Annotated in this window: 49 protein-coding genes (2 of these 49 running past the window's edge); 29 read left to right on the top strand and 20 right to left on the bottom strand. The window is 73.3% G+C overall.

Going from position 1 to position 57,671, the window contains the following annotated elements; all coding sequences use genetic code 11:
- The 4 genes from ABD832_RS28665 to ABD832_RS28650 all read right to left on the bottom strand — a co-directional run.
- Nucleotides 1–698 carry the 5' portion of a ferredoxin family protein gene (locus tag ABD832_RS28665; RefSeq protein ID WP_344900895.1) on the bottom strand. It extends 253 nt beyond the left edge of the window, so the window shows 698 of its 951 coding nt (coding positions 1–698); its start codon is at nt 696–698; its stop codon lies beyond the left edge, outside the window.
- Nucleotides 699–997: 299 nt separating this feature from the next.
- Nucleotides 998–2,680, bottom strand: coding sequence for a glucuronoarabinoxylan endo-1,4-beta-xylanase XynC (xynC, locus tag ABD832_RS28660; protein ID WP_344900892.1), 1,683 nt, complete (start codon nt 2,678–2,680; stop codon nt 998–1,000).
- A 454-nt stretch (nt 2,681–3,134) separates the two neighbouring features.
- The gene (locus ABD832_RS28655; RefSeq protein ID WP_344901785.1) at nt 3,135–4,721 is read right to left on the bottom strand and encodes a glycerol-3-phosphate dehydrogenase/oxidase; all 1,587 of its coding nucleotides are present in this window, start codon (nt 4,719–4,721) and stop codon (nt 3,135–3,137) included.
- 44 nt (nt 4,722–4,765) lie between these two features.
- Nucleotides 4,766–5,332, bottom strand: a complete 567-nt coding sequence (locus ABD832_RS28650) for a TetR/AcrR family transcriptional regulator (protein WP_344900890.1) — start codon at nt 5,330–5,332, stop codon at nt 4,766–4,768.
- A gap of 46 nt (nt 5,333–5,378) precedes the next feature.
- On the opposite strand from ABD832_RS28650, the gene ABD832_RS28645 reads away from it, so the two are divergent.
- Nucleotides 5,379–6,965: an FAD-binding oxidoreductase gene (locus ABD832_RS28645; protein WP_344901782.1), complete on the top strand. Its 1,587-nt coding sequence runs from the start codon at nt 5,379–5,381 to the stop codon at nt 6,963–6,965.
- Nucleotides 6,966–7,071: 106 nt separating this feature from the next.
- Here the strand turns inward: ABD832_RS28645 and ABD832_RS28640 are convergent, their stop codons facing one another.
- Nucleotides 7,072–7,482 carry an acyl-CoA thioesterase gene (locus tag ABD832_RS28640; protein WP_344900888.1) on the bottom strand — a complete coding sequence of 137 codons (411 nt, stop codon included), beginning with the start codon at nt 7,480–7,482 and terminating at the stop codon, nt 7,072–7,074.
- A gap of 100 nt (nt 7,483–7,582) precedes the next feature.
- Here ABD832_RS28640 and ABD832_RS28635 point away from each other — a divergent pair, with 100 nt between their 5' ends.
- Complete coding sequence (locus tag ABD832_RS28635) at nt 7,583–9,079, top strand: metallophosphoesterase family protein (protein WP_344900886.1); 1,497 nt, start codon at nt 7,583–7,585, stop codon at nt 9,077–9,079.
- A gap of 35 nt (nt 9,080–9,114) precedes the next feature.
- Entirely contained in the window at nt 9,115–10,710 is a 1,596-nt protein-coding gene (locus ABD832_RS28630) for a bifunctional 3'-5' exonuclease/DNA polymerase (protein ID WP_344900884.1), read from the top strand.
- Between the two features lie 175 nt (nt 10,711–10,885).
- On the opposite strand, the gene ABD832_RS28625 is transcribed toward ABD832_RS28630, so the two are convergent.
- The 5 genes from ABD832_RS28625 to ABD832_RS28605 form a co-directional block, all read right to left on the bottom strand.
- The gene (locus ABD832_RS28625; RefSeq protein WP_344900882.1) at nt 10,886–12,349 is read right to left on the bottom strand and encodes an MFS transporter; all 1,464 of its coding nucleotides are present in this window, start codon (nt 12,347–12,349) and stop codon (nt 10,886–10,888) included.
- A 51-nt stretch (nt 12,350–12,400) separates the two neighbouring features.
- On the bottom strand, nt 12,401–14,509 hold the full coding sequence (locus ABD832_RS28620) for a serine/threonine-protein kinase (protein ID WP_344900880.1): 2,109 nt from the start codon (nt 14,507–14,509) through the stop codon (nt 12,401–12,403).
- 271 nt (nt 14,510–14,780) lie between these two features.
- Nucleotides 14,781–16,181: a YlbE family protein gene (locus ABD832_RS28615; protein WP_344900878.1), complete on the bottom strand. Its 1,401-nt coding sequence runs from the start codon at nt 16,179–16,181 to the stop codon at nt 14,781–14,783.
- Nucleotides 16,178–17,770, bottom strand: a complete 1,593-nt coding sequence (locus ABD832_RS28610; RefSeq protein WP_344900876.1) for an AllF/FdrA family protein — start codon at nt 17,768–17,770, stop codon at nt 16,178–16,180. The genes ABD832_RS28615 and ABD832_RS28610 overlap by 4 nt, the downstream gene beginning before the upstream one ends.
- Complete coding sequence (locus ABD832_RS28605; RefSeq protein WP_344900874.1) at nt 17,767–18,645, bottom strand: oxamate carbamoyltransferase subunit AllH family protein; 879 nt, start codon at nt 18,643–18,645, stop codon at nt 17,767–17,769. Before ABD832_RS28605 ends, ABD832_RS28610 begins: the two co-directional genes overlap by 4 nt.
- Before the next feature lie 214 nt (nt 18,646–18,859).
- On the opposite strand from ABD832_RS28605, the gene ABD832_RS28600 reads away from it, so the two are divergent.
- The 7 genes from ABD832_RS28600 (at nt 18,860) to ABD832_RS28570 (ending at nt 26,718) form a co-directional block, all read left to right on the top strand.
- On the top strand, nt 18,860–20,422 hold the full coding sequence (locus tag ABD832_RS28600; protein ID WP_344900872.1) for a PucR family transcriptional regulator: 1,563 nt from the start codon (nt 18,860–18,862) through the stop codon (nt 20,420–20,422).
- 20 nt (nt 20,423–20,442) lie between these two features.
- Nucleotides 20,443–20,664 carry an RNA-binding S4 domain-containing protein gene (locus tag ABD832_RS28595; RefSeq protein WP_344900870.1) on the top strand — a complete coding sequence of 74 codons (222 nt, stop codon included), beginning with the start codon at nt 20,443–20,445 and terminating at the stop codon, nt 20,662–20,664.
- Between the two features lie 189 nt (nt 20,665–20,853).
- The gene (locus ABD832_RS28590; RefSeq protein ID WP_344900868.1) at nt 20,854–22,248 is read left to right on the top strand and encodes a uracil-xanthine permease family protein; all 1,395 of its coding nucleotides are present in this window, start codon (nt 20,854–20,856) and stop codon (nt 22,246–22,248) included.
- Nucleotides 22,245–23,114 (top strand): FAD binding domain-containing protein, encoded by an 870-nt coding sequence (locus ABD832_RS28585; RefSeq protein ID WP_344900866.1) that lies wholly within the window; start codon nt 22,245–22,247, stop codon nt 23,112–23,114. The genes ABD832_RS28590 and ABD832_RS28585 overlap by 4 nt, the downstream gene beginning before the upstream one ends.
- A complete protein-coding gene (locus ABD832_RS28580) occupies nt 23,107–23,640 on the top strand; it encodes a (2Fe-2S)-binding protein (RefSeq protein ID WP_344900864.1) in 534 nt (177 codons plus the stop codon). The genes ABD832_RS28585 and ABD832_RS28580 overlap by 8 nt, the downstream gene beginning before the upstream one ends.
- Nucleotides 23,637–26,027 (top strand): aerobic carbon-monoxide dehydrogenase large subunit, encoded by a 2,391-nt coding sequence (cutA, locus tag ABD832_RS28575; RefSeq protein ID WP_344900862.1) that lies wholly within the window; start codon nt 23,637–23,639, stop codon nt 26,025–26,027. The genes ABD832_RS28580 and cutA overlap by 4 nt, the downstream gene beginning before the upstream one ends.
- Before the next feature lie 106 nt (nt 26,028–26,133).
- The gene (locus tag ABD832_RS28570) at nt 26,134–26,718 is read left to right on the top strand and encodes a DUF3995 domain-containing protein (RefSeq protein WP_344900860.1); all 585 of its coding nucleotides are present in this window, start codon (nt 26,134–26,136) and stop codon (nt 26,716–26,718) included.
- Between the two features lie 65 nt (nt 26,719–26,783).
- Here the strand turns inward: ABD832_RS28570 and ABD832_RS28565 are convergent, their stop codons facing one another.
- Complete coding sequence (locus ABD832_RS28565) at nt 26,784–27,497, bottom strand: HAD family hydrolase (protein ID WP_344900858.1); 714 nt, start codon at nt 27,495–27,497, stop codon at nt 26,784–26,786.
- Between the two features lie 209 nt (nt 27,498–27,706).
- On the opposite strand from ABD832_RS28565, the gene ABD832_RS28560 reads away from it, so the two are divergent.
- The 5 genes from ABD832_RS28560 to ABD832_RS28540 all read left to right on the top strand — a co-directional run bounded on the left by ABD832_RS28560 (nt 27,707) and on the right by ABD832_RS28540 (nt 32,117).
- The gene (locus ABD832_RS28560) at nt 27,707–28,126 is read left to right on the top strand and encodes a PPOX class F420-dependent oxidoreductase (RefSeq protein WP_344900856.1); all 420 of its coding nucleotides are present in this window, start codon (nt 27,707–27,709) and stop codon (nt 28,124–28,126) included.
- 307 nt (nt 28,127–28,433) lie between these two features.
- On the top strand, nt 28,434–29,273 hold the full coding sequence (locus ABD832_RS28555) for an SAM-dependent methyltransferase (protein WP_344900854.1): 840 nt from the start codon (nt 28,434–28,436) through the stop codon (nt 29,271–29,273).
- A gap of 189 nt (nt 29,274–29,462) precedes the next feature.
- Nucleotides 29,463–30,275 carry a hypothetical protein gene (locus ABD832_RS28550; protein WP_344900852.1) on the top strand — a complete coding sequence of 271 codons (813 nt, stop codon included), beginning with the start codon at nt 29,463–29,465 and terminating at the stop codon, nt 30,273–30,275.
- Between the two features lie 61 nt (nt 30,276–30,336).
- Complete coding sequence (locus ABD832_RS28545) at nt 30,337–31,467, top strand: sensor histidine kinase (protein ID WP_344900850.1); 1,131 nt, start codon at nt 30,337–30,339, stop codon at nt 31,465–31,467.
- Nucleotides 31,464–32,117 (top strand): response regulator, encoded by a 654-nt coding sequence (locus ABD832_RS28540; protein WP_344900848.1) that lies wholly within the window; start codon nt 31,464–31,466, stop codon nt 32,115–32,117. The genes ABD832_RS28545 and ABD832_RS28540 overlap by 4 nt, the downstream gene beginning before the upstream one ends.
- A 61-nt stretch (nt 32,118–32,178) precedes the next feature.
- On the opposite strand, the gene ABD832_RS28535 is transcribed toward ABD832_RS28540, so the two are convergent.
- Together ABD832_RS28535 and ABD832_RS28530 are read right to left on the bottom strand one after the other, a co-directional pair.
- Nucleotides 32,179–32,898, bottom strand: coding sequence for a polyamine aminopropyltransferase (locus tag ABD832_RS28535; RefSeq protein ID WP_344900846.1), 720 nt, complete (start codon nt 32,896–32,898; stop codon nt 32,179–32,181).
- Nucleotides 32,899–33,117: 219 nt separating this feature from the next.
- On the bottom strand, nt 33,118–33,729 hold the full coding sequence (locus ABD832_RS28530) for a MarR family winged helix-turn-helix transcriptional regulator (RefSeq protein WP_344901779.1): 612 nt from the start codon (nt 33,727–33,729) through the stop codon (nt 33,118–33,120).
- Between the two features lie 133 nt (nt 33,730–33,862).
- Between ABD832_RS28530 and ABD832_RS28525 the strand changes: the two genes are divergently transcribed.
- Nucleotides 33,863–35,611: an LLM class flavin-dependent oxidoreductase gene (locus ABD832_RS28525; RefSeq protein WP_344900844.1), complete on the top strand. Its 1,749-nt coding sequence runs from the start codon at nt 33,863–33,865 to the stop codon at nt 35,609–35,611.
- Between the two features lie 130 nt (nt 35,612–35,741).
- Here ABD832_RS28525 and cydB read toward each other — a convergent pair whose 3' ends face one another.
- Together cydB and ABD832_RS28515 are read right to left on the bottom strand one after the other, a co-directional pair.
- Nucleotides 35,742–36,683 carry a cytochrome d ubiquinol oxidase subunit II gene (cydB, locus tag ABD832_RS28520; protein WP_344900843.1) on the bottom strand — a complete coding sequence of 314 codons (942 nt, stop codon included), beginning with the start codon at nt 36,681–36,683 and terminating at the stop codon, nt 35,742–35,744.
- A 17-nt stretch (nt 36,684–36,700) separates the two neighbouring features.
- Nucleotides 36,701–38,149 carry a cytochrome ubiquinol oxidase subunit I gene (locus ABD832_RS28515; protein WP_344900841.1) on the bottom strand — a complete coding sequence of 483 codons (1,449 nt, stop codon included), beginning with the start codon at nt 38,147–38,149 and terminating at the stop codon, nt 36,701–36,703.
- 537 nt (nt 38,150–38,686) lie between these two features.
- Here ABD832_RS28515 and ABD832_RS28510 point away from each other — a divergent pair.
- The 4 genes from ABD832_RS28510 (at nt 38,687) to ABD832_RS28495 (ending at nt 42,413) form a co-directional block, all read left to right on the top strand.
- Nucleotides 38,687–39,220 (top strand): hypothetical protein, encoded by a 534-nt coding sequence (locus ABD832_RS28510; RefSeq protein ID WP_344900839.1) that lies wholly within the window; start codon nt 38,687–38,689, stop codon nt 39,218–39,220.
- Between the two features lie 253 nt (nt 39,221–39,473).
- Nucleotides 39,474–40,544: a fatty acid desaturase family protein gene (locus ABD832_RS28505; protein WP_413224649.1), complete on the top strand. Its 1,071-nt coding sequence runs from the start codon at nt 39,474–39,476 to the stop codon at nt 40,542–40,544.
- Between the two features lie 137 nt (nt 40,545–40,681).
- Nucleotides 40,682–41,407 (top strand): SRPBCC family protein, encoded by a 726-nt coding sequence (locus ABD832_RS28500; RefSeq protein WP_344900837.1) that lies wholly within the window; start codon nt 40,682–40,684, stop codon nt 41,405–41,407.
- Between the two features lie 106 nt (nt 41,408–41,513).
- Nucleotides 41,514–42,413, top strand: a complete 900-nt coding sequence (locus ABD832_RS28495) for a hypothetical protein (protein WP_344900835.1) — start codon at nt 41,514–41,516, stop codon at nt 42,411–42,413.
- Nucleotides 42,414–42,468: 55 nt separating this feature from the next.
- Here the strand turns inward: ABD832_RS28495 and ABD832_RS28490 are convergent, their stop codons facing one another.
- Nucleotides 42,469–43,503, bottom strand: coding sequence for a GlxA family transcriptional regulator (locus ABD832_RS28490; RefSeq protein WP_344900833.1), 1,035 nt, complete (start codon nt 43,501–43,503; stop codon nt 42,469–42,471).
- Nucleotides 43,504–43,555: 52 nt separating this feature from the next.
- On the opposite strand from ABD832_RS28490, the gene ABD832_RS28485 reads away from it, so the two are divergent.
- From ABD832_RS28485 to ABD832_RS28475, 3 genes are all read left to right on the top strand, one after another.
- The gene (locus ABD832_RS28485; RefSeq protein ID WP_344900831.1) at nt 43,556–43,951 is read left to right on the top strand and encodes a cupin domain-containing protein; all 396 of its coding nucleotides are present in this window, start codon (nt 43,556–43,558) and stop codon (nt 43,949–43,951) included.
- 116 nt (nt 43,952–44,067) lie between these two features.
- Entirely contained in the window at nt 44,068–44,682 is a 615-nt protein-coding gene (locus ABD832_RS28480) for a MarR family winged helix-turn-helix transcriptional regulator (protein WP_344900829.1), read from the top strand.
- Nucleotides 44,683–45,793: 1,111 nt separating this feature from the next.
- Nucleotides 45,794–46,810, top strand: a complete 1,017-nt coding sequence (locus ABD832_RS28475) for a zinc-dependent alcohol dehydrogenase family protein (protein ID WP_344900828.1) — start codon at nt 45,794–45,796, stop codon at nt 46,808–46,810.
- Nucleotides 46,811–46,837: 27 nt separating this feature from the next.
- Here ABD832_RS28475 and ABD832_RS28470 read toward each other — a convergent pair whose 3' ends face one another.
- From ABD832_RS28470 to ABD832_RS28460, 3 genes are all read right to left on the bottom strand, one after another.
- The gene (locus ABD832_RS28470) at nt 46,838–47,194 is read right to left on the bottom strand and encodes an ArsR/SmtB family transcription factor (protein WP_344900827.1); all 357 of its coding nucleotides are present in this window, start codon (nt 47,192–47,194) and stop codon (nt 46,838–46,840) included.
- Between the two features lie 270 nt (nt 47,195–47,464).
- Nucleotides 47,465–48,145 (bottom strand): thymidine kinase, encoded by a 681-nt coding sequence (locus ABD832_RS28465; RefSeq protein ID WP_344900826.1) that lies wholly within the window; start codon nt 48,143–48,145, stop codon nt 47,465–47,467.
- Nucleotides 48,146–48,200: 55 nt separating this feature from the next.
- Nucleotides 48,201–48,842: an SRPBCC family protein gene (locus ABD832_RS28460; protein ID WP_344900824.1), complete on the bottom strand. Its 642-nt coding sequence runs from the start codon at nt 48,840–48,842 to the stop codon at nt 48,201–48,203.
- Nucleotides 48,843–49,125: 283 nt separating this feature from the next.
- Between ABD832_RS28460 and ABD832_RS28455 the strand changes: the two genes are divergently transcribed.
- The 3 genes from ABD832_RS28455 to ABD832_RS28445 all read left to right on the top strand — a co-directional run bounded on the left by ABD832_RS28455 (nt 49,126) and on the right by ABD832_RS28445 (nt 53,873).
- On the top strand, nt 49,126–49,572 hold the full coding sequence (locus ABD832_RS28455) for a hypothetical protein (RefSeq protein ID WP_344900822.1): 447 nt from the start codon (nt 49,126–49,128) through the stop codon (nt 49,570–49,572).
- Between the two features lie 125 nt (nt 49,573–49,697).
- Complete coding sequence (locus ABD832_RS28450; protein ID WP_344900820.1) at nt 49,698–51,878, top strand: hydantoinase/oxoprolinase family protein; 2,181 nt, start codon at nt 49,698–49,700, stop codon at nt 51,876–51,878.
- A 60-nt stretch (nt 51,879–51,938) separates the two neighbouring features.
- Nucleotides 51,939–53,873: a hydantoinase B/oxoprolinase family protein gene (locus tag ABD832_RS28445; RefSeq protein WP_344900818.1), complete on the top strand. Its 1,935-nt coding sequence runs from the start codon at nt 51,939–51,941 to the stop codon at nt 53,871–53,873.
- Here ABD832_RS28445 and ABD832_RS28440 read toward each other — a convergent pair.
- Complete coding sequence (locus ABD832_RS28440) at nt 53,829–54,644, bottom strand: TetR/AcrR family transcriptional regulator (RefSeq protein ID WP_344900816.1); 816 nt, start codon at nt 54,642–54,644, stop codon at nt 53,829–53,831. The two genes, ABD832_RS28445 and ABD832_RS28440, sit on opposite strands and share 45 nt — an antisense overlap.
- Before the next feature lie 475 nt (nt 54,645–55,119).
- On the opposite strand from ABD832_RS28440, the gene ABD832_RS28435 reads away from it, so the two are divergent.
- From ABD832_RS28435 to ABD832_RS28425, 3 genes are all read left to right on the top strand, one after another.
- Complete coding sequence (locus ABD832_RS28435) at nt 55,120–55,323, top strand: cold-shock protein (protein ID WP_049562746.1); 204 nt, start codon at nt 55,120–55,122, stop codon at nt 55,321–55,323.
- A 464-nt stretch (nt 55,324–55,787) separates the two neighbouring features.
- Nucleotides 55,788–56,945, top strand: coding sequence for a CaiB/BaiF CoA transferase family protein (locus tag ABD832_RS28430; protein WP_344900811.1), 1,158 nt, complete (start codon nt 55,788–55,790; stop codon nt 56,943–56,945).
- A 79-nt stretch (nt 56,946–57,024) separates the two neighbouring features.
- Nucleotides 57,025–57,671 carry the start of a carboxyl transferase domain-containing protein gene (locus tag ABD832_RS28425; RefSeq protein ID WP_344900809.1) on the top strand. It continues 868 nt past the right edge of the window, so only the first 647 of its 1,515 coding nucleotides appear in the window; its start codon is at nt 57,025–57,027; its stop codon lies off the right edge, out of view.

The raw sequence follows: 57,671 nt of genomic DNA, 5'->3' as shown, positions 1-57,671 counted from the left end.
GCCTGCAGTGGCTCAGGGATGCCCGCGCGCCCCCGGAAACGGTCGAGGATGACCTCGCCGGACCGGTACGCGTCGGCTGCCGCGATCGCAGCAGCCTGAGACATGCTGCCGTAGTAGAGGCCGTGTGGCAAGCACACGAGGTTGGCGGCGTAGAGATCGCCGCCAACATGTGATGTTTCCCATACTGTGTCCGGCAAATTTTTTGCCAAGGACCGAGCGAGGGGAAGTCCAATGCGGGCGCAGCACGCGTTGCGCTTGGCATGCGTGCAGACCAGAAATACCGGCTCACTCACAAGTATGCAGGACGGCGGGACCACTCCGGCCACCAGCTTGTCAAGGGCAAGATCGTCCGGACCTGCGATGATGCCCTCGGCGAGCCAGGGCTCGGCGGCGGTGGAGTCCGCGACCATGACGTGAATGCCGGTTTCCACGGGGTTTCTGCGCCCGGGACGGCGGATGAGCTGGGTCCGCACGCCGAGGCGGCCGGCCCGTTTGAGGAGGGTGTGAATGTCCTCGGGGAGGCTGGTGTTCTCCAGGCGGTCGGCCCAGGGGCCGGGGTGCTCGATGAGCAGCCAGAAGCGGGCCCCGACCGTGGCGCTGGCGAGGACGGGCACCTGGCCGGTGTGACAGCCGGGAGGGTGCGGGCACGCCTTGTACGCCTTACCCGCGCTGTCCACGCTGTCCGTGCCGTTGCTCACGCCCACACCCTCTCCTCCCTGACTTAGGTAAGACTAACCTAACGCTTCTATCAGGGTCATGGAGAGGGAAACGATGATAGGCCGGTAAAGGCGGGCGCCCGCCTCCGGGGCGCCCGGTCGTGGACGCCACGGACGGCCGGGGTGAGCACCGTCCCGGACCCGCCCTTCCGGACCCGCCGCCCCCTATGCCCGTGATCATCCCTGCCATGCCCTCGGCGGGGATTCGTCATGGGCGTACCCGGGCCGCCGCCGGTGCGGCGGACGGCCCGGGTGTCCCGGCGGGCCCGGTCACCCGCCGGTCAGACCACGGTGCAGGGGACGCCGTTGAGGGTGAAGGCGGCCGGTTCGGCGGTGTTGCCGGTGTGGGTGGCCTGGAAGCCGATCTCGACGGTGGCCCCGGGGGCGAGCGTGCCGTTGTGGGCGGCGTTGCGGGCGCTCACCTGGCCGCCGGAGGACGTGTAGACGGCGTTCCAGCCCGAGGTGACGGCCTGGCCGGAGGGCAGGGTGAAGACCAGCGTCCAGCCGTTGATCGTCGAGGTCCCGGTGTTGGTGATGCCGATGGTGGCGGTGAAGCCGTTGTTCCAGGAGCTCGTCGTGTAGGCGACCCGGGGTCCCGTGCCGGGGGTCGGGGTGGGCGTGGGGGTGGGGGTGGGCGTCGGGGTGGGCGTCGGGGTGCCGCCCACCTCGGCCACGAAGGTCGTCACGCTCCGGGCGGGGAGCGTGACGACCAGGGAGCCGTTCGAGACGTTCACCGCTCCCTGGGGGGCGACGTTCCTGCTCGCGTCGGTCAGCCAGGACGAGGCGCCGGACACGCCGCCGCTCGCCAGGCTGAACTGCTGGCTCACCGCGGAGGTCCCCTTGTTGACGGCGACGATGACGACCTTGGAGTCACCGCCCCTGTACGCCGAGACGTAGACGTTCGGCGCCGGGTTCGCCGTGGCGTCGATCCGCACGTACCCGGGCCGGACGAACCTGGCGAAGTGCGCCATCATGGCGCCGCGCTTGCTGATCTGGCCGTCCTCCCGCATGGGGCCGTAGCCGCGCCGGATGTACCACCAGACGTACGTCTGGAACTCGGCGTCCACCATGGCGCGGTGGATGTGCTCGCCCACGTCGAGCGCCTGGGGCCACAGGTCCGCCGAATCGCTGCTGTTGGGGTGGTAGACCTCGGTCATCCAGAGCTCTTTGCCCGCGCCCTTCTGCTTGAAGAGGGGGTAGGGGAAGTTCGAGAAGGGCGTGCCGTAGAGGTGGGCCCCGATGATGTCCACGTTGGCCAGCGCCACCGGGTCGTTGAGGATGGGGTCCGATATGTTCTTCAGGTACTGGAAGGACTCCGGCGCGATGACCCTGGTGCTGATCGAGCCGGCGTTCTCGCGCAGGAACCGGAGGATCTCGGCGGGGGTCCACCAGGTCCACTCGTGCGCGTAGTCGGGCTCGTTCTGCACGGATATGGCGTACAGGTTCACCCCGTTGTTCCGCATGTACGTGGTGAAGTCGTTCAGGTGCTGGGCGTAGGCGCCGTACGCGCTGTACCGCAGGCGCTTCGCGTTGGTCTGGCCGCCGCGGGTGAAGGTCTCCACCATGCTCGCGGGAGGGTTCCACGGCGAGGCGAAGACGATCGCCCCGAGTTCGGCCGCGCGTCTGGCCGTCGCCACGTCACGGCCCCAGTCCGCCTGGTTCTCGGGGACGGGGATCCTCAGCACGGAGAATCCCAGCCTCCCCTCGCCGGTGCCGAACGCCGTCTCCCGCTGTGCGGCCGTCAGGTCGCCGATCCAGGAGGCGAAGGCCATGCCGCCGAAGCCCCGGATCGTCTGCCGCTGCGCCGCCGGATCGATGACCGCCGTGGCGGCCGCGGCCTCCGTGGCGCCCAGGATCGAGGTCGCGGCCACGAGGATCGGCAGGGCCCCCATCGTCGTCAGGACGGCTCTGCGGTTCAACGGTCCTCGCTCGTCGCTCACGGGCTCGCTGTGATCGTGCGTCATGCCTTCTCCTTCTGGCCGTCGGTGCCTGTCCGCACCGTTTCGCTCCCTGCCGGCCGGTGCCGGTCTCCGGTGTGGACGTCAGGACGAATCCTGACGTGATAGCGCTAACATTCCGTCGTGCGGCGCGACGCGCCACCGTGGTGGAGAGGCGGATCACTCGCGCGGTCACCGTGGGGTGATGCTCCGGCGGAGTGTGGTCAGGCCCTCGGGCGGGGGTCAAGCACGGGGCGGGCCGGGGGGTGGCGAGCTGTGCCGACGTCCCGCCGGACCGTGAAAATTTCAGGCCGGGCGTCCACGGCCTCGCACCGGGCCCGGCGCGAGGCCGTCGCACCGGACCCGGCGGATCCGGAAGGAACCGGTCGGCCGCGCGTCCCGGTCGGCCTCAGGCCTCGGCCCGGCCCGGTGCGAGCGGCCGGTCTCAGGCTTCGGCCCGGCCCGGTGGGAGCGGCCGGTCTCAGGTCTCGGCGGGGCCCGTCGGGAGCGGGTCGGCCAGCGCCGCCCGCGCCATGGGGAGCGCGGCCTCGCGGTCGGCCGGGATCAGGCCGATCCGGGTCCTGCGGTCGAGCAGGTCGTCCACGTCCAGGGCGCCCTCGTGCCTGACCGCCCAGACCAGCTCGGCCCCGGTCACCCCGGTCGGCCCGGCCTCGGCCAGCCGGGGCTCCCGCTCCATCAAAGCCCGTACCGCGCCCGCCTCGCCGCCGTAGCGCTCCACCAGCCGGTCGGCGACCCCGCCGTGCCGTCCCGCCGCGGAGGCCCCGGCCCGGCCGGGACGACCGGGACCGCGCCGGCCGTCCCCGCCGCCACGCTCACCGACGTGCCCGTCGTCGTGCCCGCCGCCCCGTCCGCCGGGCGGGATCGCGCCGACGAGGGGCAGCGCCGCGGTACGGCTCGGGCCCGCGGTGATCCGGCCCGAGGAGACGGCCAGGTCGACCGCGTCCTCGGCCATCCGCCGGTACGTGGTCAGCTTGCCGCCCACCACCGTCACCATCCCGTCGCGGGTGGTCAGCAGCGCGTGCCGCCTGGACAGGTCGGCGGTACGGCCCTCACCGTCCAGCAGCGGGCGCAGCCCCGCGTGGGCACCGGCCACCTCCTCGCGCCGCACCGGCTCCTCCAGCACGGAGTTGAGCACCGACAGCAGGAGGACGACGTCCTCCTCCGGAGCCTGCGGGACGTCCGGGACGGGGCCGTCCACCGGCTCGTCGGTGAGGCCGACCAGGACCCGCCCGTCGGCCTGGGGCAGGACCAGCGCGAACCGGTCGCTCTCACCCGGGATCGGCACGTGCAGCCCCGCGACCAGGCCGGGCAGCGTCCCGGGACGCAGCACCAGGTGGGTACCGCGCGAGGGGCGCATCCGCAGGCCGGGGTGCAGCCCGGCGGCCCAGACCCCGGCCGCGTTGATCACGGCCCTGGCCCGGACGGTCAGGGTCTCCCCGGTGAGCTCGTCGCGGACCAGAGCCCCGTCGCCGGAGACCTCCAGCGCCCGGCAGCGGGTCAGCACCCTGGCCCCGTGGGCTGCGGCCGTCCTGGCCACGGCGAGCACCAGCCGGGCGTCGTCCAGCAGCCGGCCGTCCCAGGACAGCAGGGCGCCGCGCAGCCCGGCCGGGCCCAGCGGCGGGGCGAGGGCGCGCGCCCGCCCGGAGGAGATCCGGCAGGGGCCGGGAAGCAGGCTGCGGGGGGTACGCGCCGCGGCCCGCAGGCCGTCGCCGAGCCGGTAGCCGGTCATGACCAGCGCCGCCTGCCGCCGGGAGACCTCCGGGACCAGCGGCAGCAGGTAGGGCTGCGCCCGCACCAGGTGCGGGGCGATCCGCCCGAGCAGCAGGCCGCGCTCCACCGCGCTCTCGTACGCCACCCCGACCTGCCCCCTGGCCAGGTAGCGCAGCCCGCCGTGGATCATCTTGGAGCTCCACCGGGAGGTGCCGAACGCCAGGTCGTGCGCGTCGATCGCGGCGACCGACAGGCCACGGGAGGCGGCGTCCAGCGCCACGCCCGCGCCGGTGGCCCCCAGACCCACCACCAGCACGTCCACCACGAGGCCGGGCATCTCGGCGAGCTCGCGGGCCCGGCGGGCGGCGTTCAGGGAGGAGTTCACGGTCGCAGGTACCTTTCCAGGAGGGTGGCCAGCTCGGCGTCGAGGTCGTCCTCGGTGAGCGGGCCGAGCATGGTGGCGCCGGAGAGCAGGAACGACTGCGCGGTCAGCAGCACCGCGGCCGACAGCCCGGCCGGCTCGCCCGCGCGCACGGTGCCGAGCCCCTGGCCCCGGACGATCGCCGACTCGACCAGGGCGAGCATGGCCTCGTGGCTGGCGCCCCGGCGGCGCAGCAGGTAGGGCAGGAGCAGTTCCGGGTCCACCTCGACGATCTTCCGCCAGAGCGGGTGGACGCGCAGCGCCCGTACCGTCGCCACCGCCGCGGTGACCGGGTCCTCGGTGGCGAACCTGTCCGCGACGCGCACCCACTCGCGGGTCATCAGGTCGGCGACGAGGCCGCGCACGTCGGGCCAGCGGCGGTAGATCGTCATCCGGGAGAGCCCGGCCCGCCGGGCCACGTCGGTGAGCGTGGTGCGCCGCACCCCGACCGCGAGGATCACCTCGCGGGCCGCGTCGAGGACCTGGTCGCCCCCGGGGACGCCTGTGTTGTGACGGATGGACGTCATATGTCACAGTGTAGACGTGGAACATCGAACAGGGAACGCGGATCCCATGCTCTGGTCCGGCTGGGGCGACCCCGCCAAGGCCGTCGACCTGCCCGAGGCGGTCCGGGGCCTGCTCGGCGACCTGCTCGGGGTGCGGCCGCCCCGGGTCGGGGCCGCGGGCATGGACGAGGTGCGGCTGCCGCCCGCCGCGCTGCCCGAGCCGGTCCTGGCCGAGCTGCGCTCCCTGGTCGGAGCCGATCACGTGCGCCTCGACCACGACGCCCGCGTCCGGCACACCCGTGGCAAGTCCACCCCCGACCTGCTGCGGATGCGGGCCGGGGACGGCTCCGACGCCCCCGACGCGGTCGTGCTGCCCTCCTGTCACGACGAGGTGCTGGCCGTGCTGGCCGCGTGCGCCGCGCACCGGGTCGCGGTGGTCCCCTTCGGCGGCGGCACCTCCGTGGTCGGCGGCCTGGTCGCCTCCCGGCGGGGCTTCGCCGGGGTCGTCGCGCTGGATCTGGCCCGGCTCGACCGGCTGGTCGCGGTGGACGCCGAGTCGATGGTCGCCGAGCTGGAGCCGGGACTGCGCGCCCCCGAGGCCGAACGGCTGCTGGCCGCGCACGGCCTCACGCTGGGGCACTTCCCCCAGTCGTTCGAGTACGCCACGCTCGGTGGCTTCGCCGCCGCCCGCTCCAGCGGCCAGGCCTCGGCCGGGTACGGGCGCTTCGACGACATGGTGGTCGGCATGACCGTGGCCACCCCGCGCGGCACCCTCGACCTCGGCCGGGCACCCCGGTCGGCCGCGGGTCCCGACCTGCGCCAGGTGATGCTCGGCTCCGAGGGGGCCTTCGGCGTGATCACCTCGCTGCGGCTGCGGGTCCGGCCCGTCCCCGCCGAGCGCGTCTACGAGGGGTGGCGGTTCGCGTCGTTCGCCGAGGGCTCGGCCGCGCTGCGGGCCCTGGTCCAGCGGGACGCCGCACCCACCGTGCTGCGCCTGTCCGACGAGACCGAGACGATGATCGGCCTGGCCCGGCCCGCGGAGATCGGCGCGCCGTCGGCCGGGACGGGCTGCCTGGCCGTCACCGGCCACGAGGGCACCGCGGCCGAGGTGGCCGCCCGGCGCGAGCGGACCGCGGCCGTGCTTTCCGGGCTCGGCGGCGTCCCACTGGGCACGGACCCCGGCCGGGCGTGGGAGCACGGGCGCTACTCCGCGCCTTACCTGCGCGACGCGCTGCTCGCCGCCGGGGCGACCGTCGAGACGCTGGAGACGGCGGGCTTCTGGTCGAACCTGCCCCGCCTGTACGACGCCGTACGGCTCTCGCTGGCCGGCTCGCTCGGCTCACCGCTGGTCATGTGCCACATCTCGCACGTCTACGCCACCGGCGCCAGCCTGTACTTCACGGTCGTCACCGCGCAGACCGGCGACCCGCTCGGGCAGTGGGAGTCGGCCAAGCGGGCGGTCGGCGAGGCGATCGTCCGGGCGGGCGGCACGATCTCGCACCACCACGGCGTCGGCCGCGACCACCGGGAGGCCCACGCGGCCGAGATCGGCGAGCTGGGCGTGGAGATCCTGCGCGGGATCAAGGACCGGCTCGACCCGGAGGGCGTCCTCAACCCCGGGGTCCTGCTGGCGGCCGGGGGTTCCGGGGACTGAGACCCGTCCCGGTCCGCCCAGGGCCACCCGGATCCCCGGGCCCGCGCGGAGATCCGGCGGCAGGGGTCCGGGGGAGCGGGATCCGGCGGCAGGGGCCCGGGGGAGGTCACCCGGTGACCGCGAGCTCCTCCATGGCCTTCCGGAGCGGCCCGGGAATCTCCGCCGGGCGCCGGGTCCCCCGGTCGACGAACACGTGGACGAAGTGGCCCTCCGCCACGACCGTCTCGCCGTCCTCGCGGAAGAGCCCCAGCTCGTACCGGACGCTGGAGCGGCCCAGGTGCCCGACGCGCAGCCCGACCCGGACGGGCTCGGGGAAGGACACCGAGGAGCGGTAGACGCAGTGCGACTCGACGCACAGGCCGATCACGTCACCGTCGTGGACGTCCAGCCCGGCGGCCCTGATCAGCCAGGAGTTGATCACGGTGTCCATCATCGAGTAGTGGACGGCGTTGTTGACGTGGCCGTAGACGTCGTTGTCCTTCCACCTGGTCGGAACGGTCTCCCAGTAGGCGTACACGGGAGAACCATATTCCAGAGAGGGTGTCCGGGCACCCCCGGATCGGCCGCCTTCGCCCGGATCGGATGCGACTTCGTATGATCATTGCCAAGATATGGTCATGGTCGATGTCGGGCGGGCGGCGGAACGCGGGCGTGAGGTCTCCTCCCGGGTGTCGGAGGAGGGGGCGGGCTGGTCCTGTACCCGGATCGGCACCTTCAGGGAGCTGCTGCCCGGCAGGGAGTCCTTCTCCTGGCTGAACCTGCGCACGATCTGGCGGTCCAGGAACGAGGTGCTGGCGGCCCTGTTCGGCGACCCGTCCGGGCAGGTCCGTGCCCAGTGGACGGCCGCGCAGCGCGAGCGGGGCGTCGACCCCTCCTTCCGCATCCCGGTGGACGTCGGCCCGGAGTTCTCCTTCCTGCTCCTCGGCGACACCGGGGAGGGCGACTCCTCGCAGTACGCCGTGGTGCCGGGCATGCTGAGGATCGGCGAGGGGACCGCCTTCGCGGTGGTCGCCAGCGACGTGGTCTACCCCACCGGATCCGGCAACGAGTACGAGGACAAGTTCTTCCGCCCGTACCAGGACTACCCCGCCCCGATCTACGCCGTCCCCGGCAACCACGACTGGTACGACGGGCTCGGCGGCTTCATGCGGGTCTTCTGCGACGCCCCCGCGCCGAAGGGGTTCAGCCCCGCACCCTCGGGACTGCGCGGCCTGCTGTGGAGCAGGCCGGAGCCGATCGACGAGGCCCGGCTGGCCAGGGCGCGCGAGCGGCGCTCCGGGCCCGGCCAGCGGGCCGTCCAGCCCGCGCCGTACTGGGCGATCGAGACCCCGGGCCTGGTCCTCGTCGGCGTGGACACCGGCATCCGCGGCGACATCGACGCCGAGCAGACCGCCTGGCTGCGCGAGGTCTCCCGCGACCCCAGGCCCAAGGTGCTCATCACCGGCAAGCCCATCTACACCCGCAACGAGTACAAGCCGTCGCGGCTGGCCGGCGGCGGCACCGTCGACGACATCGTCACCGACCCCGCGCACAACTACGTCGCGGCGATCGGCGGCGACGTGCACAACTACCAGCGCTTCCCGATCAGGGTGGGCGAGCGGACCGTCCAGTACATCGTGGCGGGCGGGTCGGGGGCGTTCATGCACGCCACCCACACCATCCCCCGGGTCACCGTCGCGGGCCTGCACGAGGACGACTACCGCTGCTACCCGCTGCGCGGAGACTCCCTGTCGTTCTACAGCAGGCTCTACAGCGACCGGCTGCGCATGCGCTGGCTCTACCTCACGCCCGCCGAGAGCGCGGCGCTGATGTCCCGGCGGATCGGCAACACCCCGGTGCGCGACATCCCGCCGGTGCCGATCACGCGCCGGATGCGGTGGGCCGCCCGGATCCTCGGCGGCTGGCCGATGCCGTTGCGGCTGCCGGTGGGCAGGACCTTCCACCGCTACCTGTCGGAGCTGTCGGACTGGGACACCCCGCCGTTCTTCAAGAGCTTCCTGCACGTCTCGGTGACGCCGGAGACCCTGAGGATCCGCTGCTTCGCCGCGACCGGCTGCCTGCCGCAGGAGGTCGAGCCCCCGCTCGAGGACGAGATCGCCATACCGCTCGTCTGAACGAGAATGTCGGGGCCGCGTGGCACTGTTGGGGCATGAACGTGTCGGTCGCACCCGCCGCCGGGGGCGGGGGAGTGCTCCGCGCCGACGGCGAGCCCGCCAGGGCCGTGACCGACCTGGCCGCGGAGGTGCGCCGGCTGGAGGAGCGGCGCCCGCGCTGGGTCTGGGCCGACACCCGGGAGGTCTACCCGTCGCTGCTCGCCGCGGGCGTGCGGCCGGCGCGCTGCCACGACCTGGCGCTGACCGAGGGCCTGCTCCTGGCCCACGAGGGGCGTTTCGGCGAGCCCCGGTCGGCCAGGGCCGCGTACGCGCGGCTGCGCGGCCTGCCGGTGCCGGACGACCCGCACGGGCCCCAGGCGCGGCAGGCGACCCTGTTCGACGAGGAGGCGCCGGAGCCGGACGCGGACCTGGTCGCCGAGGTCCACGCCGACCAGCTGCGCCGCGTCGAGCGGACCGCCGACCCGCACCGGTTCCGGCTGCTGGTCGCCGCCGAGTCGGCCGGGGCGCTCATCGCCGCGGAGATGGCCCGCGACGGCATCCCCTGGCGCCGGGACGCGCACGACGAGCTGCTGACCGGGCTGCTCGGCCCGCGCCCGGTGCACGGCATGCGACCGGCCAGGCTGCAGGCCCTGGCGGACGAGGTGGCGGCCGCGTTCGGCACGTCGTTCAACCCCGACTCCCCGCAGCAGATCCTGCGGGCGTTCAAGACGGCGGGCGTGCCCGTCGCCTCCACCCGGGCCCGTGACATCAGGCAGGCCGACCACCCCGGGGTCGAGCCCCTGCTGGCCTACAAGGAGATGGCCAGGTTCTACAGCTTCCACGGCTGGGCCTGGGCCGACCAGTGGGTCCGCGACGGGCGCTTCCGCCCCGAGTACGTGGTCGGCGGCGTGGTGACGGGCCGGTGGGCCACCAACGGCGGCGGCGCCCTGCAGATCCACAAGCTGATGCGCAAGGTGATCGTGGCCGACGACGGGTGGACGCTGGTGGTCGCCGACGCGGCCCAGCTGGAGCCCCGGGTGCTGGCCGCGATGGCCGGGGACGGCGGCCTGGCCAGGGCGGCCGGGCAGACCGACCTCTACCAGGCGCTGGCGCAGGTGTTCGGCGGCGAGCGGGACAACGCCAAGATCGCCATGCTCTCGGCGATGTACGGCGGCACCAGCGGAGACGCGCCCAAGCTGCTGGCCGTGATGCGCAGGCGCTTCCCCCTGGCCTACCGGTTCGTGGAGGACGCGGCCCGCGAGGGGGAGGAGGGCAAGGTGGTCCGCTCCTGGCTGGGCCGCACCTCGCCGCCGCCCTCGTCGGGCTGGCGGGAGCTGGTCTCCGGTCCCGAGGGGGGCCGGGCGGCCCGCGACCGGGGCCGCTTCACCCGCAACTTCGTCGTCCAGGCGACCGCGGCCGAGTGGGCGCTGGTGCTGATGGCGGTGCTGCGCGGCCTGCTGCCCGATCCGGCCCGGCTGGTGTTCTTCCAGCACGACGAGGTCATGGTGCACTGCCCGGCGGAGCAGGCCGACGAGGTGATCGCGGCGGTGGGCCGGGCCGCCGAGGAGGCGGCCCGGCTGCTGTTCGGGGCGACCCCGGTGCGCTTCCCCATGCAGGCGGTCGCGGTGCGCTGCTACGCCGACGCCAAGTGAGCCGTGCCCGTGAGCTGTGCCCGTGAGCTGTGGCCATGAGCTGTGGCCCGTGAGTCGTGCCCGTGAGCCGTGCTCGTGAGCCCCGTGCCCGTCGCGTTCCGGCGGATCCTCTCCCGTGTGGCCCGCCGGACGCCCGGGAACTGTCGCGTGCCCGGTGCCCTTTCCCCGGGCCTTCCTAGGGGACGCGACCGGCCGGGCGGGACGCCGTCCGCAGCAGGGGCAGGACCAGCCAGAGGCCGGTGACCGTCACCATGACCCCGACGGCCGCGCCGAGCACCCCGTACGACAGGCCGCCGACGATCAGCCCGGCCAGGACGGTCCCGGTCGCGCCGCAGATGTTCATCAGCAGGTCGGACAGGCCCTGCACGGCCGTGCGGTGCTCCAGCGTCACCGACTCGCTGAGCATCGCCGAGCCGGCGATCAGCGTGCAGGACCAGCCCAGGCCGAGCAGGAACAGGCCCGCGGTCACCGGGCCGACGTCGTGCGCCCCGGCCCTGCCGGCCAGGACGACGGAGGCCAGCAGCAGGCCCATGCCCAGCACCAGTACCACCACCTTTCCGGCCCGGTCGGTCAGCCAGCCGACCACCGGGGAGAACATGTACATCCCGGCGATGTGCAGGCTGATCACGACACCGATGACCGTGTACGTCGCGCCGCCGTGGTCGAGGTGGACCGGGGTCATGGACATGACCGAGACCATGGCGGTGTGGCCGACCGCGATCGCGGCCAGCGCGCGCACGGCCGCGGGCGTCTCGCGCAGCACCCGCCATCCCGTACGGAACGTGCCCCCGGTGCGGGCGGGGGGCTCCGGCGGGGAGGTGCGGGTGCCGGCGGGGCCGGACGCTCCCGGCGCGGCGGCGGCCTCACCGCTCTCACCGGCGGCCCCGGTCTCACCGGCGGATCCGGTGACCCCGGTGGATCCGGCGGCCCCGGTGGCCGCGGTCGCTTCGGTGACGTCGTCCGTCCGAGAGGATGCCGGCCGGGCCAGCGAGCGCGCCAGGAGCAGCGGGTCGGGGCGCAGCCCGGCGAGGACGACCCCGAGGGCGATCGCGAAGCTCACCAGGGCCAGGGCGAACGGGCCGCTGCCCGGGGCCAGGCCGAGTTCGACGCCCAACCGCTCGACCGGTTCGGCGAAGTTCGGGCCGGTGACCGCCCCGATGGTGGTGGCCCAGACCACCAGCGACAGGTGCCGGGCCGAGTGCCCGGGCGGGGACAGGTCGGTCGCGGAGTAGCGGGAGGACAGGTTGGCCGCGCTGGCCGCGCCGAACAGCACCAGCCCGGCCAGCAGCAGGAGCCACGAGTGCACGGTCACCGCGAGCAGCGAGACCAGGCAGCCGGCCAGGGCACACCCGTAGGCCAGGGTGAGCCCGGCCCGCCGCCCCCCGCGCCCGGACGACCTGGCGGTGGGCAGCGCCAGCAGCGCGGCGCCCAGCACGGTCGCGGTGCCGGCCAGCCCGCTCAGTTCCGTGGAGCCGGAGAGCCTCTCCACGGTCACCGAGCTGAACGTGGCCCCCACGGCGACGCCGATGCCGCCGCTGATCTGGCCGACGGACAGCACCGCGAGCGTCCGCCGCTGCACGGAGGCGACCCGCACCCTGTCGCCGGGGGATATGTCGATGTCTGCGTCATTTGTGATCACGAGTGAAGTCTGTCATCACCCGCGACCACGTCACGAGGGCTTTTCGGACGGTCAGCCGGCCGGGGTGAAGGTGGCGAAGAACGTCTCCAGGGACTCCGCGCTCTTCTCCCAGTCCAGATCCTGCGCCCTGAACGTGATCTGGTAGGCGGTCCGGCCGTCCACCGCGACGTAGCGGGTCAGCCCGTGCATGGGGACCCCGTCGGGCCGGACGTAGGTGTACTCCCAGTCCGCGGCCTTCCAGCCGCGGTAGTCGACCGCCGCCACGCCGACCTCGGTGTACTCGTCGAGGTCCTTCCTGCTGGCCCGGCCGAGCGCGGTCACCGGGTCGGCGACCGGCACCTCGGCGACGGTGATGCTCCGGCCGCCGCGCCTGGGCCCGGAGAAGACGGCCGCTCCGTCGCCGCCCGTCCTGACCGTCCAGCCCTCGGGCACCGCCCCGGACACGCCCCCCGCGCTCAGCCGCTCGAACCCGCCGGGGACCTTTGCGGCCGCCCGCAGGGGCGAGGGCACGGCCGGGACCGAGGCGGACGTGACGGCCCCCGTGCCGGTGGCGTCGGAGTCGTTCCCGGGCAGGAAGACGAGCAGCCCGGCGACCACGATGGCCAGCACGCCGCCCACGCCGAGCATCAGCAGGCGCAGGTCGGGGCCGCCGGTGGAGCGGGCGTCGCCCCCCGGTGACCGTCCGCTCGCCCGGGTGCCGCCGCGGAACGGTGAGGTGGGCCGGGAGTCCTGGGCGGACCGCGCCGCCCGGCCGCCCTCCGGCACGCCGGGGGCGGACCGCCGCGACCCCTCGCGAGCGGGCGCGGCCGGGCCGGGCCCGTCCGCGAAACCGCGCGCCGAGGTGGTGGACGGGCCGCCGTGCAGGTCGCCGGGGAACACGGGCGACGCGGTGAACGGGTCGCTCGGGAACGGGGACGACGTGGCGAACGGGTCGTCCGGGAACGCCCACGGCGCGGACGGGCCCTCGTCCGGCACGGTCGCCGGAGCGCGCAGCGCGTCGTAGCCGCGCAGGTGGCCGCCGGACAGGCTGACGAACCCGGTGTCACCCGCCCGAGGGACGGCGAGCGGGTCCGAGGAGGGCGTCCCGAAGGAGACGGCGCCCTGCTCGTAGGGCACCCGGATCGGGCCGGAGGGCGTCTCGATGATCCTGGACGGCATCGGCCCCGGCGGCACGTCCAGCGGGGGCATCAGGTGCACCGGCAGGGAGTCGCCGGGAAGCGGCATCGACGAGGGCGCCGACGAGGGCACCGGGCTGGGCGTGAGCGTGGTGCTGGAACCGTGGCTGCGCAGCACCCGCTCCAGCAGCTCCGCGACCTGCGCGGCGGTCATCCGCTCGTCGGGGTCCTTGCGCAGCAGGCCCTCGATGACGGTGATCAGGGCACCGGCCCGCCGGGGGCGGGCGGGCTCCTGGGTGAGGATCGCGCCGAGCACCGCCATGGCGTCCGGTCCCTCGTAGGGGGGCCGGCCCTCGACGGCCGCGTAGAGCGTGGCGCCGAAGGACCACAGGTCGGAGGCCTGCGTGATCGGCCGGCCCGACAGCCGCTCCGGCGGGACGTAGGCGGGCGAGCCCATCATCAGGCCGGTCTGGGTGATGGCGACGTCGCCCTCGATCGCGGCGATGCCGAAGTCGGTGAGCACCACGCGGTCGGAGGTCAGCAGCACGTTGCCCGGCTTGACGTCGCGGTGCATGATCCCGGCGGCGTGGGCGTGGCGGAGCGCGTCGAGCACCCGCACGCCGATCTCGGCGGCCTGGATCACCGGCAGCGGCCCGCTCTGCCGTACGGCCTGCTCCAGCGACCAGGCGCGGACCAGCTCCATCACGATCCAGGGGCGGCCGTCCTCCTCGACGACGTCGTGCACGGTGACGATGCCGGGGTGGCTGAGCCGGGCCGCCGAACGGGCCTCGCGGAGCATCCGCCGGTGCGCGACCTGCTTGCCCGCGTGGTCCAGCCCGAAGGGGAGGATCAGTTCCTTGACGGCGACGTCCCGATCGAGCAGCACGTCGTGCGCGTGCCACACCACGCCCATCCCGCCGCGGCCCACCGGCGACACCAGGCGGTAGCGCCTGCCCACCAGCCTGCCCTGGCCCCCGGACGCCGCTCCGGGGGAGCCGCCGCCCTCGGGTCCGTGGGGGGATCTCCCGAGCAAGCGATCGGTCATAGTACCCCGTTCCCCATAACCAGCCTTTTCGTGAGGGTGGACACGATAGCGGGATGTCATTCCGTTACGGAAGTTTGACATGACGAATGGCATGGGGTGATGTATGTCGGTTATCCGTGTCCCCTGGATCACCGACCGTGAGCCCGCCGCGACGTCGCCGCATGCTACCGGCGGGCGCCCGCCTTGTCAGCCGTGTTCTGCGCGGCCTTGGCCCGTTCTGTCTGGACACATCCGGCTCGTCCGGCTCGTCCGGCCGACGGGAGCCCCGGACCTACCCGTCCCCGGGCTCGGCGGCGCGGGCCAGCGCGGACAGCGCGGCGGTGAAGGCCGAGGCGGGCGGGCTGACCAGCCCCGCGCCGACCTGGCCGGTCCCCGCCACCCGCCCGGCGATACCGGTGTTCACGGTGGGCAGCAGCCCCGTCCTGGCGACCAGCGTGACGTCCACGCCGACCGGCGTGCCCCGGAAACCCAGCCCCGGGATCTGGTACGCCGGATGCTCGGCCAGGGTGATCTCGTACATGGACCGGGTGGCCGCGGTCGCGTCCGACACGTCGCCGCCGACGAACCTGACGATCGCCGGGGCCGCGGCCATCGCGAAACCGCCCAGGCCCGCCGTCTCGGTGATCGTGGAGTCGCCGATGTCGGGGTTGGCGTCGTCCGGCCCGTACGCGCCGAGGTAGAGACCGTCCGGCACGCCCGCGGGGCCGGTGAACCAGCGGTCCCCCAGCCCGGAGACCTGGACCCCGAAGTCGGTGCCGTTGCGGGCCATCGCGACGACCATCGTGGAGCCGGGGACGTCCCTGGCGGCGTCGGCGGCGACCTTGCACGCGGCCATGCCCGGGTTGAGGAAGAAGTGGTCGTTGCCGTTGATGAACCGCAGCACCTCGGCGGCGCGGCCGGGGGCTGCCTCCACCACCTCGGGGGCCAGCTCGCGCACCAGCAGCGAGGTGGCGGCGCGGTTGCGGTTGTGCAGCTCGTCGCCCATCTGCAGGGCCTGCGCGGCCAGCGACCGCAGGTCCAGCGGGCCGCTGCGCTCCAGGGTCGCCTGGAGCACCGGGCCGAGCACGTCGGCCATCCAGCGCAACCGCTCCAGCACCTCGGGGCCGTACGCGCCGTAGCGCAGCACCTTGCCCAGCCCTTCGTTGAGCGAGCAGTAGGCGGTACCGCCGTGCTCGGCGTCCCGTACCTCGAACATCCACATCGACGGGGTGACCACGCCCGCCATCGGGCCGACGGCCCGATGGTGGTGGCAGGAGTCCAGCCGGGCCCGGCCCGCGGCCAGCCGTTCCCCGGCCTCCTCGGCGTCGCCGGCCAGCCCCTCCAGCAGCATGGCCCCGATCAGCGCGCCCCGCAGCGGGCCCGAGGCGCGCTCCCACTCGATCGGCGGCCCGGCGTGCAGGAACGTGCCCTCGGGCAGGTCGAGCACCTCGCGCGCGGGCCGCACGCCGACGAGCTGCGGCCGTGCCGAGACCAGGCGGCCCACGGCCGTCGCGTTGGCGCGCTCCCTGCGCGGGTCGGCCAGCACCCGGGCCAGGTCGGCCTCGGTGCCGGGCATCGGCGGGCGCCAGTCCACCCGGGTCCGGGGGACGGCCTGCGCGTCGAGCGCCTCGCCGAGCAGGTCGGTCCCCACCGTGATCACTTCCGGCTCGCCGGAGAGCATGGGCAGCGTCATGGGCGGCCTCCTGAACGGGTGACGGCGCCGGTGCCGGCCGCGCCGGTGGCGTCGGCTGCGTCGGTGGCGTCGGTGGCGGCAGCGCCGGTGACGCCGGTGACGTCGGCGGTGCCGGTGGCGCCCGCGAGTTCCGCGGCGTGCCGGGCGGCGCGGGCGTTGGAGGTGAACACCGCCGCGCCCGCCGCGTTCAGCGCCTCGGCCTGGGCGTTGAGCCCTTGGGGGTCGCCCTCGGAGCCGACCAGCGCGACGACCACCGCGACGCCCCGGGCGACGGCCCCGGCGATCGCGGGCGCCAGACGGGCCGAGGGGTCGGGGTCGGCGCCGTGGCCGAGGACCACGTCGAGCAGGGCCACGCCACCGGCCGGCACCGCGGCCAGCGCCTCCAGCCGGAGCGCCGGGTCGATCATCGGGTGCGCGCGGCCGACCGTGTAGGCGTCGTCGCCGAAGTCGGTGAACTCCCCGCTCCCGGCGATCAGCCGGGCCTCCACGCAGAGCGTCCCGCCCGAGTAGATCCCCCGCGGCCCGCCCGCGCCTTCCGCGCGGTCGCCGGCCGGGCCCGCGATCCCCGTGGCGCCGTCACCGGCCGGGCCCGCCGACGGGCCCTCGGAAGGGAAGGGGGAAGGCGCGGGCCAGTGCGGCCAGTCGGGGACGGGGACGCCGAGAGCGCGCAGCGCGGCCTCGGCCGCCGAGGTCAGGTCGGCCCGGCCCGCTCCCGCGGGACCGAGCAGGGCGTTCACCACGGGCGTGCGGAGCCCGGCGACGGCCTCGCCGACGACCCGCGCCACCTCCGGCGCCGGAGGCTTGGAGATCAGCACGATCAGCTCGGTCGCGGGGTCGGCGTCCAGCGCCTCCAGGGCGCGCAGCGTGGACAGGCCCCCCACCTCCGCCGACAGGTCGCGTCCGCCCACGCCCAGCACGTGCGAGACGCCCACGCCCGCGATGTCGAGCAGGCAGGTCACCTGCTGGGCGCCCGTCCCCGAGGCCGCCACCACCCCGACCGGGCCGGGCCGCAGCACGTTCGCGAAGCCGAGACCGGCCCCGCCGATCACCGCGGTGCCGCAGTCGGGGCCCATGACCAGCACGCCGCGCTCGGCGGCCCGCCGCTTGAGCAGCACCTCCTGGCCGACCGGCACGTTGTCACTGAAGATCATCACGGACAGGCCCGCCTCGATCGCGTCCAGCGCCTCGGCGAACGCGTGCGGGCCGGGCACCGAGACCAGCGCCAGGGTGGCGGTGCGCCCGCGGGCCGCGGCGCGGACGGTGCGCGGCGGGTGCTCCACCGCGGCACCGCCGGCGGCGGAGACGGAGAGCCCGTCCAGCAGCCCGTCCAGCGCGGCGACGGCGCCCTCCAGCGCGTCCGCCTCGCCGCGCAGCGCGATCAGCAGGTCACCCGGACCGGCCGGGCCCGACGGGCCGGGCGGGGGCGGGGCGAACCCCAGGTCGGCGGCGATGCCCAGGTTGAGCCCGGTGGCCATGGCGACCACCGCCACCTCCACCCCCGGCAGGTCCGCCGCCGCCCGGCTGACCCGCATCAGGCTCACCGAGTCGTGATAGACGCCCGTCCGTATCCGGACCACATCGGTGCTCAACTGCCCCCGCCTTCCAGATCGATCACCGCCGCGAGCCCGATGCGCAACCCCCACGCCAGGTCCGCGCCGGAGGTGTGCCCCAGCCGGAGCAGCCGGTGCAGGGCAGGCTCCAGGGACTGCCGTCCCGCCAGGCCCCGCAGCACGGCCAGCACCTCGCCGCTGGCCTCGCCCCGCGCGGCGCACTGCAGCAGCGACGCCGAGATGGGGGTGGTCCTGCCGCGCACGTCGAAGGTGACCGCCGCGGCCAGCCAGTCGGCCAGCCACACCGCCCGTCCCGCCCCCGCCGCCCCGCCCAGGTGGCGCAGCGCGACCAGCAGCCCGGCGAGCACGTCGTCCCCGCTCGGGGTGAGGCCGGGTCCCAGGCCGACCAGCTGCTCGGCGGCCGTCACGCTCTTGAGCAGCGAGCCCTCGGCGCACCCCTGGGCCAGCAGCCCGGCCGCGCCGTTGCCCTCCAGGCCGGGGCGCCGGGCCGACCGCTCGCACAACCCGGTGAGCGCGGGCAGCGAGCGGGCCAGCCGCTCCACCGGCACCGGGCCGAGCGGCGGGGCCGGATCCCACCAGCGGTGGGCCCTCAGGCTGAGCCGTCCCAGATCGATCGAGCCGTCACCGACGCACGCCTCGTCGCCCACCGCGACCCCCGGCATCGGCCCGCTGATCACCATGGCGTTGGGCAGGCGGGTGGCCTGCCCGGTCACCACCGCGATGACCTGCGGCTCCAGCTCCGTCCGTACCTCGAGGTAGACACCGGCGGGGAAGGCCGCCAGCACCCGCGCCGGGCTGCGGGGCGCCTCCAGCATCCGGCGCAGCGTCGTGCTGGCCGCGCCGGTCGCGTGCGCGCGGACGTGCACGCGCTGCGCCCGGGGGACGCGTTCCAACGGTCATGAGCGCTCCTTCGCCGGCCCCGTGAGTATGGATGGGCGTGCATGGGTACGGAGGTGCTCGCGGCTGTTCGCCCGGTCACGGATCTCCCCCATCCATTGAAGCCGACCGTAGGGCCGGTGCCGGGGAGGCCGTACGGAGAAAGATGCCAACAGTCCGCCCAAAGGTTGGCTCTTCCTGACAGACGGGTCCATCAGTCACAATCACCTCATGGAACCTCCCGTGCGGCCGGCGAGTACCGGAACGATCATTCACGGCGTCGCCGTCGGCGAGGTCCTCGGAGTGTCGACGCTGGCCGGTGCCCGGCTGATCGCGGGGGAGCGGGGGCTGGACCGCGTTGTGCAGCGGCTCAACGTGATGGAGGTGCCCGACGTCCTGGCCTGGGTCAAGCCGCACGAGCTGCTGCTGACCACCGGCTACCCGCTGCGCAACACCCCGCAGTCGCTGGGCCGGCTGGTGGCCGACCTGGACGAGCGGGGCCTGGCCGCGCTGGCCGTCAAGCTCGGCCGCTACCTCGACGAGCTCCCCGAGGAGATGGTCGAGCAGGCCGACCGGCTGGGATTCCCGCTGATCCAGCTCCCCGACGACGTCGGCTTCGACGACATCCTCAACCAGGTCCTCACCGACATCCTCAACCGCCAGGCCGCCGCCCTGGCCAGGGCCGAGGAGGCGCACCGGGCACTGGTCCAGGTGGTCCTCGCCGGAGGCGGGCTGCGCGAGGTCACCGCCGAGGTGGCCGGGCTGCTGGACGTGGGCGTGGCCGTCCTGGACGGGACCGGCCACGTGCTGGCCGCCGCCGGGCCCGCCGAGCACGTGGCCGTGCTGCGCGCCGCCCCCGAGGGACGCCACACCTCCGTACCGGTCGTGGCGGGCGGGCACCACCACGGCAGGATCGTCGCCTGCGGCCCGGTCGGGTCCATCGCCGAGAGCGACGTCGGCATTCTGGAACGTGCCGCCACGGTCGCCGCCCTGGTGGTGACCCGGCAGGAGGCGGTCAACGCCGTCGAGAGCAAGTACCGCGCCGACTTCCTGCGCGACGTGCTCACCGGCCGGGCGGGCGGCTCCGACCGGGTGGCCTCCCGGGCCCGGGCCTTCGGCTGGGACCTGCAGCGCCCGGTCACCGTGCTGGTGGCCGAGCTCGACCCCGAGGGCGACGAGCGCGTCGCCCAGGACCGCCTGGTCACCTGCTGGACCGGGGCGATGCGCCGCCACGACGCGCGCGGCGCGGTGGCGGGCTTCTCGCACGAGGTGGTCACCATCGTGGACGCGGGCGTCGACGCCGGACGCCTGGCCAAGGACGCCGCCGCCGCCTTCGCCGAGTCCCTGCCCGCCACCTTCTCCACCGGCGCCAGCCGCACCGCCGTCGGGGCCGAGGCGCTGCCGGAGGCGTACGGGCAGGCGCTCAAGGCGGCGCGGGTGGGCCGCCAGCTGCACGGCCACGGCGCGGTCGCCCACTTCGACCAGCTCGGCGTCTACCGGCTGCTGTCCCTGGTCAGCGACACCGCCGAGCTGCACGCCTTCGTCCGGGAGACCCTGGGCCCGCTCGCCTCCGACGACGACGCCGAGAACTCCGACCTGCGCCGCACCCTGCAGGTGCTGCTGGAGACCAACCTCAACGTGGCCGAGACCGCGCGCAGGCTGCACTTCCACTACAACACGCTGCGCTACCGGATCGGCAAGCTGGAACGCATGCTCGGCGGGTTCACCGAGGACGCCCACCTGCGGCTGAACCTGACCCTGGCGTTGCACGTCCTGCGGATGCGCGGGATCTGACGGGATCTAAGCTGTTCGGCGTGAACGAGACCTTCGCCCTGGAGACCGAGTACATCCCGCTGTGCGACCTGCTCAAGTACTGCGGCGTCACCGAGACCGGCGGTCAGGCCAAGCACTTCATCGCCGACGGCAACGTGCTGGTGGACGGTGAGGTGGAGCTCCGCAAGACCTGCAAGATCCGCGGCGGCCAGGTGGTGAGCGGCGACGGCTTCGAGATCCGGGTGGAGGGTGCCGGGGGCTGAACCCGCCCCTCACCGGCCCCGGTGGCCGGTGTGCGCGAGCCGTCCACTGGTCGGCCGCCCAGATTTGGCAGATCATGACGGTGTACGGGTATGACGTCGGTCCTAATGTGCCCGCAACGGTTGTGAGGGAATCGCCGGAGGATGCCCGCGGGGGCCGCCGACCGACGGCCCGGTGAAAGGTGAGGCTCGATGGTTGTTCCACGTTGGACCAGGCACGGCGACGGCAGGACGCTGGCCCCCGGAGAGGTGGTCGGTCCCTCCGAGCGGCTGTCGTGGCCGCGGATGGTGGGCTTCGGGGCGCAGCACGTCGTCGCGATGTTCGGCGCCACGTTCGTCTTCCCCCTGGTGATGGGGCTCGACCCCAACGTCGCCATCATGTTCTCCGGCATCGGAACGATCATGTTCCTGCTCATCGTGAAGGGGAAGGTCCCCAGCTACCTGGGCACCAGCGCCTCCTTCGTGGGCGGCGTGCTCGCCATCCGGGGGCTCTTCGGCGGTGACACCCCCGCCTCCGACGCGATCGTCACCGGCGCCATCCTGGTCGCCGGACTGGTCCTCGCGCTGGTGGGCCTGGCCGTGCACTTCCTGGGCGTGCAGGTGATCAACCGGGTCTTCCCGCCGGTCGTCACCGGCGCCGTCGTCATGCTGATCGGCTTCGGCCTGGCGTACGTGGTCGCCGACGTCTACTGGCCGCAGGACCAGTGGATCGCGCTGATCACGATGGTGGTGACGTTCGTCCTCATCGTGGCCTTCAGGGGCTTCATCGGCCGGATCGGCATCCTGCTCGGCCTGATCGCCGGCTTCCTGCTCTCCTGGGTGGCCGACCGGCTCTTCGGGAACATCACCGCCTTCAACGCGGGCACCGGCGCGGTCGACACCCACCCGCGGGTGAGCTTCGACGCGGTGGCCACGGCCGACTGGATCGGCCTGCCGGACATGCACTTCCCCGACGTCAGGTTCTCCGCCGTGCTGCTGGTGCTGCCGGCCGTGATCGCGCTGGTCGCCGAGAACGTCGGCCACGTCAAGGCCGTCGGCGAGATGACCGGCACCGACGTCGACCCGTACATGGGCCGGGCGATCATCGCCGACGGCGCCGCCACCGCGGTCGCCAGCGGCTTCGGCGGCTCGCCGACCACCACCTACGCCGAGAACATCGGCGTCATGGCCGCCACCCGCGTGTACTCCACGGCCGCGTACTACATCGCCGCGATCATCGCGATCCTGTTCGGCCTCTGCCCCAAGTTCGGCGCGCTGGTCGCGGCCACCCCCGGTGGCGTGCTCGGCGGCATCACCGTCATCCTGTACGGCATGATCGGCCTGCTCGGCGCCAGGATCTGGATCGAGAACCGGGTCGACTTCTCCGACCCGGTCAACCTCGTCCCGGTCGGGGCGGGCATCATCCTGGCCATCGGCCCGGTCAAGCACATGATCGGCTCGAACTTCACGCTGGAGGGCATCGCCCTCGGCACCATCGTGGTGGTGGCCGGCTACCACCTGCTCCGGGTCATCGCGGGCCGCGGCACGGGAGCCGGAGGCGCCGCCGGCCCGGGGGCGTCCGAACCACGACGAGAGGCCACCGGGTGAAACCAGCCCCCTTCGAGTACCACGCCCCCCGCTCCCTCGCCGAGGCGCTGCAGACCCTCGACGACGCCGGAACGGGGGGCAAGGTGCTCGCCGGAGGACAGAGCCTCATCCCGCTGCTGAACATGCGGCTGGCCGCCCCGGCGCACCTGGTCGACATCAACCGGCTGGACGCCCTGGCGGCCGTCGACGTCGAGGCGGGCGGCGTCCGGGTCGGCGCCCTGGCCCGGCACGCCCAGGTGGAGCGCTCCGCCCCGGTCGCCGCCGCCCAGCCCCTGCTGCGCCGGGCACTGCGCCTGGTGGCCCACCCGGTGATCCGCAACCGGGGCACCGTGGTCGGCAGCCTGGCCCACGCCGACCCCGCCGCCGAGCTGCCCGCCGTGCTCAGGCTGCTGGGCGGATCGGTACGCCTGGCCCGGACCGGCGCCGTCCGGGACGTGCCCGCCGCCGCCTTCTTCACCGGCCCCCTGGAGTCGGCGATCGAGCCGGGCGAGCTGGCCGTCTCCGCGTTCTTCCCGGCACCGCCCCCGCGCTCGGGCACCGCGTTCCACGAGCTGGCCCGCAGGCACGGCGACTACGCGCTGGCCGGCATCGCGGCCCTGGTCGTCCTGGACGACGAGGGCCGGATCGCCTCGGCCACGGTCGCGGGCGTGAGCCTGGGCCCGGTCCCCGTCCTGCTCGACGTCACCGAGGCCCTCGGAGGGAAGCCCGCCGACTCCGCGGACTGGGCCTCGGCGGCCCGCGCCGTACGGGACGGCATCGACCCGGAGGCCGACATCCACGCCACCGCCGACTACCGGCGCCACCTCGCCGGGGTCCTCGCCGAGCGGGCACTGCGAGACGCCGCCAGGGAGGCCGCCGATGCATGAGATCACGCTGACCGTCAACGGGACCGTCCGGCAGGCCCGGGTCCCGGCCCGGCGGCTGCTGTCGGACTGCCTGCGCCACGACCTGGGCCTGACCGGCACCCACGTCGGCTGCGAGCACGGCGTCTGCGGCTGCTGCACGGTACTGCTGGACGGCGAGCCCGTCCGCTCCTGCCTGACGTTCGCGGTCACCGTGGACGGCCGCGAGATCACCACCGTGGAGGGGCTCGCCGCGCCGGACGGCACGCTCTCCCCGGTGCAGCGGGCCTTCGCCGAGTGCCACGGCCTGCAGTGCGGCTTCTGCACCCCCGGATTCCTGTGCACGGTCACCGCGCTGCTGCGGGAGAACCCGGCGCCGACCCGGCAGGAGGTGGTGGAGGGCGTCTCCGGCAACCTCTGCCGGTGCACGGGCTACCAGAACATCGTCGCCTCCGTCCACCGTGCCGCCGAGATCATGGCCGAGGAGTCCCCGACGTCCGAGCAGACCGGGGAGAACGAGGAGAACGAGGGGCGGGTGCGGCGGTCGTGACCACGAAACTGTTCGGCGAGCCGGTCAGGCGGCGCGAGGACCCCCGGCTGCTGACCGGCCAGGGCCGCTACGTCGACGACCTGGGCGCGGGATCGCTGGAGGCGGCCTTCGTCCGCTCCCCGTACGCGCACGCCCGGATCCGCGACATCGACGTCTCGGCCGCCGTCGAGGTCGACGGGCTGGTGGCGATCTACACCTGGGAGGACCTGCCCGGCGCGCTCGCCCAGCCGCTCCCGCTGCTCATCCCGCACCCGGCGCTGACCCACGGCCGCACCGCGTACCCGCTGGCCCGGGAGATCGTCAGGCACGTCGGCGAGCCCGTCGTGATGGTCGTCGCCCGCGACCGCTACCTCGCCGAGGACGCCTGCGCGCTCATCGAGGTCGACTACGAGGTCCTCGCGCCGGTGGTCGGCGTGGAGGAGGCGATCGCCTCCGACCGGCTCGTCCACGCCGACGTGCCCGGCAACGTCGGCGCCCACCTGGTGCAGGAGGTGCCCTCGGCGGACGGCCTGGGAGCGCGCCAGGCGATCGACGCCGCCCCGCACACGCTCTCCTTCCGGCTCGACATCGAGCGCAGCGCCTCCATGCCGCTGGAGGGACGCGGCGTGCACGCCCGCTGGGACGCCGACGACCGCTCGCTGCGCGTCCACTCCAGCACCCAGACCTCCACCAGCGTCCGGATGGCCATCGCCGCCAAGCTCGGCCTGCCGCTGCCCCAGGTCGAGGTCATCGCCCCCGACGTGGGCGGCGGCTTCGGCGTGAAGATCATGCACCCCTGGCCCGAGGAGGTCCTCGTGCCGTGGGCGGCGATCACCCTCGGTCACGAGGTCAAGTGGACCGAGGACCGGCGCGAGCACTTCGTCTCCTCGGCCCACGAACGCGCCCAGGTGCAGACCGTCCGGGTCGGATTCGACGACGAGGGACGCGTCCTGGGCCTGGACGTGGAGATCCTGCACGACCACGGCGCCTACACGCCGTACGGGATCATCGTGCCGATCATCACCGCCACCCAGCTCCTGGGCCCCTACCGGATCGGCGCCTACCGGGTCGAGTTCTCCTCGGTCTACACCAACACCGTGCAGGTCACCCCGTACCGGGGGGCGGGCCGCCCGCAGGGGGTCTTCTGCATGGAGCGGACCATGGACCACATCGCCGAGTACCTGGGCGCCGACCGCACCGCGGTGCGCGCCGCCAACTTCATCCAGCCCGACGAGTTCCCCTACGACCAGGGCCTGATCTTCCAGGACGGCCGCCCGCTCATCTACGACAGCGGCGACTACCCCGAGTCGCTGCGGATGCTCAAGGAACTGATCGGCTGGGACGCCTTCGGCGAGCTCAAGGCCCGCGCCGCCGCCGAGGGCCGCACCGTCGGCATCGGCATCGGCTGCTACGTCGAGGGCACTGGCGTCGGCCCGTACGAGGGCGGCCACGTCCAGATCACCTCCGACGGCCGGGTGCACGTCTCCACCGGCCTGACCTCCCAGGGCCAGGGCCACGAGACCGTGTTCGCGCAGATCGCCGCCACCGAGCTGGGCGTGCCGATGGAACGCGTCTCGGTCGTCACCGGCGACACCCGCAGGTTCGGGTACGCGGTCGGCACGTTCGCCTCCCGGGCCGCGGTGATGAGCGGCAACGCGATCGCGCTGGCCTGCCGCAAGGTCAGGGAGAAGGCGCTGCGGATCGCCGCGGACGCGCTGGAGGCCGACCCCCGCGACCTGGAGATCGTCGACGGCGAGGTGCGGGTGGCCGGGTCCCCGGGCGCGGCGATCCCGCTGTCGACCGTGGCGGTGCTGTCGAACCCGCTGCGCTACGCCTTCGACGAGGAGGCGGCCAGGGCCACCCAGTTCGCGGGCGCGTCGTCGTTCGACCGGCCGCCGGTGGCCGAGGGGGAGGAGCCGGGGCTGGAGGGCCGCGACTACTACTCGCCGATCCGCTCCACGTTCGCCTCCGGCATGCACGCGGCCATCGTGGAGACCGACCCGCTGACCGCGGAGATCCGCATCCTGCGCTACGCGGTCGTGCACGACTGCGGCAACCTGATCAACCCGATGATCGTCGAGGGCCAGATCCACGGCGGGGTCGCCCAGGGGGTCGGCGGTGCCCTGTACGAGAAGATGGTCTACGACGGCCACGGCCAGCTGCTGAACGCCTCCTTCATGGACTTCCTGATGCCGTACGCCACCGAGGTGCCCGTCGTCGAGACCGCGCACCTGGAGACCCCGTCCCCGCTCAACCCGCTGGGCATCAAGGGGGCGGGGGAGGCCGGGGTCATCCCGGTCTCCGCGGTGATCGCCTCGGCGATCGAGGACGCGGAGGGCATCAGGATCGACAGGATGCCGATCTCCCCGTCGGACCTGTTCGCCCTGCGCGGTACCGCTTCCGGCTGACCCGTGGACCCGACGGGGGCCGGGACGCGCCGGGCCTCCACCCCCGGGTGATGTCCCGCACGGGGGGACGTTCGTCTCTTTTTTGTGGTTCGGCACAATCGGCGGTGTGAATCTACGTCTGAACGACACGAGGCACCGCGCCCGGTGGCCCGGTCTCGCCGCCGCCGTGTGGGGTTTCGTGTTCGCCGTCCCGAGCTTCTACTGGGCCATGGGCGGCATGGGCGGTGTCGAGTCCACCATCTCGCCGCAGCTGGTCGAGCTGGCGCGGCGGCAGGACCCCGGCCTGATCGCGGTGGTGTGGGCGACCGGCGTGCTCAAGGTCGTCGGCGGGGTGCTGGGCCTGGCCCTGGTACGCCGCCGCCCGTGGGGGCGCACCGCGAACTGCCTCCTGCAGCTGATGGCGTGGGGTGCGGGGGTGCTGCTGGCCTGGCACGGAGCGCTGTTCGTCGTGCAGGGGCTGCTCGTCCAGGCGGGCCTGATCGAGGTGAACCCGGAGTCGGTGCCGGTCCTTCGCTGGTACACCTACCTGTGGGGACCCTGGTTCGTGGCCGGAGGGGTCGCCTTCATGCTCGCCGCGCGCGCTCACCTGGGGACGGTGGCCGACCGCCGGTACCCCCGGATGGCGGGGGTGGCCGGCGGGCTCGGCGCGCTGGTCCTCTCCGTGGTGGCGCTGGTGACGGGAATCGGGTGACCCGCTCGGGGCCGCCGGACCGCCCTTCGCCGACCATGGACGGTGACCCCCGGTGCCGAAGGGACTCACCCCAGGAGAAGGGTCGTCAGCTCGGCCAGATCACCGACCGTCACCTCGGATGGGTCGGAGGACGGCCGGTGAGCACCGTGGCGGTTCACCCAGGCGGTGTCCATCCCGGCCCGCCGGGCGGCGTCCACGTCCTCGACGGGATCGTCGCCCGTGTGCAGCACCTCGGCGGGCCCGAGCCCCATCCGGGCCGCGGCGTGAAGGTAGATCCCCGGATCGGGCTTGTACAGGCCGCACTCGGCGGAGACGACGACCGTGTCGAAGACGCCGTCGAGACCGACCCGATGGGGACGGGTGTTGCCGTTGGTGACGAGGGCGAGCCGGTACCGGGTGCCCAGCGTGGCGAGCGCGCCGGGCACCTCCTGGTAGGTCCGCAGCCGCTCCCACCGCGCCCGCATGTACGTCTCGTACGCCTCCCGGGCAAGCCCTGCGTCGGAGATCCCGCACTCGGCGACGGCCCGCCGGAAGGAGGCGAGACGGATGCTCTCCATGGTCCGCCCCCGGTACTCCTCACGCCCGGCGACGTGATCGCGGACCTCGCGCAGCCAGCCGGCGGTCACCGGCCCGCCGGGCCGGAGGGCGCCCGCGTCGCGAAGGAGACGGGCCGCGTCCTCCAGGGCCTGCCGCATCGCGGAGTCGAAGTCCCACAGCGTGCCGTCACCGTCGAACGAGAGAGCGCGGTAGGAACGCCGCGTCCCGGATCCTGACGTCATGGGGCGACTCCATCACGGAAAAGGAGGGCGCGTACCGGGAACCTCCGGGCGCGTGTCGTCCGCGGTCGTCCGTGACGCGATCCCCGGGACGGTTTCCCGTGCGGAGGGTCGCCGATCGTCACGGACGGTGATATGGCACGGTGAGAACACGTCTCATGAAGCGCCCGCGTCCCCTGGCGGCGAGGGCGCCGCGCAGAACAGGAGAGGCCATGTCGAAGCCGCCGCTTCCTCAGGAAGCAGTCGCCATGCTCAGGAAGCCGAACCCCGCCGTCATCACGACGCTGCGTTCCGACGGCCAGCCCGTGTCCACCGCCACCTGGTACCTCTGGGACGACGGCCGGATCCTGGTCAACATGGACGGGGCCCGCAAGCGGCTGGACCACATCCGCAACGACCCCCGGGTCACCCTGACCGTGCTCGCCGAGGGGGACTGGTACACGCACGTCAGCATCATCGGACACGTCGCCGAGACGCGTGACGACGAGGGGCTGACCGACATCGACCGGCTGGCCCGGCACTACCTCGGGAACGACTACCCGCGCCGGGACCGCGCGCGGGTCAGCGCCTGGATCGAGATCGACCGCTGGCACGGCTGGGGCAGCCTCAAGGACAACGACCAGGTCGGCTGACGCCCGTACGCGTCCGGGTGGACGGGAGGCCCGGAGCGATGCCGGGAGAGGAATGAATCTACATTGTAAAGGGCCCGGGTCGGTGCGAGAAACGAGGACCGCAGCCGTGCTCGTTCTCCTCCGTCGGAAATGGTGAAACCGTCTCTGCGGAAAGCGGAAAAGGAGGCCGTGGAAAGGCCGAAATCAGGGCGGGAGAATGGCGTCGAAGTAGTCGTTGACAGCCTGACGGCTTCTCACGATCATGGAAGGATTGTCCGAGGCTCCGTACCGGGCGCCTTTCTCCTTTTCCCAGAGGACGTGAGATCTCGTGGACGACGAAAAGGCGCCCGCCGCCTCCCTCGACCCGGCGGCGCTGGGCGTCGACCCGGACGTCCCCAGCGTCGCCCGGATCTACGACTACTACCTCGGAGGCAGGGAGAACTTTCCCAGCGACCGCGCGAAGGCGCAGGAGATGATCCGCCTCGCTCCCGGCACGATGGAGGCCGCACGGGAGAATCGCGCCTTTCTCGGCCGGGTCGTGCGCACCCTGGCTGCGGAGGGCGTACGGCAGTTCATCGACATCGGCGCCGGTCTGCCCACCCAGGAGAACGTGCACCAGATCGCCCGGCGGATCGACCCCGCCAGCCGTACCGTCTACGTCGACTTCGATCCCGCCGTTCTGGTCCACGCCCGGGCGCTTCTGACGGGGACGGACGACGCCATCGTCGTCGAGGGGGACGCGCGGCACCCGGCTGCCATCTTCGACGACCCGGCACTGAGGGCACATGTCGACCTGACGCGGCCGGTCGCGGTGTTGCTGATCGCCCTGACGCATTTCCTGTCCGACGAGCACGCCGATGCCCTCGTCGGCCACGTGCGCCGGTCGGTGCCCTCCGGCAGTTACATGGCGATCACCCAGATGTTCCCCGGCGACCATCCTCCCGAGTACGTCAAGGAGGCCGCGGCCGTCTACTCCGGCACCAACACCGGAGGCGTGGTGGGGCGCGGCCGCGCGCACATCGCGTCCTGGTTCGACGGCATGGAGCTGCTGGAGCCGGGAGTCGCCCGGGTCGAGTCCTGGCGTCCCCCGGCGCGGGAGGGCGGGCCGGCCGGGGAGGCCGACGAGGGGGCGCCGGGCATCCTCGGAGCCGTCGGACGGATCCCCTGACCTCGTCCCGCGGAAGCGGCCGGGCACCCCGCCCGGACCTCTGCCGAAGAACCCGGTCCCCTGCCGAAGGACCCGGACCCCTGCCGAGGACCCGGACCCCTGTCGAAGATCCGGACCCCTACCAAAGAGACGCCCGCCGTATCCATCGGACGATGTGAGGACGCCCACCGTTGATCCAGGGTGGGCGCCATGTCACGACCGGACTCGGCCGCCCGCCCGGGCGGCACCTGGAGAACCCCCGCCTTCGTCCACCACAACGCCTGGTTCCCGGGACGCCTCGTCGGGGGAGCGGCGCTCGTCCTGGCGCCCCCGGTGTGGTCCGCCGGGCTGCTTTTGCGCCACCTGGCGCCGGGGGCGGCGGGTCTGTCGCCCGCGCAGCTGGAGGAGTTCGGCAGGCGGCCGTTCGCCGCGCCCGCGCAGCTGGCCGCGTACGCGGAGAGTCCCGCGACGGTCACCGCCGGGTACGCGTGTTTCCTCCTGGGCGTCATCCTGCTCTGTCCGGCCGTCGTCACGCTCGCCCGGATCGTCGCCGCGAGGGCCCCGCACTCCGCCATGGTGGGCGGCACCCTGATGGTCGGCGGTCTCTTCGCGCGCGTGTACTGGGCGGGTGTCGACCAGACCGCCTTCCAGCTCACCGGCCGGCTGGGCCTCGAACCGGTGACCGCGGCCGTGATGGACACGTACGTGGCCGTCTCCTACGGGCCGTGGACGATCATGGCCGCGGCGGCCCTGGGCCTGTACGCCGGGACGCTCGTGCTGGCCGTCGGTGCCTTCCGGTCGGGCACGTTCGGCACGGGACGTCTCCTGCTGTTCCTGTGGCCCGGGATCATGTGGACCGGTGTGCTCAAGGAGAGCTCGTTCCTCGACGCCGTCGCGGCGGGCGGGCTCTGCGTGGTGCTGGTGCCGCTCGGGGTCCGGGTGCTGCGCGGCACCGTCCCCGAGCTGCGGGCCGAGCCGCTGCCCGACCCCGGCCGCAGGCCGCTGCGGCCGTTGAGCTGGTGAACCGGTGGGCCGGTGGGCTGGTGGGCCGCGCGTACCGGCCGCCGCTGTCTAGGCTGACCGGGTGAGAGCCGAGGGGGTACGCGATCGCCTGACGGTGGCGGCGCTTCCCGTCGCCGCCTTCTGCGCCGCCTTCGTGCCGGACCCGAGGCCCTACGCCCTCTTCGGCCTCGCGGCGGTGCCCGCGTACCTGCAGGGAGTCGTGGTCGGGCTGGTGGCCGCCGCCACGGCGTGGACGTCACCGCGACGGCACGGGCCGCTGCTGCTCCTGGTGGCCGTCGACTCGGTGGTGCGCTCGCCGGGGTTCCTGCTGTCGGTGGCGTCCTACCTGGTGGCGACCACGTGGCGGCGGCCCTCGCACCTGGCGTCGTTCGCGGTGGCCGCGAGCCTCCTGGCGGCGCTGCCCAGGCCCGGCGCCGACCTCCTCTCCTCCCTGGGCGGCGCGCCGCTGTTCGTCTGGTTCCCGCTGGCGATCGGGCTGTGGACGCAGGCGCGCCGCCAGGTGGTGGCCGGGCTGCGTGAGCGGGCCGACCGGCTGGAGCGGGAGCAGGCCGAGCGCGCAGCGCGGGCCCGCGCGCAGGAACGCGCCCGTATCGCGCGGGACATGCACGACGTGGTGGCGCACCGGGTGTCGCTCATGGTCCTGCGGGCGGGAGCGCTGGAGATCGGCGCCGTGGACGCGGGGACGGCGGCGGAGGCGGAGCTCATCCGGGTCATGGGCAAGGAGGCCCTCGAACAGCTGCGGGCGGTGCTCGGCGTCCTCACCGACGCTTCCCGGGACCGGGCCGGGATCGGGGAGGAGGCCCTCGGGCCCGGGGCGACGCCGGCCGACCTCGACCGGTTGCTCGACCGGTCGAGATCCGCCGGGGTCCCGGTGGAACGGCGCGACGAGGGGACGGTACGGGAGGTGCCCGTCATCGTGCGGCACGCGGTCTACCGGGTGGTGCAGGAGGCCCTCACCAACGTCCACAAGCACGCGGGCACGGCCGCCACCCTGGTCGTGCTGCGCTACCTGCCCTCGGCGCTGGAGGTCACCGTCGCGAACTCCGCCCCGGTGGACGGCGCGCAGGTCATGCCCGGCAGCGGGCTCGGCCTGATCGGCCTGCGGGAGCGCGTCGAACTGCTCGGCGGCGGGTTCACCGCAGGGCGGGAGGCGGACGGGGGATTCCGCGTGTCCGCGAGGCTGCCGACGTGATCCGGGTGCTCGTCGCCGACGACGAGGCCCTGGTACGGGCCGGGCTGCGCATGATCCTGGAGGTCGCCGGCGACATCGAGGTGGTCGCCGAGGCGCAGGACGGGACCGAGGCGGTGGCCGCGGTCGCGCGCCACCGGCCGGACGTCGTGCTCATGGACGTGCGGATGCCTCGCATGGACGGTGTGGCCGCGCTCAGGGAGATCAACCGGTCTCCGGGCCCGCCGAGGGTGGTGATGCTCACCACCTTCGACCACGACGAGTACGTCCACGCCGCCCTGCGCGCCAGGGCCGCGGGATTCCTGCTCAAGGACACCGCGCCCCGCGACCTGATCGCCGCCGTCCGTGCGGTGGCCGGTGGCGGCGCCATGCTCGCGCCCACGGTGACCAGGCGGATGATCGACGCCTTCGCCGGGCGCCGGGCACCGGACGTCCACGCCGCCCGCGAACGGCTGGCCGTCCTCACCGGGCGCGAACGGCAGGTCGTCCATGCGGTGGCCCGGGGGCTGGCCAACGCCGAGATCGCCCGCGAGCTCGCGATGAGCGAGATCACGGTCAAGGCCCACGTCAGCCGCTCCCTCGCCAAACTCGGGCTGGTCAACCGGGTGCAGATCGCCCTCCTGGTCCGCGACGCCGATCAGGACCCGTTCTGAGACCGGACGTCTCGGACGGGCACGTCACACGCGGCCCGCGGGACGTGCCCGTCCGGGGCCGTCAGGCGGGGGTCGTCGCGACGTAGACGGTGTTGGCCGACTCGCCGCCCGTCAGCGGGTTGGGGAAGGTGACGACGTGAGCGCGTGAGGTCGCGAAGACCTCGGTGAGCACGGCCTCGAACTCCTCCTCCGGCGGGTCGTCCGACCACAGGGCGAAGACGCCGCCCGGGGTCAGGTGCCCGGCGAGCCGGCGCAGGCCCGCCGGGGTGTAGAGGGCGGCGTGGCTCGGATGCAGCACGTTGCGCGGGGTGTGGTCGATGTCCACCAGGACGGCGTGGAAGCGCCGTCCCGGCGTCTCGGGGTCCAGTCCGGCGTCGGTGGAGACCATCGCGAAGAAGTCGCCGCGGACCAGGCGGCAGCGGGGGTCGGCCATCAGCCGGGTGCCGACCGGCAGCAGTTCCCGCTCGTGCCACTCGATCACCTCTCCGAGCGTGTCCAGCACGACGAGCGAGCGCACCCGGGCGTCCTCCAGCACGGCCTGGGCGGTGTACCCGAGCCCGAGCCCGCCCACCGCGACGTCGAGGCCGGTCCCCGCCAGCGCGGCCAGCCCGAGCCGGGCGAGCTCGATCTCGGCCACCGTGAACAGGCTCGACATGAGGAAGTCGTCGTCGAGCTTGATCTCGTAGACGTCGACGCCCAGCGTGGGCTCACGCCTGCGCCGCAGGCTGATGTCACCGATCGGCGTCGGACGCCAGTCGAGCTCCTCGAAACGCGCGCTCATCGCATCCGTCCGTTTTCGTCGTGGTCGATCTGGTACGTGCCGGGTGGCGGTCCGGCTCCGCGCCCGTCCGGCGCGGGCAGGACCGCTCCGGGATCCGTCATGGAGAGCATCCCGCACTTCACCGGCCCCGCGGGCCTGCTCGGGGTCTCATGGCAGGCCGCTCAGACCACTCAGGCCGCCGCCCCCGCCACCCGGCCCGAAGGCCCGCCGCCCGGCGGCTCAGCGCCGGGGGGAGCGGCGCGGCCTGGAGGGGCCGCCGTCAGGAACACGGTCCGGGACGCCGTCCGGGACGCCGTCCGGAACATCGTCGGGGGTCAGCTCCTGGACGATCCGGCAGGGGCCGTTCGCCGGGTCCAGGGCGTCGGTCCCGGCGGCCAGCCTGCGCAGCAGCTCCCGGAACACCGGGCGGTCGGCCGGGTCCAGCGGGGACAGGACGTGCTCCTCGGCGTGCTCCAGCCCGGTCTGCGCGTCGGCCCAGACCGCCCTGCCCCGCTCGGTGGCCACGACGCGCTTGTTGCGCCGGTCGGCGGGGTCGGGGCGGCGCTCGACCAGACCGGCCTTCTCCAGGTCGTCGAGCAGGTACGTCATGACGGTCTTGTCGACGCCGAGCCGCTGGGCGAGCGCTCCCTGGCCGCCGGGCAGGCCCTGGGTCGCCGCGGCGAGCACCTGGTACCCGCGCGGGCCGCCGGGGAGGTGGTCGACCAGTGCGTTCACCGTCCTGACGTAGGAGCGGAAGACCACCCCGAGCGTCCAGCCCAGGTCACCGTCCAGGGCCTCGGCGGTCTCCGCGCCGGGACGCGGGGTCACGGGCGGGCCGGGTACGGCGGGCATGGCGGGCACACGGCCAGGCTAGCAGAATCCACGGTTCCAGAGACCTTCTGTTTGACAATTCATCTGCTTTACATACGATCTGTCGCACGACGTGTCGCGATCCGCGCACCCAGGACGACGTACCAGGAGAGACATGGCCGACCACGGGCACGAGCTGTTGTTCGGGACCTTCCTGACGCCGGTGGCCGCGGAGGCCGACAGGGTCGTCGCGCTCGCCCTGCTCACTGAGCAGACCGGGCTGGACCTGGTGACCGTGCAGGACCACCCGTACCAGGCGCGCTTCCTCGACACCTGGACGCTGCTGTCGGTCATCGCCGCGCGCACCTCCACGGTGCGGGTGTCGCCGAACGTGGCGAACCTTCCCCTGCGCCCGCCCGCGGTGCTGGCCCGCAGCGTCGCGACCCTGGACATCCTCAGCGGCGGACGCGTCGAGCTCGGGCTCGGCGCGGGGGCCTTCTGGGACGGCATCGCCGCCCTGGGCGGCCCCCGGCTGACCGCGGCCGAGGGGGTCGGCGCGCTGGAGGAGGGCATCCGGGTCATCCGCGCCCTCTGGGCGGAAGGGGGAGCGTCCGTACGGATCGACGGCCGCCACCACCGCGTGCACGGCGCTCATCCCGGCCCGGCGCCCGCCCATGACGTCGGGATCTGGCTGGGGGCCTACAAGCGCCGGATGCTCGGCATCACCGGCAGGCTCGCGGACGGCTGGCTGCCCAGCAGCGCCTACGCCGCCCCGGACACCCTCGCCGACATGAACGCGATCATCGACGAGGCCGCGCTGGCCGCGGGACGCTCGCCCGCGGACGTGCGGCGCCTGTACAACATCTCGGGCGGCTTCAGCGGTTCCGGCAGCACCTTCCTGCGGGGACCGGCGGACGTCTGGGCCGAGCAGCTCGCCGAGCTCACCCTGGAGGAGGGGATGAGCGTCTACATCCTGGCCAGCGACGACCCCGACGACATCCGGCGCTTCGCCGCCGAGGTCGTCCCGGCCGTACGAGAGCTCGTGGAGGCCGAACGCGCGCTCGCGGGCTCGTCCGGGGCGGGCTCGTCCGACGCGGGCGGGTCCGGGGTGGGTGAGTCCGGGGTGTCCGGGGTGTCCGGGGGAGAGGTGTCCGGTGCCGCGGACCGTCCCGGGGTCTCCGGAGCCGCCGGGGCCTCCGGGGCCGTCGCGGTGACGGGTGCGCGGGGTGCGGCCCGCGCCGCGTCGCCCGTCCCCGCGGGGAACGCAGGGAACACCGGGAGCGTGGGGAACACCGGGAGCGTGGGGAACCGGGGGAGTGCGATCCCCGCGCTGGGGGTCACGCCGACCCCGGACGACGGTGTCCGGCTCGCCGACGTGCAGGTCTGGGACGAGTCCACCCGCCCCACCGGCCCCGCCCCCGACCCGGACCGCACGTACACCCCTCGTGAGCAAGCGGCCGGGCGCCACCTCGTCGACGTCCACGACCACCTGCGCCAGGAGCTCGCCGAGGTCCGGAGGCTCGTCGAGCAGGTCACCGACGGTTCCATGGATCCCGGCGCCGCGCGCTCGCACATCAACACGATGACGATGCGGCAGAACAACTGGACGGTCGGCACCTACTGCGAGTCCTACTGCCGCGTCGTCACCACCCACCACACGATCGAGGACCAGAGCCTCTTCCCGGGCCTGCGCCGCGCCGACGCCAGGCTGGTGCCCGTCATCGACCGCCTGGAGCAGGAGCACCATGCCATCCACGACGTCCTCGAGGGCGTGGACCGGGCGCTGGTCGCCTTCGTCGCGGGCCCGGACGGCCGGACGGCCCTGCGGTCGGCCATGGACCTGCTGACCGACACGCTCCTGTCCCACCTGTCCTACGAGGAGAGGGAGCTCGTCGAGCCGCTCGCCCGGCTCGGTATCCTCTGAGACGGCCGGAGCGGGCGACCGGGCCGGCCCGGAGGCAGGGCCGGCCGACGACCCGGACCGATCGGGAAACCGGGCCGGAGCACAGGGACGGTCAGGAACGGAACCGGCCCAGGAACGGGGACGGGGACGGTCAGGACACCTCGGCGGTCAGCCGCTTGCGGAAGACCCAGTACGACCACGCCTGGTAGCCCAGCACGAACGGCAGCGCGATCAGCCCGATCCAGGTCAGCACGCCCAGCGTGTACGGGCCCGAGGCGGCCTCGGCCACGGTGAGACCCGGCAGCGGGGCCGGCCACAGGGCCCCGAACAGCGCGGCGGAGCCCAGCGCGATCGAGGAGGCGGTGGCGGCGAACGCCCAGCCGTCCCGGCCGCGCCAGGTCAGCGCGACCCCGGCGGCCAGGGCCGCCATCGCGACGAGCGCGGCGCCCCACAGCCACGAGGCGGGCTCCGGCGCGGCGCCCTCCGTACCCGCGACGGGGATGTTCGACAGCGCGGCCACCGCGGCGGGCAGGGCGACCGCGGCGGCGACCACGGCGGCGCGCCGGGCGCGGGAGCGGACCGGGCCCGAGGTCTTCAGGGCGACGAACACCGCGCCGTGCAGCAGGCAGAGCGAGAGCGAGAACACCCCGCCGACCATCGCGGCCGTCGCGCTGCCCCGCAGCAGGTCGGCGAAGACGGCGCCCCACAGGAAGGCCGGGAGCGCGCTGCCCACCAGCACGCCCAGGTCGCACCAGGCGCGGTCGGAGGCGTGACGGACCTTGCCGCGCCACTCCAGGCCGACGCCGCGCACGATCAGCCCGCTCAGGATCAGCAGGATCGGCAGGTAGAACGAGCTGAGCATCCCGGCGTACCAGGCGGGGAAGGCGGCGAACATGGCGCCGACCGCGGTGATCAGCCAGACCTCGTTGCCGTCCCAGACCGGGCCGATCGTGCCCAGGACCTGCTTGCGCTCGGCCTCGTTCCCGGCCAGGACCGGCACCAGCATGCCCACGCCGAAGTCGAAGCCCTCCAGCACGAAGTAGCCGGTCCACAGGAACGCGATGACCGCGAACCAGAAGGTGGTGAGTTCCATGTCGTCACCCGTCGTTCTCAGTACATCAGGGTCGGCTGGAGCCGGGCGTCCACGGGCGCGTCGTCGCCGCCGGAGGGCGGGTCGAGCGCGGGGACGGGGACGTCCGGGGCGGCGGGTTCGGGACCCGTCTTGACGTGCCGGACGAGCAGGACGGCCTCGGCGAGCGCGAGGGCGCCGTACAGGGCGGTGAAGACCGTCAGCGAGATCGCCACCTGGGTGAGGCTGACGCCCGGGGAGACGCTCGCGGCGGTGAGCAGCTCGCCCTGGACGGTCCACGGCTGGCGGCCGACCTCGCTGAGCAGCCATCCGGCGATCATCGCGAGGGTGGGCAGCGGCAGCGCGAGCACGCAGGCGCGGGCGAACCAGGCGGGGACCCGGCGGGGCGGGCGGGGGTCGCGGCGGCGTCCCCGTGTCAGCCAGAGGCCGAACACCGACAGGCCCACCGCGGACAGGCCGAACACGATCATCACGCGGAAGGACCAGAAGATCGTCGGCAGGTGGGGCCGGTAGTCGGCGGGGCCGAACCGCTCCTCGAACCGGGCCTGGAGGTCGTCGGTGCCCTGCACCACGGCGTTCGGGTCGTTGGTGGCCAGGAAGCTGAGCAGCAGGGGCACCTCCACGCCGGGGACGATGGAGAACGGCGCGCCGGCGGTGTCCTGCCGCAGCCCCTCGGCCGCGGCGAGCTTCATCGGCTGCTGCTCGTACAGCAGCTTGGCCGACATGTCGCCGCTCCCGGCGACCAGGGCGCCGGCGATCGCCGTCATCACCAGCGCGGCCCGCATCGGGGTCCGCCAGATGCTCGTGCCGTCACCGGAGGCGCGGTGCGGCGCGACGTCGGAGCGCCGCTCCCGCAGCAGGTGGTGGCCGCAGACCGCGAGGACGAAGCCGCCCGCGACCACGAAGGCCGCCGCGATCACGTGCGGTACCTGGGCGAGCGCGGTGGAGTTGGTGAGCACCGCCCACAGGTCGGTCATCCGGGCCCTGCCGTCGACCACCTCGTAGCCGACCGGGTGCTTCATCCAGGCGTTGGCGGCGAGGATGAAGTACGCCGACAGGTTGGACCCGATGACCGCGGCCCAGATGGTGGCCAGGTGGACGCCCCGGGGCAGCCTGTCCCAGCCGAAGATCCACAGGCCGATGAAGGTCGACTCCAGGAAGAACGCGAGCAGGGCCTCCAGGGCCAGCGGGGCGCCGAAGACGTCACCGACGAAGATCGAGTACTCGCTCCAGTTCATGCCGAACTGGAACTCCTGCACGATGCCGGTCACCACGCCCATCGCGAAGTTGATCAGGAAGAGCTTCCCGAAGAACTTGGTGAGTCGGAGGTAGTGCTCCTTGCCCGTGCGGTACCAGGCCGTCTGCAGCCCGGCCACGAAGACGCCCAGGCCGATCGTCAGGGGTACGAACAGAAAGTGGTACACGGTGGTCACCCCGAACTGCCACCGGGCCAGGTCTAGTGCGTCCATCTTCCCCTCGCGGGTCTGAAGCTCTACAAGCGGTAGTGCTACTTCTAGTAGTACTACGAGCTGTAGAGCAAAGGTGCGGGATGGCGCCGCGAGCTGCTGCGATCTTCGTCACATGCCCGGACCGGGACCGCACTTCCCGGACGGGCCAAGATCGCCCCCCTTGCCCGCGGCGCCGGTTCTCCCCTGTCACCCGGGGTTCCCCGCTCTCGCGTTCCCGGCGGGACTGTCGTCCCGCCGGGTGAGGCGCCCCTCCATCACCCTGTGCGGGCGACGGCTCCATGGTGGGGCAGGCGGCCCGGCCGGGGCGTCCCTCTCCGGGGGGATCCCCGGGTACGCCGGTCGGCGGACCCGCGGACGGGCCCCGTCGCCGGGACCGTCACGGGTGACCGCCCCCCGGTAACGGTGTAAACGCCTCGCAAGCACCTCGTAAGCGGCTGTAAGTGGCGATACGGGCGCCTGCAAGCACCGGCCCATAGAAAGGAGTCACTCCAGGGGGAAATCGGCAAAAGCCGGTTCGGGGAGGCAAGAGGAGAAATCATGATCAAGAAGCTGTCCACCGCCCTGCTCGCCACCGCCGCCCTCGGCGCCGTCGCGCTCGCCGCGCCGGCCACCGCGCACGCCGCCACCGCGGCCGCGCCCGTGGCCGCGCCGGCCGCCGTGACCGCCCAGTCCGGCTACGACTACGACTACGACGAGAACTGGGGGCACTACTTCTCGTCCAACCACCGCGCCAAGAGCCGCGGCTGGATCGGCGTCGAGTGGGACCAGCACCAGAAGTGGAACCGGGTGGACGTCAAGGGCAAGCTGTACGACCTCGACCACCGCACGTACAAGCATGGTGGCAAGTGCGCGTACGTGAAGTTCGCGGTCCACCACTTCGGGGACAAGGACCACCAGTGGTACGACGGCAAGTCCTACCGCTACTGCGGCGCGGGCGGCGCCAAGCACTTCGCCTTCAGCAAGCACAAGGTCGACAGTGTCCGCGTCAAGGTCTGCCAGATCGGCCTGCACTCCTCCCACCCCACCCGCTGCGGTGACTGGGAGTACATCTACACCGCCGAGAGCGAGTGACCACAGGTTCCCGGACGGCCCGTCCCCTCGAGGGGGCGGGCCGTCCGTCCGTATGACTAGCCCACCGGGACCCCTTGATCGTAATAGTCATGGGGGTAGGGTCAGCACTACCACGAGCCGGGGTGAGAGCGGGGGTCCGCCGGCAGGGTGACCGCGAGATCCTGGAAGGGTCGTCCTGTTCGGCTGACGCCGACGCGTGGCGCCGCCGGCTGATCCGATCATGTCGAGCCATCCGGCCCACCAGAGGAGAAGCGTGACCAACTCAACCGCGATCGACGATGCGGATCTTCCCGTCGTCCCCGGAACCGGTGAACGAGGCAGCGATTTCGCCCGCCTGTCCCGCCGGATCGCCCAGGCGGGTCTGCTGGACCGCCGTCCCGGCTACTACGCCGTACGGCTGACCCTGGTCACGGCGGCCTTCGTCGGTGGCTGGGCGGCCTTCTTCGCCCTCGGGGACTCCTGGTACCAGATGCTGGTCGCCGTCTTCCTCGCCGTGGTGTTCGCCCAGGTCGGGCTCGTCGCCCACGACCTGGCCCACCGCCAGGTCTTCCGCTCCCGCCGGTCCAGCGAGATCGCCGGGCTGGTGGCCGGGAACCTCGCCATCGGCATGAGCTACGGCTGGTGGATGGAGAAGCACACCCGCCACCACGCCAACCCCAACCACGAGGACCACGATCCCGACGTCGCCCCCGACGTCCTGATCTGGTCGCACGAGCAGGCCGCCGAGAGCAAGGGACTGCCCAGGTTCATGGGGAAGTGGCAGGCGTTCCTGTTCTTCCCGCTGCTCACCCTCGAAGGGTTCAACCTGCACGTCTCCAGCGTCCGCGCGCTGCTGCGGCCGGAGACCAAGCACCGGGCCGTGGAGTCGTCGCTCCTGGTCGTGCACGCCGTCCTGTACCTGGTCGCGCTGTTCGCGGTGCTCTCGCCGGGCAAGGCCGTCGTCTTCCTGCTGCTGCACCAGGCCGTCTTCGGCGTCTACCTGGGCTGCACCTTCGCGCCCAACCACAAGGGCATGCCGATGTTCAGGGGCGAGGACAAGCTCGACTTCCTCCGGCGCCAGGTGCTCACCTCGCGCAACGTGCGGGGCGGCCACGTCCTGGACGTCGTGCTCGGCGGGCTCAACTACCAGATCGAGCACCACCTGTTCCCCAGCATGCCGATGCCCAACCTGCGCCGCGCGCAGCCGATCGTCAAGGCGTACTGCGAGGAGCTGGGCGTGGACTACCTGGAGTCCGGGGTGATCAGCTCGTACGCGCAGGCGCTTCGCCACCTGCACGACGTGGGGGAGTCGCTGCGGGCCCGCAGCACCCCCGTTCCCGGCTGACCCGGGATCTGGAAGCCGGTGGCCGACGACGATCGGTGACGGGTGGTGGCCGGTGGTGGCACTGACAACGGCGGGGCGGCCCGGCGGGCAGATGTTGCTGTTATCCGACCGGCCGCCGATTGCCTAGGGTGCTGGGTGTGAAGCTCGCAGGCAGTGCCGTGCTCGGCATCGACAGAGACCGCGTGTGGTCAGCGCTCCAGGACCCGGCCGTGCTCGTACGCACGATCCCCGGCTGCGAGCGCCTGGAGGAGACGGCGCCGGACACCTACCGGATGACCGTCACCGCCGGGGTGGCCTCCATCAAGGGCGTCTACCAGGGAGAGGTGTCCCTCTCCGAACCCCGGCCCCCCGAGCGGTTCGTGCTCAGGGCCAGGGGTCAGGGCGCCCCGGGCACCGTGGAGGCCACCGTGGAGGTCCGCCTCAGCGAGGCCGAGGGCGGCACCCGGATCGACTACGACGCCGAGGCCGTGATCGGGGGCATGATCGGCGGTGTCGGGCAGCGCATGCTCGGTTCCGTCGCCAAGAAGACCGCCGGGGACTTCTTCTCGGCCGTGGAGCGGCACCTCGTGACCGAGCAGGCCCCCGTCCCCGTGCCCGTCCCCGTGCCCGTCCCCGTTCCCGCCCTCGCCGGGACCGGCCCGGCCCCGGTGGACGCCACGCCGCCCGCAGCCTCCGCCGAGCCGGGATCGGCGCCCGCCCGGACCGCCGTCCCGGCCGCGCAGGTCTTCGAACGCCCGGCCGGCCGGCCCAGGTCCACGGTGCCCCCGTGGTCGCTGCTGGCCGCGTTCGGCATGGGCGCGGGCGTCGCGCTCGGCAGCGCGGTGATCGGCTGGCTGCTGGGCCGTACCGGCGGCAGGAGGTAGCACCGGACCGGCCCCGGGCCGCGTCGGAGGCGGGGCCTTCCCACCGGACGGGGCCGCGCCCGCGGTGGCGCTCGCACCCGGGGATCTCCCGGCGTACGGTGTCGGTATGCGTGAGGCACGTGCGGAGGATGCAAGGACCGAGGCCAGACGACTGATCCGGGACCTGCTGGGCGAGGGGCGGCCGGAGGCGGCCCCTCTGCTGCGTCAGGCGGAGGAGGCGCTGGGCGCCGACCGCGTCGCGCGCGCGGTCGAGCTGGCCCGTGGCGCCCCCCTCACCCGCAGGTCCACCGAGCTCGCCGCGCTGGCCGCGCTCCTGGTCGGCACGCGCGAACTCGGCGAGGGATGGTGGCGGCGCGAGCGCGGTGGCAAGCTGCCCGCGCCCGACGAGGTGCTCCAGACCTCCACCGCCGTCGACCCGTGGACCGACCTGACCGTCCTGGAGATGCTCGCCGCCTGGATCGCCGACGACGCGGCCGACCGGGCCTGGGGACGCGCGACCGCCGTCACCGACCTCAACTCCTGGCAGGCCGAGGACCGGGTCGAGCTGCCTGCCGACGCGCGCCCCGGCACGCGGATCGTGGTCTCCTTCGACGCGGGCGGCAGGCTCGACGCGGTGGTCGTGGAGCGTCCGGACGGCGGGCTCGGCTCCGACCTCGACTTCGACTCGCTGCGCTATTCCCGTCCCGCCGAGGCCCAGTGGAGCTGGGGGGTGGCGGCCGGGCTCGGACCGCACCGGCTCGACGAGCGTCCCGACCCCTACGAGCAGCCGGTCGACGGCGAGTCCGCCGCGACCCTGCACGCCTGGGCGTTGCGCCACGGCGCCTCGGCCGCGCAGGCGGGCGAGGCGTGGCGGACCCGGGGCGACGTCATCGCCGCCATCGAGCGGATCGACTGGATGTGGCGCAGCGGTGAGTGGTTCGCCTGGTGGCGGGGCGTGTCCGCGCTGATCGACGGGGAACCCGAGCAGCTGGCCGCGCGCCTCGCCGAGATCGCCGACGCTCCCTAGCCTCCCGCTTCCTGGTTTTTCGCTCTCCGGCTCCTCGTCGCGGTGAGGGCCGGGCTCAGGCGCGTTCCGGTGGTCCGCCGGAAGAGGACGTCCCGCCGTCACTCGTCCCGGGCCCGAACCGGCGCCGGTAGGCCGACGGGGTGATGCCGGTCGTACGGCGCATCAGCGCGCGGAGGTTCGCGGCGGTGCCGAGACCGCTGCGCCGCGCGACCATCTCGAAGCGGGACTCGCCCCGCTCGATCAACCGGCATGCCAGGGCGAGCCGTTCCCCCGTGAGCCACGTCAACGGCGTCGTGCCCAGCTGCGCCCGGAAGCGGCGGTGCAGCGTCGCCGGGCTGATCGCCGCACGCGCCGCGAGGCCGGACACCGTGAGCGGCGAGTCCAGCCGTTCCTGGGCCCAGGCCAGGACGGGGGCCAGGGACTCGTCCGGCAGGTCGGGCACGGGGCGCTCCACGAACTGCCGCTGACCACCGTCCCGGTGCGCCGCGAAGACCAGGCGCCGGCTCACGGAGTTGGCCACCTCCGCCCCGTGGTCGCGGCGGACGATGTGCAGTCCGAGGTCGAGGGCGGCCGCGCTCCCCGCCGCGGTGAGAATGTCACCGTCGTCCACGAACAGCACGTCCGATTCGAGCCGGACCAGGGGGAAGCGGGCCCGGAAGGAGGCCGCCCACTGCCAGTGCGCGGTGGCGCGGCGCCCGTCGAGGACCCCGGCCTCCGCCAGCGTGAAGGCGCCGCTGCAGAAGCCGACCAGGCGCGCACCGCGCGCGTGCGCCCGCCTGACGGCGTCGAGCACGTCCCCGCGGCGCGGCACCTCGACGTCGGGGCGGTTGGGGACGATCAGGGTGTCCGCCGCGTCGGCCGTCTCCAGACCGCCGACCCCCGTGAGCGTGAAGAACCCGTCCCGCATCAGGGTGCGGGGCTCGGGGGAGCAGAGCCCGAAGTCGTAGAGATCACGGCCGATCTCGGGCCTGCGCAGGCCGAAGACCTCGGTCACGCAGCCGAGCTCGAAGGGGTTCGAGTTCTCGTCCACGATCACGACGACCCGATGAACGCCCGTCGTGCGACCCGGGTGCGAGGATTCTTTCGCCATGTGCGATTCATAGCACTCACGCCCACCGGGCGGGACGGCGAAGGATGAGCTCGTGAGCAACGAACCGATCCTTCTCGGCGAGGCCCTGGCCTCCTTCGACGCACTGTGGAGCCCCCGCATCGTCACGCGCGTCAACGACTACGACGTCCGCATCGCCAAGGCAGAGGGCGAGCACGTCTGGCACGTCCACGACGACACCGACGAGTTCTTCCTCGTCCTCGACGGGGAGCTGCGCATCTCCCTGCGTGAACCCTCCGGGGAGCGCACGGTCCTGCTCCCGCGGGGTGCGGTCTTCACCGTCCCCCGAGGCACGGAGCACAGGCCGTACGCTCCGTCCGGCGCCGCCGTCCTGATGTTCGAGCCCACCGGGACACCGTCCACGGGTGATCGCCACGACGAGATCCCGGACCATGTGGACTCGACGGTCGGGCACGTGCTCGGCACCTGAGCCGGGGCGGGCCCCGGGCAGGTCCCGGGCGGGGACCTGCGGCGGGTGAGCCTGGGCGCGGGGACACGGCACGTGTGTCGTTTGCACCTGTCAGACGCGGGTGTGATGCTGTGCCCATGCGGAACCCTCATGATCGGCGGGCGCGGTCCGGGAGTCCTGCCCCCGGCCGGGCGGGGCCCGCGCTGTTCGCGCTGATCCGCCACTGGTCGCGGCGCTGGCCTCAGCAGATCGCCGGTAACGGCGCCGAGAGCGGGCACGTCTCGCGCGTCGTGGTCGTCGACATCATCGGCGGCCTCGGCGGCACTGATGACATCGCCGAGGACGTCGGCGGGGACGCCGGAACCGGGGGAGTGGGCACGACCGGCGGGGCCGACGGGAGCGGCCGGGCCGACGAGGGGGACCGGGCCGGTGGGAGCGGCCGGTCCGATCGGGCCGCGCGCGTCGGGGTGCGGGACGTCGCCGAGGCGCTCGGGGTGGATCGCTCCGTGGCCAGCCGCATGGTCGCCGACGCGGTGGCCGCGGGCCTGGTACGGCGCGGCACCCTGGAGGGGGACGCCCGTCACGCCGACCTCGTGCTGACCGCGTCCGGCCGCGAGCTGCTGGCCGCCGCCCGCCGCTGGCAGGACGAGGCGTTCGACACCTTCACCGAGGACTGGTCCGCCGAGGAGCGGGAGATCTTCGCCACGCTCCTCGTCCGTTTCGTCGCGCGGGCCACCGCGACCACCCGGTGACCCTGTGACCCGGTGCGGGTGGCGTTCCGGCGACGGCCTGGCGGTGGTGATCGGACGACGGTGACGGTCGTCCGGTGCTGATCGGACGGCGGTGGCTCGGCGGCGGCCCGATGACGATGATCCGTCGGCCTCGGTCCGTCGGTCTGGATCCGCCGGCCTCGGCCCGCCGGTGGAGAGCCCGGCGACGGTGGTCCCGGCGGTGGTCCCGGTGGTGGAGCCGCCCGGTCGCGGACCGTGTGAAAAAGATCTCCCCTCCGCCCGGCACCCCCGGGAACCCCGTCCCGCACGGCGATCGCGTCCTGTGGGCGGTCCTCGTCGCGGGGCCGTCCCTACCCGCCCCCGGTAACCCACGTCACCGGGGGGAAGGTCTCCCACGGACACCGGTACCGAGCGGAGGAACGGCGGCACCGGACGGACGGCGGAACACGCCGGGGACCGGCGGATCCGGCCCGCAGGAGCACGCGACAGGAGTTCCTCACGATGCGCCAGATCCGAATCCGCAAACGCTCGCGGCGTACCACCCGTTTCACGCTGGATCTGCGGACCCCGTCGGGCCGGCCGATGCCCTACTGAGCCCTGGGCCTCCCGCCCGCAGGGGCCTGGGACGGGGCCGGGACGCGGCCTTGGACCGAGGCGGAGGCACAGGTGCCGAAGGACGGCCTGTCCGGTGCCCGGCGCACCCCCGGAGCGGGGGTTCTCCCGGACGATGTGCCGCGCCGCCTCTAATTACGATCGCGGTCGAAGTTTGACAGCCATCGTAATTAAGGTACTGTCGGCCGTAGATCGACCGGGTGGCCGACGCCGATCCGGCCGGGACACCCCCTGCCCGGCACCGCGCCGCCCCGGCGCTCTTCGGAGCCCGCATCGTGAAAGGGGCACTCCGAGGTGCGCATGGCGGCTCGAAGCCGCGGAGATCGCGCTCGGCCGACGGCGCGCCTTTCCGGAGACGAACGAGAGCCCATCACCCGCACCCGTGCGTTCGTCGACGGGTCCGGCCACGAAGGTGCCCTCGTCGCGGCCGGGAGCCACGAGAGCTCCTGACCGCCCCGGAACGCCCTCGCATCCATCCGGCAGGTCCCTGCCCTTCCCCTTTTCCCAGGAGAGATCTCCCATGACGAAGATCGTTCAGTTCGACCAGGTCGGTGGCGCCGAGGTCCTGACCCTGCGCGACATCGAGGTCGGTGAACCCGGCCCTGGCGAGCTGCGCATCCGCGTGGACGCGATCGGCCTGAACCGAGGCGAGATCATGTACCGCGAGGGCGCCTACCTCTACCGGCCCGTCTTCCCGTCCACGCTCGGCTACGAGGCCGCCGGGGCCGTCGAGGCGATCGGTGAGGGCGTGACCGGATTCGCCGTCGGCGACCTCGTCGGCGTGGTACCCGCGTTCCTGCAGACCGACTACGGCACCTACGGCGACCATGTGATCCTTCCGGCCGCCGCCGTCGTCCCCCGCCCCGCCTCCATCGGCCCCGTCACGGCGGCGGCCGTGTGGATGGCCTACCTCACCGCCTACGGCGCGCTCGTCGAGAACGGCCAGGTGCGACCCGGCGACTTCGTACTGATCACGGCCGCCTCCAGCAGCGTGGGCGTCGCCGCGATCCAGACCGTCCGCCACCTGGGTGCCGTCGCGATCGCCACCACCCGGAGCGCCGCCAAGAGGCAGGCCCTGCTGGAGGCCGGTGCCGATCACGTCATCGTCACCGACACCGAGGACCTGCTCTCCCGTGTCGAGCAGATCACCGGCGGCCAGGGCGTCCGCCTGGCCTTCGACCCGGTCGCCGGGCCCGGGGTCGAGACGCTGGCCGATGCCATCGCTCCCGGCGGGAGCCTCGTCGTCTACGGCGCTCTCGACCCCCGCCCGGCCCCCCTGCCCCGCGCCCGGTCCTTCCCGGCCCTGTCCACCAGCACCTACACGCTCTTCGAGGTCACCACCGACCCCGAGCGGCTGCGCCGCGGAGTCGCCTTCGTCAACGCGGGCCTGAGCGGGGGAACGCTCGCACCCGTCGTCGACCGCACCTTCGACCTCGCCGACATCGCCGAGGCCCACCGTTACATGGAGTCCAACGCGCAGATCGGCAAGATCGTCGTCACGGTCGCGCACGACGGCCGGGAGGAACCGGCGTCGTGAGGTCCGGGCTCGTCGTGCCCGTACCCCTCAGGCCGTCGCCGTCGCCGTCGCCGGCTCCGCGGCGGAGGCGGCGAGAAGCGCCGGCAGCAGGCCCGGGAAACGCTCCTCCATCTCCTCGGCCCGCAGGGCGTTCATCTTCGTCGCCCCCACGTAGTACTGGCGGATCACCCCGGCCTCACGCAGCACGCCGAAGTGATGCGTCAACGTCGACGGGGACACCGGCAACTCGAACCTGCCGCAGCTCATGTCCTCACCGGCTCCGGCCAGCTGGGACACCACCCCCCGCCGCACCGGATCCGCCAGCGCCTCCATGACCTGCTGCAGCGACACCTCCGACAGCTCGGGGTGTTCCACCGTCCGGGCGGCGGTACGGGGACGGGTCACGGTGACTCCTCGGAACGACAACGGCGAGCTCTCCCCCATATTACGACCGTCATCGAAATCACCTGACCGTGAAGCCTTCACCACCGGGCGTGGCCCGCCGGGGGACGGGAAGCGGCGCCGGGCCTGATCGCGGTCGTCCGCCGGGACGTCCCGACGGACGCCGTCCGGCCCGTCGTGCGCGACACCGTGCCACGGACCCGGGCCGGACGGGCGTCCGTACGTCATGCCCGGCTCGTGGTGGTCACGAGCCGGGCATGTCCCCTGGAGCCTTCAGGGCCGGGTCACGTCCGGGAGAAGCTCTCCGGTGCCGTCGGACGGACCGGCCGGCAGGCCGAGATCGCCGGAGCGGTGGTGACGACGGCACAGGACCTGGTAGCGGATCTGGTCCGTGCCGGTGTCGCCGATGACGACCTGCTCGCCGGTACGGGCCATCCTGCCCCCGACCACCCGGGCGTTCAGGTGGCCCGGACGCCCGCACCAGCACAGGACCTCGACCTGGAGACGGTTGATCTCGTCGGCGAGCTCGAACAGCCGCTGGGCCGCGGGGAACATCTGCGAGCGGAAGTCGGAGGCCAGGCCGAAGGCGTACACGTCGACCCCGTGGTGGTCGGTGAGGTCGGCGAGCTGCTCGATCTGGTCGACCGTGTAGAAGCACGCCTCGTCGCAGATGACGTAGTCGATGGGCTCGTGCGCCCGTACCAGGGCCACCAGGTCGAGGTCGTCGACGACCTCGACGGCGTCGCTGCCCAGGCCGATCCGGCTGGTGATCTTGGGGCCGCCCGAGCGGTCGTGCTTGGTCAGCACCAGGCCGCGCCTGCCCTGGCGCCCGTGGTTGTAGTTCATCTGCAGGGCCAGCGTGGACTTGCCGCAGTCCATCGGGCCGAAGTAGAAGCGCAGCACCCCGTCCCGTGAGACGGCGGGAACGGCGGAGAGGGCGGACGGTTCGGTCACGGGGGGCCAGCCTAGTACCCGGTCGCGGACCCCGCCCTCCCGGCGGTCGGCCGGTTCAGAGCTCGCCGCTCTCGATCGCCTCCTTCAGCCCGGCCTGCGTCCGCTGGTGGGAGGAGACGCCGTTGGTCACCGTGAAGTCGATGAGCAGGACGCTCGCCTCGAAGACGAGGTGCTCGGTGACCCGGGTCCGCCCCTGGCCCAGATCCTCGAAGACGATCCTCTGGTGCGTGACGACGTTCGGCAGGGTCCAGGTGTCGGTCTCGTAGAACAGCGCGTCGCGGTGGAGGCGCTGCTGGGCGTGCGTCTCGGAGGTGACGGGCACCCCGGCCACCGGGACGTCCTCGACGGCCGTGAGGTCGACGAGGCGGACGCCGTTCTCGGTGCGGTCCCGGTGGGTGACGACCCGCCGCAGGAACGGATGGATGCCGAGGTGGTTCTCGATGTCGGAGTAGACGTCGAACACGTGCTGCACCGGGGCGTCGATCTCGATGGAGATGTCGCGTTCGGCGCGGCTCCGGCCGGTCACCGGGAGCGGGGCGGTCAGGCACTCGTAGAACCGGTAGGTGTCCCACGCGACCTGCCACCGGGCGGCGACCAGCGGGTCGGACTCGGCCCGCGCGGGCGCCGGGAGGAGGGCCAGGAGAAGGAGCAGGGCGACCGGCAGCGAGGCCGCGAGGCGTCGCGGGAACGTCGTCACGGGGGACCTCCGGGGAGGGGACGGAAGAGGTGAACATTGTTCTATCCCGCCCCGGCCGCGATCCGGTACCGCGGTCCTGAATCGTGATCTCGGTGTTTCCCGATGTTCCCGGAGGGCTCCCGCGAAGGGCCGGGCCGTTACCCGGGGAGACCGGGGGGCATGTGGGGCCCGCCGGGTGGACGACGCCCTGCTGGGGAGGCTCTTCGGCGGGTGCGGCCCGACTTGGCTTGACGGTGAAAAGCGTGGGAGATTCCTTTTGGTCTATCGAAAAGTGGGAGAACCTGTGACGACCACCAACAACTCCGCCCCGCCCGTCGGCAAGACCCCGGCCACCGTGATCCCGGGCCCCTCCGGCGCGGAGACCACGGAGATACCCGCGGCGCTCGCGGTGATGATGACCGAGGACGAGGCCGTCGCCGCGCAGGCCGAGGCGGCGCGCTGGCGGTACGGGTTCTACGTCGTCGTCATGGGGCTCCTGGTCATCCTGGTCGGCTTCGTGGTGATCGCGTTCCGCAACGGGGACACGGCCGCGCCGTTCGCCGGGCTGGTCGGGGTCTCCGGAGCCATCATCGGCGCCTACTTCGGCGTCCAGGTCGGCCAGTCCGGCAAGGACCGGGTCGAGGCCGAGCTGCGCCGTACGAACGAGATGGCCATCCGGCTGGCCGCGAAGGTCCACGCGCACGACGCCGACGCGGTGATCAACACCACGATGGGCCCCCGCCGCCGCTAGGGCGGCGCGGCCCGTCCGCCGCCTCTCGCCGCGCATGCCTCCCGCCAACACTGCCAAGGATCGGGCGAAGCTTCGGCAGGGTCCGCCGATTTGCCGGATCGCCGGAACTGGGTAGACACGGGGGCATGCGCAGCGTCCGTATCGGGGTCGACACCGGAGGCACGTTCACCGACGTGGTCGCGGTGGACGAGCAGACCGGTGAGATCACCACGACCAAGACCCCCTCCACCCCCGCCAACCCGGCCGACGGGTTCATGGAGGGGGTGCGCAAGGTCCTGCGGAAGGCGGCCGGGACCGGAGAGGGAACGGACCTGTCGGCCGTGTCGGCCGTCGTGCACGGCACCACGGTCGCCACGAACCAGCTCCTCGAGGACCGCATCGCCGACCTGGGCTTCGTGACCACCGAGGGCTTCGAGTTCATCCTGGAGATCGCCCGCCAGAGCGTGCCGGACGGCTACGGCAACTCCTACTTCTGGGTGAAGCCGCCCCGCATCGTCCCGGTGCACCGGGTCAGGACCGTCGGCGGGCGGCTGGACCACACCGGGGCCGAGGTGCGGCCGTTCGACGAGGACCAGGCCGCCGAGACGGCCCGGTGGTTCCGCGACCGGGGCATCACCGCGATCGGCGTCTGCTTCCTGCACTCCTACGCCAACCCCGCCCACGAGCAGCGCATGCGGGAGGTCCTGGAGAAGGAGCATCCGGACGCGGTGATCTCGATCTCCTCCGACGTGCTGCGCGAGTACCGCGAGTACGAGCGGTCGGTCACCACGCTGGTCGACGCCGCGGTCAAGCCGACCATGCGCCGCTACATCGCCAACCTGGCCGAACGCCTGGAGGCGGCGAGCCGCTCCCCGCGGGCGGGGACCGCGGACGACTCCGCAGGCGGCGCCGGGGACCCCGAGGACGCCGGGGGTCCCGAGGACGCTGCGGGGGGCCGTGCCCGCGGGCCCGGGGGCATGCCCTTCTCCATCATGAAGAGCAACGGCGGCGTGCTGTCCGCCGCCGAGGTCGTGCACCAGCCGATCACCACCGTGCTGTCCGGGCCGGCCGCGGGCGCGCTCGGCGCCGCGCTGATCGCCGGTACCGCCGGGCACCCCTCGGTGATCACCCTCGACGGCGGCGGCACCTCCACCGACGTCGCCGTGGTCGTCGACGGGGAACCGTCGCTGACCACCGAGGGAAACGTCGGCCGCTACCCCTGCAAGATCCCGATGATCGACATCGTCACGGTCGGCGCCGGGGGCGGCTCCGTCGCGTGGATCTCCCCCGAGGGCACCCTGAAGGTGGGCCCCAGGTCGGCTGGGGCCGACCCCGGCCCGCTCTGCTACGGCCGCGGCGGCACCGAGGTCACCGTCACCGACGCGCACGTCTTCCTCGGCCGCGTCCCGCCGCACCTGCTCGGCGGGGAGATCCCGCTCGACGCGGACGCCGCCCGCGAGGGGATCGAGGCGCTGGCCGCCACGGTCGGGCTGACCCCCGAACGGGCCGCCGCGGGCGTCCTGGAGATCAGCGCGTTCAACCAGTCGAACGCCATCCGCCAGATCACCGTCAAGCGCGGCCTGGACGTGCGCGACTTCCCCATGGTCGCCTTCGGCGGCTCCGGGCCGCTGCTGGTGTGCAGGCTCATCGACATCCTCGGCCTGCCGTCGGTGATCGTCCCCCCGGACCCGGGCAACGTCTCGGCGTTCGGGCTGCTCACCGTGGACGTCAAGAACGACTACGTGCGCACCTTCGTCACCCGCGACCTCTCCCTGGAGCGGGCCGCGGAGATCTTCGGCGAGCTGGAGGGCCGGGCCGCCTCGGCCCTGGACCGCGAGGGCTTCCCCGCCACCGAGCACGTCTACGCCCGCAGCGCCGACCTGCGCTACTACGGCCAGGCCTACGAGGTCAGGGTGCCCGCCCCGGCCGGTCCGCTGGACGAGGCGTGGCGGGCCGAGGTGCTGGAGCGCTTCCACACCGAGCACCGCAAGCTCTACGGGTACGGCTACCGTGACGACCCCCGCCACGGGGTGGAATGGGTCAACCTCCGCGTCTCGGGCATCGGCCCGATCACCCGGCCCGCCCTCGGCCGCAGGCCGGGAGGCTCGGGCAGCCCCGAGCCGGTGGCCTTCCGCGAGGTCTTCTACGACGAATGGGGCCCGGCCCCGGTCCATCGCCGTTCCGCACTTCCGGCCGGGGTACGGATCGACGGACCGGCGGTCATCGAGGAGTACGGCTCCACCCTGCCCCTACACCCCGGCTTCACCGCGACCACCGACGCGTTCGGCAACCTGGAGGTACGTCGTGCGGCCGACCCGGCACGGTGAGACCCGACCCGGCAGGCCCGACACGGTGAGACGGCGCGGCAGGCCCGGCACGGTGAGGTCGTGCGGCTGGCACGGCACGGCGAGAAGCACGGCGAGAAGGGAACCACGGAGATGAAGGACACCGAGGACGTGAACGTCACGGCCGACCCGGTCCTGGTCGAGATCGTCGAGGGGACGCTCGCCTCGGTGGAGATGGAGGTCGAGACGGCCATCGCCCGTACCGCCCGCTCGCCCATGATCCGCGACGCGCACGACTTCCGCGCCGGCATCCACGACGTACGGCTGCGCAAGCTGACCGGGAGGTCCTACTCGGCGCTGGTCCAGCCGATCGTCAGGGACTTCCCGATCGGGGAGATGAACCCCGGTGACGTGTTCTTCCACAACGACGTCTACCTGTCCGAGGGCGGCATCGGGCACCTGCCCGACCTGTGCGTGACCGTGCCGGTCTTCCACGACGGCGAGGTGGTCGCGTTCGTGCAGGCGTTCGGCCACCACGACGACATCGGCGGGGCGGTGCCCGGCTCCATGCCGAGCAACGCGCGCAGCGTGTTCGAGGAGGGGCTGATGGTCCCGCCCATCAAGCTCTGGGACCGGGGCGTGCCCAACCGGGCGGCCCTCACGATCATGACCCGGAACTCCCGGATGCCCGACTCGCTCGCCGGTGACCTGGACGCCGAGTGCTCGGCCTGCCTGATGGGCGCGCGCCGGCTGGCGGAGCTGTTCGGCCGGTACGGGCGCGAGGCGGTCGAGGCGTGCTTCGACGCGATCATCTCCAACACCACCGAGACGTTCCGCAGGGAGCTGCTGGCCAAGATCCCCGAGGGCACCCACGTCTGGGAGGACTACGCTGAGCACGACGGCGTCGACCCGCCCCGGCTGCACACCCAGCGGATGACCCTCACCGTCGACCACTCGGCCCCGGCGCCGCTGGTCATCGACTTCACCGGTACCTCGCCGCAGGCCAAGGGCCCGATCAACCACGCGGGCGACTACGCCGACGGGGTGTTCCTGAAGAAGTGGCTGGCCCCGATCCTGCGCAACCTGGCCGACACCCCCGAGCGGATGGCCGAGCTGGACGTCAACGAGGGGGTCGTGCCGCTCATCGAGATGCGCTTCCCCGGCAAGGGCACCCTGCTCACCCCGGTCTTCCCGGCGCCCACCAACGCCCGCACGTTCGTGATCCTGCGCCTGCTGGGCGTGCTGGCCGGGGTGCTGGCCAAGGCGACCGGCGGACGGATGCCCGCCGACCAGGAGACGATCCGCTACACCGGCGTGTACGGCGAGGGTCTGGACGGCACCCCGTACCTGATGCGCGAGGTGCTCGGCGGCGGGTCCGGCGGCCGGTGGTACGCCGACGGGGAGGACACCATCCACGTCGTGCCCGACTCGCGCAACATCCCGGTGGAGTTCGCCGAGTCCCGCTGGCCGTTCCGGGTGGAGCGGCTGGGCCTGGCCCGCGACTCCGGAGGTCCGGGCCTCTACCGGGGCGGCCTGGGCTACGACAAGCACCTGCGGATGCTCCGCGACGCCTCGTTCATGTCCATCGCGGACCGTTCGATCCTGTCCTGCTGGGGAGTCAACGGCGGCCGGGCCGGAAGCCCCTTCGTGGTGGAGATCGAGGGCAGGCCGATGGAGGGGCTGGTGGACGACTCGCCGGTCCGCGCGGGAGAGGTCATCCGGGTCCGCACCACGGGCGGTGGCGGCTGGGGCTCCCCACTGGACCGTGATCCCGCCCTGGTGGCCGCCGACGTCCGGGACGGCAAGGTGTCGCCCGAGGGCGCCCGCGACGACTACGGCGTCGTCCTGACCGGGCCCGGCGACGACCTCCGGGTGGACGCCGAGGCCACCGAGGCCCGCCGCGCCGGGCTCCGCGGGCTCCGCGGGCTCAGCGGGCTCGACGCCCTCCCCGAGGCGGGCCGGCCCTTCTTCGACCGGGGGCCGGGCTTCCCGTCACTGTCGGGAGGCCTGCCGCACGCCGAGGTGGACCTCCTGTGACGTCCCCGCCGGTGTCCGGGACGCGGCCGGGACGGTGAAGATCCGGTCCAGGTGGTAGTCGACGGTGCGGCGGACCTCGGCCACGGTACGCCGCCCGTGGAGCACGTCCATGCCCAGGCCGGAGACCCCGCCCACCAAGAGGTCGGCCTCGTGGCGCGGGTCGAGCCCCGGCGCGGCCTTCCCCTCCCGCTGCGCCTGACCGACGATGCCGGCGACGAGGTCCTCGAGGGGCCGGCCGCCGTGCAGGAAGACCGCGGCCAGCGCGGGGTCGGTGAGGCTGCGGACGTAGTACGCGAGGAGCACCCGCAGGGTCGTCCGGCTCCGGTCGTCCAGCGGCAGGAACTCCGTCAGGATCACCCGTAGCAGGGCCCGGAGGTCGGAGGGGTCGGCCACGGCCTCGATCCGCGCCCGGGCCCGGCGCTCACCGTCCCGGTGCAGCAGCCGGAGCGCGGTGACGAGCAACTGGTGCTTGCCGTCGAAGTGGTACTGCACCACGCGCAGGGAGACCCCGGCCTCGGCGGCGATCTCCCGCATGCTCGCCGCCTCCAGGCCGCGCTCGGCGGCGATGCGCCAGAGCGCCTCGACGATCTCCAGGCGCCTGGACGGCCGTCCGGCCGGTGGGTCGGGCTCGGCGGCCGGGGGCGGGTTCTTCCGCCGCCGGTAGGCCCGTGCCTGGCAGGCCCGCGAGCAGTAGACCGGGGGTCGTCCGCGCGTCGCCGTGGGCAGAGGGGCCCGGCAGACCCGGCAGGACGCTCCGCTTTCGTCACGCACCGGCCCAGTGTATTGCCGATCATCCGTGATGGAAGGACAGAGGATCGAGGTCGTCCGGCCTGATCGCGGTGATCCCGGTTGATACGGCCGTAACACCGGCCCGTGCGGCACGTCGTGCCCCCGGGAGCCGGCCGGGGCCGCCGTCCCGCACCGGCCCGCCGACGCCGCCGCGGGTCGGCGCGGCCGTCCGCGGCAGGTCTCCGGAGGGTCTCCGGGGGGTCTCCGGACCCCGTCCCGGCCGGGTCTCCGGGACCGTCCGAGGGGGCGGCCGGCCTCGCCGTTGTGCGAGCGGTGCGGGAAGGTGCTACGCTGAACTCAGTTGCGGTTGTGGTACCCATGAAACTTTGTGTGCACCTGACGGATAACCCTTCAGGTGCATTTTGTTTTCCCGGTCATCTCCGGATGGGCTCATCGCGGCGACGCAGGATTCGCGAGGTGCGGGTTCTGATTTTGCCACCTATCGAAGGAGATCGAGATGGCAACGGGAACTGTGAAGTGGTTCAACGCTGAAAAGGGCTTCGGCTTCATCGAGCAGGACGGCGGCGGCGCCGACGTCTTCGCTCACTACTCCAACATCGCGGCGCAGGGCTACCGTGAGCTCCAGGAAGGCCAGAAGGTCTCCTTCGACGTCACGCAGGGCCAGAAGGGCCCGCAGGCCGAGAACATCGTTCCCGCCTGACGTAGCAGCACGCACGATCACGGGCCGGGGTCCGCACCTTTCGAGGTGCGGGCCCCGGCCTGCTTTGCGCCTCCCCGCATGTCCCCGGAGACGCTTCCCCGCGCCTCCTCGCATGTCCCCGGAGACGCCCCCCGCCGCGTCCCTCGGGTCTTCCCTTGCCTTCCCGCGTCCCCGGCGTCTTCCCGGGACGCGACCCGTGAGCCTCCGTGTCACGCCCTCACGGCGCCCGGGTGCGGACCTGTGTCAGGTTTCCGAGTCAGATTCCCTACGCCCGTACGCCGTGGTCCCGCGTCCGGCCAGGGTGAAAAATCCTGATCTCACCCCCGGACGCCCACGGGGTGGTGTCATGAGGGATCATGGGGTTCCCGCGTCCGGGCACCGTGCCGGGTGGTCTCATGACAGGCGGCCGAGGAACGGTGGATTCCTTCCGGCCGGGCCCGGCCACCACGCACCGGAGGTTGATCTTGCAGGGAGCACTCGGCGACATCGTCGTCCTCGACCTCTCCCGCGCGCTCGCGGGCCCGCACGCCGCGCAGATGCTCGGTGACCTGGGAGCCCGGGTGATCAAGGTGGAGCATCCCGGGGGAGGGGACGAGTCGCGGGGCTGGGGCCCGCCGTTCGTGGGCCCCGACGGTGACATCTCCACCTACTTCCTGGCGGCCAACCGCAACAAGCGGTCGATCGCCGTCGATCTCAAGTCCGCCGAGGGCAGGACGCTCATCGAGCGCCTGGTGCGGCAGAGCGACGTCCTGGTGGAGAACTTCCGCACCGGCGTCCTGGACCGGCTGGGCTTCTCCGTGGAGCGGCTGCACGAGCTGAACCCCCGCCTGGTCATCCTGTCGATCACCGGCTTCGGCCACGACGGCCCCGAGGGCGGCAGGCCCGGCTACGACCAGATCGCGCAGGGCGAGGCCGGGCTGATGAGCCTCACCGGCCCCTCGCCCGACGAGCCGTACCGGGTGGGCGCCTCGATCGCGGACCTGCTCGGCGGCATCCACGGCGCGTACGGGGTGGTCGCCGCGCTCTACGAGCGTGAGCGGACCGGGCGGGGCAAGGTGGTGCGGACCTCGCTGCTGGCCGCGGTGACCGGGGTGCACTCCTACCACGGCACGGCCTGGACGGTCGGCGGCAAGGTGCCCGGGGCGGGCGGCAACCACCACGCCTCCATCGCCCCCTACGGGGCCTTCCGCTGCGCGGACGGCATGATCCAGATCGCGGCGGCCAACGACGCGCAGTGGCGCAAGGTCGCCGCCCTGCTGGACATCGACCCCGACAACCCGAAATATGCGATCAACAGGGAACGGTTCGCGCATCGGGACGAGCTGATCTCCGACATGGAGAAGGCGCTCGCCGCGCACGACAGGGCGCACTGGCTGGCCGTGCTCGGCAAGGCCGGCGTGCCCGCCGGGGCCATCAGGTCCATCGACGAGGTCTACGCCTGGGAGCAGACCCGCTCGCAGGGCCTGGTCGTCGAGGTGGACCACCCCGTGCTCGGCGTCATCGAGCTGCCCGGCCCGCCGCTGCGCTTCGACGGCGACCCGCCCGTGCGCCACACCGCCCCGCCCGCGCTCGGCGAGCACGGTGACGAGGTCCTCGCGTGGCTGGAGGAGCGCGAGCGATGAGGCGACCCCGGACCCCCGGGCACCGTCCCCGGGCATCGTCGCGCCCGCGTCCCGCCGCGTCCCCGCGGGGAGCGCGGGCATGACCCCGGCGCGGCCCGACGCGCGCACGCTGATCGACACCTTCCTCGACCCGGGCACGTGGTCGTCGTGGGACACCCCGCCCGCCGACCCGGCGCCCCCCGGGTCGGACTACGCCAGGGAGCTGGCCGCGACCCGGGCCAGGACGGGGTACGACGAGTCGGTGATCTCGGGGGAGGGGCTGCTCGACGGCCGCCGGGTGGCGGTGGTCGCGTGCGAGTTCTCCTTCCTGGCCGGTTCGATCGGGGTGGCCGCGGCCGAGCGGCTCACCGCCGCGATCGAGTGGGCCACCGCCGAGCGGCTCCCGCTGCTGGCCGCGCCCGCCTCCGGGGGCACCCGGATGCAGGAGGGGGCGATGGCCTTCGTGCAGATGGTGAAGATCACCGCGGCGGTGGCCGCGCACCGCGCCGCGGGCCTGCCGTACGTGGTCTACCTGCGTCATCCGACCACCGGCGGCGTCTTCGCCTCCTGGGGCTCGCTCGGGCACGTCACCGCGGCCGAGCCGGGCGCGCTGATCGGCTTCCTCGGCCCGAGGGTGTTCGAGTCGCTGCACGGCTACCCCTTCCCCGAGGGCGTCCAGGTCTCGGAGAACCTCTTCGCGCACGGGCTGGTCGACGCCGTCGTGTCGGCCGAGGACGCCCGGCAGGT

This window comes from Streptosporangium longisporum (assembly GCF_039534895.1).
In the GTDB taxonomy this organism is placed as follows: domain Bacteria; phylum Actinomycetota; class Actinomycetes; order Streptosporangiales; family Streptosporangiaceae; genus Streptosporangium; species Streptosporangium longisporum.
Note: the sequence above shows the minus strand (reverse complement) of the source record. Positions and strands in the feature narration are given on the sequence as shown.

What these genes read in the sequence shown, in the direction of transcription:
- xynC (WP_344900892.1), bottom strand. Translation starts at nt 2,680, where the DNA reads ATGACGCACGATCACAGCGAGCCCGTGAGCGACGAGCGAGGACCGTTG.
- ABD832_RS28655 (WP_344901785.1), bottom strand. Translation starts at nt 4,721, where the DNA reads ATGCCCGGCCTCGTGGTGGACGTGCTGGTGGTGGGTCTGGGGGCCACC.
- ABD832_RS28650 (WP_344900890.1), bottom strand. Translation starts at nt 5,332, where the DNA reads ATGACGTCCATCCGTCACAACACAGGCGTCCCCGGGGGCGACCAGGTC.
- ABD832_RS28645 (WP_344901782.1), top strand. Translation starts at nt 5,379, where the DNA reads ATGCTCTGGTCCGGCTGGGGCGACCCCGCCAAGGCCGTCGACCTGCCC.
- ABD832_RS28635 (WP_344900886.1), top strand. Translation starts at nt 7,583, where the DNA reads ATGGTCGATGTCGGGCGGGCGGCGGAACGCGGGCGTGAGGTCTCCTCC.
- ABD832_RS28630 (WP_344900884.1), top strand. Translation starts at nt 9,115, where the DNA reads ATGAACGTGTCGGTCGCACCCGCCGCCGGGGGCGGGGGAGTGCTCCGC.
- ABD832_RS28620 (WP_344900880.1), bottom strand. Translation starts at nt 14,509, where the DNA reads ATGACCGATCGCTTGCTCGGGAGATCCCCCCACGGACCCGAGGGCGGC.
- ABD832_RS28615 (WP_344900878.1), bottom strand. Translation starts at nt 16,181, where the DNA reads ATGACGCTGCCCATGCTCTCCGGCGAGCCGGAAGTGATCACGGTGGGG.
- ABD832_RS28600 (WP_344900872.1), top strand. Translation starts at nt 18,860, where the DNA reads ATGGAACCTCCCGTGCGGCCGGCGAGTACCGGAACGATCATTCACGGC.
- ABD832_RS28590 (WP_344900868.1), top strand. Translation starts at nt 20,854, where the DNA reads ATGGTTGTTCCACGTTGGACCAGGCACGGCGACGGCAGGACGCTGGCC.
- ABD832_RS28580 (WP_344900864.1), top strand. Translation starts at nt 23,107, where the DNA reads ATGCATGAGATCACGCTGACCGTCAACGGGACCGTCCGGCAGGCCCGG.
- ABD832_RS28565 (WP_344900858.1), bottom strand. Translation starts at nt 27,497, where the DNA reads ATGACGTCAGGATCCGGGACGCGGCGTTCCTACCGCGCTCTCTCGTTC.
- ABD832_RS28560 (WP_344900856.1), top strand. Translation starts at nt 27,707, where the DNA reads ATGTCGAAGCCGCCGCTTCCTCAGGAAGCAGTCGCCATGCTCAGGAAG.
- ABD832_RS28550 (WP_344900852.1), top strand. Translation starts at nt 29,463, where the DNA reads ATGTCACGACCGGACTCGGCCGCCCGCCCGGGCGGCACCTGGAGAACC.
- ABD832_RS28535 (WP_344900846.1), bottom strand. Translation starts at nt 32,898, where the DNA reads ATGAGCGCGCGTTTCGAGGAGCTCGACTGGCGTCCGACGCCGATCGGT.
- ABD832_RS28530 (WP_344901779.1), bottom strand. Translation starts at nt 33,729, where the DNA reads ATGCCCGCCGTACCCGGCCCGCCCGTGACCCCGCGTCCCGGCGCGGAG.
- ABD832_RS28525 (WP_344900844.1), top strand. Translation starts at nt 33,863, where the DNA reads ATGGCCGACCACGGGCACGAGCTGTTGTTCGGGACCTTCCTGACGCCG.
- cydB (WP_344900843.1), bottom strand. Translation starts at nt 36,683, where the DNA reads ATGGAACTCACCACCTTCTGGTTCGCGGTCATCGCGTTCCTGTGGACC.
- ABD832_RS28515 (WP_344900841.1), bottom strand. Translation starts at nt 38,149, where the DNA reads ATGGACGCACTAGACCTGGCCCGGTGGCAGTTCGGGGTGACCACCGTG.
- ABD832_RS28510 (WP_344900839.1), top strand. Translation starts at nt 38,687, where the DNA reads ATGATCAAGAAGCTGTCCACCGCCCTGCTCGCCACCGCCGCCCTCGGC.
- ABD832_RS28495 (WP_344900835.1), top strand. Translation starts at nt 41,514, where the DNA reads ATGCGTGAGGCACGTGCGGAGGATGCAAGGACCGAGGCCAGACGACTG.
- ABD832_RS28490 (WP_344900833.1), bottom strand. Translation starts at nt 43,503, where the DNA reads ATGGCGAAAGAATCCTCGCACCCGGGTCGCACGACGGGCGTTCATCGG.
- ABD832_RS28480 (WP_344900829.1), top strand. Translation starts at nt 44,068, where the DNA reads ATGCGGAACCCTCATGATCGGCGGGCGCGGTCCGGGAGTCCTGCCCCC.
- ABD832_RS28475 (WP_344900828.1), top strand. Translation starts at nt 45,794, where the DNA reads ATGACGAAGATCGTTCAGTTCGACCAGGTCGGTGGCGCCGAGGTCCTG.
- ABD832_RS28450 (WP_344900820.1), top strand. Translation starts at nt 49,698, where the DNA reads ATGCGCAGCGTCCGTATCGGGGTCGACACCGGAGGCACGTTCACCGAC.
- ABD832_RS28435 (WP_049562746.1), top strand. Translation starts at nt 55,120, where the DNA reads ATGGCAACGGGAACTGTGAAGTGGTTCAACGCTGAAAAGGGCTTCGGC.